At 63.8% G+C, this 45,000-nt stretch carries 40 protein-coding genes and 2 pseudogenes (1 of these 42 only partly in view); 13 read left to right on the top strand and 29 right to left on the bottom strand.

Translation table 11 applies throughout. The annotated features are described in order from the left end of the window. Positions 1–1,526: the 3' portion of a M23 family metallopeptidase gene (locus NKH90_RS25490; RefSeq protein WP_352475052.1), read on the top strand. Its footprint begins 433 nt before the window's first position; only the last 1,526 of its 1,959 coding nucleotides appear in the window; its start codon lies beyond the left edge, outside the window; its stop codon occupies positions 1,524–1,526. Between the two features lie 17 nt (positions 1,527–1,543). Here NKH90_RS25490 and NKH90_RS25485 read toward each other — a convergent pair whose 3' ends face one another. Next, positions 1,544–3,109 (bottom strand): MFS transporter, encoded by a 1,566-nt coding sequence (locus NKH90_RS25485; RefSeq protein ID WP_352821655.1) that lies wholly within the window; start codon positions 3,107–3,109, stop codon positions 1,544–1,546. A gap of 167 nt (positions 3,110–3,276) precedes the next feature. Here NKH90_RS25485 and NKH90_RS25480 point away from each other — a divergent pair, with 167 nt between their 5' ends. Further along, a complete protein-coding gene (locus NKH90_RS25480; protein WP_352471308.1) occupies positions 3,277–3,909 on the top strand; it encodes a TMEM175 family protein in 633 nt (210 codons plus the stop codon). A 21-nt stretch (positions 3,910–3,930) separates the two neighbouring features. On the opposite strand, the gene NKH90_RS25475 is transcribed toward NKH90_RS25480, so the two are convergent. The 10 genes from NKH90_RS25475 to NKH90_RS25430 all read right to left on the bottom strand — a co-directional run bounded on the left by NKH90_RS25475 (position 3,931) and on the right by NKH90_RS25430 (position 19,058). Next, positions 3,931–5,403 carry a L,D-transpeptidase family protein gene (locus NKH90_RS25475; RefSeq protein WP_352471309.1) on the bottom strand — a complete coding sequence of 491 codons (1,473 nt, stop codon included), beginning with the start codon at positions 5,401–5,403 and terminating at the stop codon, positions 3,931–3,933. Positions 5,404–5,641: 238 nt separating this feature from the next. Next, complete coding sequence (locus NKH90_RS25470) at positions 5,642–6,007, bottom strand: MmcQ/YjbR family DNA-binding protein (protein WP_352456638.1); 366 nt, start codon at positions 6,005–6,007, stop codon at positions 5,642–5,644. 147 nt (positions 6,008–6,154) lie between these two features. Beyond that, complete coding sequence (clpB, locus tag NKH90_RS25465; RefSeq protein ID WP_352471310.1) at positions 6,155–8,761, bottom strand: ATP-dependent chaperone ClpB; 2,607 nt, start codon at positions 8,759–8,761, stop codon at positions 6,155–6,157. 238 nt (positions 8,762–8,999) lie between these two features. Then, positions 9,000–9,974, bottom strand: a complete 975-nt coding sequence (locus NKH90_RS25460; RefSeq protein WP_352471311.1) for a DUF4167 domain-containing protein — start codon at positions 9,972–9,974, stop codon at positions 9,000–9,002. Between the two features lie 340 nt (positions 9,975–10,314). Next, positions 10,315–11,184 (bottom strand): peptide chain release factor N(5)-glutamine methyltransferase, encoded by an 870-nt coding sequence (prmC, locus tag NKH90_RS25455; RefSeq protein WP_352471313.1) that lies wholly within the window; start codon positions 11,182–11,184, stop codon positions 10,315–10,317. Further along, the gene (gene prfA, locus NKH90_RS25450; RefSeq protein ID WP_352471314.1) at positions 11,177–12,256 is read right to left on the bottom strand and encodes a peptide chain release factor 1; all 1,080 of its coding nucleotides are present in this window, start codon (positions 12,254–12,256) and stop codon (positions 11,177–11,179) included. Before prfA ends, prmC begins: the two co-directional genes overlap by 8 nt. An 8-nt stretch (positions 12,257–12,264) precedes the next feature. Further along, positions 12,265–14,535 carry a phosphoenolpyruvate--protein phosphotransferase gene (gene ptsP, locus NKH90_RS25445; protein WP_352471315.1) on the bottom strand — a complete coding sequence of 757 codons (2,271 nt, stop codon included), beginning with the start codon at positions 14,533–14,535 and terminating at the stop codon, positions 12,265–12,267. A 182-nt stretch (positions 14,536–14,717) separates the two neighbouring features. Further along, positions 14,718–15,971 (bottom strand): aspartate kinase, encoded by a 1,254-nt coding sequence (locus NKH90_RS25440; protein ID WP_352471486.1) that lies wholly within the window; start codon positions 15,969–15,971, stop codon positions 14,718–14,720. A gap of 163 nt (positions 15,972–16,134) precedes the next feature. Further along, positions 16,135–18,366: a sensor domain-containing diguanylate cyclase gene (locus NKH90_RS25435; protein WP_352816569.1), complete on the bottom strand. Its 2,232-nt coding sequence runs from the start codon at positions 18,364–18,366 to the stop codon at positions 16,135–16,137. 122 nt (positions 18,367–18,488) lie between these two features. Continuing rightward, on the bottom strand, positions 18,489–19,058 hold the full coding sequence (locus NKH90_RS25430; protein ID WP_352619600.1) for a putative glycolipid-binding domain-containing protein: 570 nt from the start codon (positions 19,056–19,058) through the stop codon (positions 18,489–18,491). Between the two features lie 214 nt (positions 19,059–19,272). On the opposite strand from NKH90_RS25430, the gene ubiG reads away from it, so the two are divergent. Next, positions 19,273–20,022: a bifunctional 2-polyprenyl-6-hydroxyphenol methylase/3-demethylubiquinol 3-O-methyltransferase UbiG gene (ubiG, locus tag NKH90_RS25425; protein WP_254816707.1), complete on the top strand. Its 750-nt coding sequence runs from the start codon at positions 19,273–19,275 to the stop codon at positions 20,020–20,022. A 19-nt stretch (positions 20,023–20,041) separates the two neighbouring features. On the opposite strand, the pseudogene NKH90_RS25420 reads toward ubiG, so the two are convergent. Further along, positions 20,042–20,933 (bottom strand): annotated as a pseudogene (locus tag NKH90_RS25420) (DMT family transporter). Between the two features lie 101 nt (positions 20,934–21,034). On the opposite strand from NKH90_RS25420, the gene NKH90_RS25415 reads away from it, so the two are divergent. Beyond that, a complete protein-coding gene (locus NKH90_RS25415) occupies positions 21,035–21,520 on the top strand; it encodes a MarR family winged helix-turn-helix transcriptional regulator (RefSeq protein ID WP_352471319.1) in 486 nt (161 codons plus the stop codon). Positions 21,521–21,588: 68 nt separating this feature from the next. Further along, positions 21,589–23,082, top strand: a complete 1,494-nt coding sequence (locus tag NKH90_RS25410) for an FAD-dependent monooxygenase (protein WP_352471320.1) — start codon at positions 21,589–21,591, stop codon at positions 23,080–23,082. 54 nt (positions 23,083–23,136) lie between these two features. Here the strand turns inward: NKH90_RS25410 and NKH90_RS25405 are convergent, their stop codons facing one another. Together NKH90_RS25405 and NKH90_RS25400 are read right to left on the bottom strand one after the other, a co-directional pair. Further along, positions 23,137–23,790: a Vgb family protein gene (locus tag NKH90_RS25405; RefSeq protein ID WP_352471321.1), complete on the bottom strand. Its 654-nt coding sequence runs from the start codon at positions 23,788–23,790 to the stop codon at positions 23,137–23,139. 9 nt (positions 23,791–23,799) lie between these two features. Next, positions 23,800–25,020 (bottom strand): helix-turn-helix domain-containing protein, encoded by a 1,221-nt coding sequence (locus NKH90_RS25400; protein ID WP_352471322.1) that lies wholly within the window; start codon positions 25,018–25,020, stop codon positions 23,800–23,802. A 152-nt stretch (positions 25,021–25,172) separates the two neighbouring features. Between NKH90_RS25400 and NKH90_RS25395 the strand changes: the two genes are divergently transcribed. Next, positions 25,173–25,973, top strand: a complete 801-nt coding sequence (locus NKH90_RS25395; protein WP_352471323.1) for an SDR family NAD(P)-dependent oxidoreductase — start codon at positions 25,173–25,175, stop codon at positions 25,971–25,973. Between the two features lie 77 nt (positions 25,974–26,050). On the opposite strand, the gene NKH90_RS25390 is transcribed toward NKH90_RS25395, so the two are convergent. From NKH90_RS25390 to NKH90_RS25370, 5 genes are read right to left on the bottom strand one after another with little or no spacing between them, the layout of a single operon-like run. Next, the gene (locus NKH90_RS25390; protein WP_352471324.1) at positions 26,051–26,746 is read right to left on the bottom strand and encodes a hypothetical protein; all 696 of its coding nucleotides are present in this window, start codon (positions 26,744–26,746) and stop codon (positions 26,051–26,053) included. A gap of 8 nt (positions 26,747–26,754) precedes the next feature. Then, complete coding sequence (locus NKH90_RS25385; RefSeq protein WP_352471325.1) at positions 26,755–27,180, bottom strand: DUF1178 family protein; 426 nt, start codon at positions 27,178–27,180, stop codon at positions 26,755–26,757. Further along, a complete protein-coding gene (locus NKH90_RS25380; RefSeq protein WP_352471326.1) occupies positions 27,177–28,043 on the bottom strand; it encodes a carbon-nitrogen hydrolase family protein in 867 nt (288 codons plus the stop codon). The genes NKH90_RS25385 and NKH90_RS25380 overlap by 4 nt, the downstream gene beginning before the upstream one ends. 10 nt (positions 28,044–28,053) lie before the next feature. After that, positions 28,054–28,323 carry a glutaredoxin 3 gene (grxC, locus tag NKH90_RS25375; protein WP_352617227.1) on the bottom strand — a complete coding sequence of 90 codons (270 nt, stop codon included), beginning with the start codon at positions 28,321–28,323 and terminating at the stop codon, positions 28,054–28,056. 28 nt (positions 28,324–28,351) lie between these two features. Beyond that, positions 28,352–29,152: a ComF family protein gene (locus tag NKH90_RS25370; RefSeq protein WP_352471329.1), complete on the bottom strand. Its 801-nt coding sequence runs from the start codon at positions 29,150–29,152 to the stop codon at positions 28,352–28,354. A 54-nt stretch (positions 29,153–29,206) separates the two neighbouring features. On the opposite strand from NKH90_RS25370, the gene NKH90_RS25365 reads away from it, so the two are divergent. Further along, complete coding sequence (locus NKH90_RS25365; RefSeq protein WP_352471330.1) at positions 29,207–30,079, top strand: methyltransferase domain-containing protein; 873 nt, start codon at positions 29,207–29,209, stop codon at positions 30,077–30,079. 50 nt (positions 30,080–30,129) lie between these two features. Here the strand turns inward: NKH90_RS25365 and NKH90_RS25360 are convergent, their stop codons facing one another. The 7 genes and pseudogenes from NKH90_RS25360 to argJ form a co-directional block, all read right to left on the bottom strand. Continuing rightward, positions 30,130–30,309, bottom strand: coding sequence for a Flp family type IVb pilin (locus NKH90_RS25360; protein WP_023677981.1), 180 nt, complete (start codon positions 30,307–30,309; stop codon positions 30,130–30,132). Positions 30,310–30,453: 144 nt separating this feature from the next. Next, positions 30,454–30,768, bottom strand: a complete 315-nt coding sequence (locus tag NKH90_RS25355; protein WP_352471331.1) for a DUF6678 family protein — start codon at positions 30,766–30,768, stop codon at positions 30,454–30,456. An 11-nt stretch (positions 30,769–30,779) separates the two neighbouring features. Next, a pseudogene (locus NKH90_RS25350) lies at positions 30,780–31,531 on the bottom strand (IS5 family transposase). 113 nt (positions 31,532–31,644) lie between these two features. Further along, positions 31,645–31,950, bottom strand: coding sequence for a hypothetical protein (locus NKH90_RS25345; RefSeq protein ID WP_023677980.1), 306 nt, complete (start codon positions 31,948–31,950; stop codon positions 31,645–31,647). Between the two features lie 127 nt (positions 31,951–32,077). Further along, positions 32,078–32,500, bottom strand: a complete 423-nt coding sequence (locus tag NKH90_RS25340) for a (deoxy)nucleoside triphosphate pyrophosphohydrolase (protein WP_023677979.1) — start codon at positions 32,498–32,500, stop codon at positions 32,078–32,080. Beyond that, a complete protein-coding gene (locus tag NKH90_RS25335) occupies positions 32,497–33,276 on the bottom strand; it encodes a GNAT family N-acetyltransferase (RefSeq protein WP_352471332.1) in 780 nt (259 codons plus the stop codon). The genes NKH90_RS25340 and NKH90_RS25335 overlap by 4 nt, the downstream gene beginning before the upstream one ends. After that, positions 33,276–34,517 carry a bifunctional glutamate N-acetyltransferase/amino-acid acetyltransferase ArgJ gene (argJ, locus tag NKH90_RS25330; RefSeq protein ID WP_352471333.1) on the bottom strand — a complete coding sequence of 414 codons (1,242 nt, stop codon included), beginning with the start codon at positions 34,515–34,517 and terminating at the stop codon, positions 33,276–33,278. The genes NKH90_RS25335 and argJ overlap by 1 nt, the downstream gene beginning before the upstream one ends. Positions 34,518–34,696: 179 nt before the next feature. Between argJ and NKH90_RS25325 the strand changes: the two genes are divergently transcribed. Next, on the top strand, positions 34,697–35,923 hold the full coding sequence (locus NKH90_RS25325) for a caspase family protein (RefSeq protein WP_352471335.1): 1,227 nt from the start codon (positions 34,697–34,699) through the stop codon (positions 35,921–35,923). 3 nt (positions 35,924–35,926) lie between these two features. On the opposite strand, the gene NKH90_RS25320 is transcribed toward NKH90_RS25325, so the two are convergent. Further along, complete coding sequence (locus NKH90_RS25320; protein ID WP_352471336.1) at positions 35,927–36,163, bottom strand: putative antibiotic biosynthesis monooxygenase; 237 nt, start codon at positions 36,161–36,163, stop codon at positions 35,927–35,929. Positions 36,164–36,272: 109 nt separating this feature from the next. Between NKH90_RS25320 and NKH90_RS25315 the strand changes: the two genes are divergently transcribed. Then, positions 36,273–36,929 (top strand): TetR/AcrR family transcriptional regulator, encoded by a 657-nt coding sequence (locus NKH90_RS25315; protein ID WP_352821662.1) that lies wholly within the window; start codon positions 36,273–36,275, stop codon positions 36,927–36,929. A 49-nt stretch (positions 36,930–36,978) separates the two neighbouring features. Here the strand turns inward: NKH90_RS25315 and NKH90_RS25310 are convergent, their stop codons facing one another. Further along, positions 36,979–37,896, bottom strand: a complete 918-nt coding sequence (locus NKH90_RS25310) for a peptidylprolyl isomerase (protein WP_352456658.1) — start codon at positions 37,894–37,896, stop codon at positions 36,979–36,981. Between the two features lie 252 nt (positions 37,897–38,148). Here NKH90_RS25310 and secA point away from each other — a divergent pair, with 252 nt between their 5' ends. Next, positions 38,149–40,881 (top strand): preprotein translocase subunit SecA, encoded by a 2,733-nt coding sequence (gene secA, locus NKH90_RS25305; protein WP_352821644.1) that lies wholly within the window; start codon positions 38,149–38,151, stop codon positions 40,879–40,881. A 148-nt stretch (positions 40,882–41,029) separates the two neighbouring features. Here secA and NKH90_RS25300 read toward each other — a convergent pair whose 3' ends face one another. Next, a complete protein-coding gene (locus NKH90_RS25300) occupies positions 41,030–43,684 on the bottom strand; it encodes a helix-turn-helix transcriptional regulator (RefSeq protein WP_352821641.1) in 2,655 nt (884 codons plus the stop codon). Between the two features lie 143 nt (positions 43,685–43,827). On the opposite strand from NKH90_RS25300, the gene NKH90_RS25295 reads away from it, so the two are divergent. The 3 genes from NKH90_RS25295 to NKH90_RS25285 all read left to right on the top strand — a co-directional run. Continuing rightward, a complete protein-coding gene (locus NKH90_RS25295) occupies positions 43,828–44,100 on the top strand; it encodes a DUF4242 domain-containing protein (protein WP_023677971.1) in 273 nt (90 codons plus the stop codon). 67 nt (positions 44,101–44,167) lie between these two features. Next, complete coding sequence (locus tag NKH90_RS25290) at positions 44,168–44,389, top strand: hypothetical protein (protein WP_352821638.1); 222 nt, start codon at positions 44,168–44,170, stop codon at positions 44,387–44,389. A gap of 162 nt (positions 44,390–44,551) precedes the next feature. After that, the coding region (locus NKH90_RS25285; RefSeq protein WP_352821636.1) for a hypothetical protein at positions 44,552–45,000 on the top strand (449 nt) is incomplete at its 3' end.

The raw sequence follows: 45,000 nt of genomic DNA, 5'->3' as shown, positions 1-45,000 counted from the left end.
TCGACCCGATGCAGGTGTTTGGCAATGGCGACGATAATGCTGCCCAGCCGGCAGCCGCCGCCGCCAGCCAGATCTATGGCGCCAAGGTCGAAAGCGAGATGAGCTTGAAGACCGTCGATTTCCCGATCGAGACGGCGGCCTTCGACGAAAAGAGCGACCTTTCTGCCGACGAGGTGGAAAAGGTCGTGCGCGAGGCCGGCACCGATCTGAGCGACGGCGCTGTCCAGGTCGCTTCGCTGCATTATGTCGACCCACAGCGATTCGGTGACGGCTTCGCCGAAAGCATGGCTGGCTCCTATGACGTCAAGATCGTCCCGGAAAACGTCTCGGTGTCGCCGCGTGCCGCCATCGACGACCAGGCGCCGGCTTTCGCCGAGGAAATCATCCCCTTCACCAAGGATCTCGACATTGCCGAGGCCTTCGCTGATTCGGGCTATACCGGCGAGGATGCCACCGGAATGGCCGAGGCGATCGCCAAATTGCTGAATGCGACGGCCCTCAAGGCAGGAACCGTGCTGCGCGTTGGGCTTGAGGTCCATGGCGACGCCGCCAAGATCGTTCGCACCAGCGTGTACGACAGGACCCAGCACATCGTCACCATCGCACTCGACGACCACGACCAGTACGTGCCGGCGCAGGAGCCGGAGCCAAATCCCGAATTGCTGACGGCGTTCGACGATTCGCCTGCGCCCGTAGTGCGCGGCAATCTGCCGAACGTCTATGACGGCATCTACCGCACCGCCTATTCCTACGGCATGTCCAAGGCGATGACGCAACGACTGATCAAGTTGCTGGCATCCAGTGTCGACTTTCAGTCGCGCCTCAATCCCACGGACCGCATCGAGGTGCTGTTCTCGCAGCCCGATGGCGACGACCAGGCGTCTGACGAATCCGAGCTGCTTTACGTCTCCGCGACTTTCGGCGGCACGACGCGAAATTTCTACCGTTTCCAGATGCAGGACGGCAGCACCGACTACTTCGACGAAAATGGTAGCAGCGCCGAGCAGTTTCTGCTGCGCAATCCGTTGCCCAATGGCCGATTTACGTCAGGGTTCGGTGCCAGGCGCCACCCCATTTTGGGGTATGTGAAAATGCATACCGGCACCGACTGGGCAGCTCCCGTGGGATCGCCGATCATTGCCGCGGGCAATGGCGTCGTCGAAAAAGCCGGCTGGGCCGGTGGCTATGGCAAGCAGATCATCTTGCGTCACGCCAATGGCTACGAGACGTCCTACAATCACCAGAGCGCCTTTGCCAAAGGCATCGAGCCGGGTGTTCGCGTTCGCCAGGGTCAGGTTATCGGCTATCTCGGCTCAACCGGCCTCTCCACCGGTCCGCATCTTCATTACGAACTGATCGTCAACGGCACAAAGGTCGATTCGATGCGCGTCCGCCTACCGGTCGGCAAGACGCTGAAGGGCGACGACCTCGTCGCCTTCAAGCGCGAGCGCGAACGCATCGACGACCTGCTCAAGCAGGAAGACAGCAACCAGTTGAAGGTCGCGAGCGCCAAGATCGAAGGCTGAGCCGACGTTTTTCGTCGTCAGCCGTGCTGATTCGCCGTGTCGCGCGCCCATGGCAGCCGCTCGCCGGAAACCGTCGTCCACGCGGCGATTGCCGAAAGCAGGCAAAGCACCGCGGTCACCGCGGCAACGGCGGCGAATGCCGCGTCGCTGGCGGCAAGTCGTGCCGCATCGAGGCCGGGCGCCAGGCCGGCTGGCGGCGGTTCGCCGAAACCCGGAATGCCGGAGCCGGCAGCGGTGCCGAGCACGCCAGCATAGACCCAGGCCGCCAGCGATCCCATCGCCGCCACGGCAATCAGGCCGCCGATGCGCGAGACGGCGTTGTTGATGCCCGAGGCCGCACCCGTATCCTTGTCCTCGACCGCCGTCATGACGGCGGTCGACAGCGGCGATACCACCAGCGCCATGCCGAGCCCCATCAATGCCATCAGCGGGAATACCCCGATCCAGAAATTGTGGATGCCCCAATAGGCCAGCAAGGCAAGTCCGGCAAAGGCAAGAGCCACAACCAGACTGCCGCTGGAGATCGGAAAGCGAGGCCCGATGCGGTCGGACCACTGGCCGACCGGTCCGGACAACACTGCGATCAATGACGAAAGCGGCAAGAAGATGAAACCGACCTCGGCCGCGCTCAGCCCCCATCCGGCGATCATGAGCATCGGCAGATAGAACAGATTGGCCGACAGCGCAAAATAAAGGAAGAAGGTAGCCACATTGGCGCCCGCGAACGCGCCGATCCGAAACAACGACAGATCGATCATCGGCTCGCGCCGCCGGCGCTCGAAGACGATGAACACGACGAGCAAAACCGCACCGGCGGCAATACTCGGGCCGGACATCAGCCCCTCCCCGTCGCCACTGATCGAGGTCAGACCGTAAGCGAGAGCTCCGAACGCCAATATGGCGAGTGCAGCGCCGCCGAGATCGAGGCTGCGCTTTTCCACCGGCGCGTCGGCAGGGACCTTGGCCAGCAGAAGATAGACCGAGATAAGGCCGAGCGGCAGATTGATGGCGAAGATCGCCCGCCAGATGCCGTCGCCGAACGCCGACAGCACGAAGCCGCCCAGCACCGGGCCGAGCGCCGTCGTCAGTGCTGATGCTGCGGCCCAGATGCCGATCGCCCGGCCGCGTTCCTTTTTCGGATAGGCTTTGGCGATAATGGCCAGGCTGCCCGGCACCATGATGGCCGCTCCGACACCCTGGATAGCCCGAAACGCAATAAGCACCGCCGGGTTAGGCGCCAGCGCGCAGGCAAGCGAGGCGGCAATGAACAGGACGATGCCGGCGACGAAGGAGTGGCGCAGGCCGAAGCGATCGCCGGCGGCGCCGCCGACGAGAATGAGGGCTGAGAGCGTCAATGCGTAGGCATTGGAAATCCATTGTGCCTCGGCGAGGCTGGCGCCGAGGTCGACGCGGATCGCCGGCGTCGCAATGGCCAGGACCGACCCGTCGATGAAGCCGAGCGCAGAAGCCAGGATCGCGGCGATCAGCACGAACCGCCGCTGCGCCTGCGGACAGAACGTATCGGCGGGAAGTGAGCCGGTCAGGGGAACGGCGCCGGTACCGACTTTGGTTGGCGTGTGCATGCCGCCTTACCTAGATCGCCGGCGCGCCGGCGACAACCGGCCAGCAGACTGTTCTCGTTGAAACCAGGCCCAACCGGCCACACAGGCAGGATCACGCCGCTCAGGGTGCAAACGGCAAGTGCCGTGCTAAGCTTCTCGCAGCGCTACAGACAAGGGGGAAATACCGTATGAAACGGCCGCTCGAACCCTCGGCGGAAGGACGCGGGCGCGTCGTCGGCATCACCGACGGCGTGTTCGCCATCGCGCTCACCCTGATCGTTCTCGAGATCAGGGTGCCGGCGCATGAAACGGTGCATTCCGAACGCGAGTTGATCACAGCGATCACAGCACTGGCGCCGCGCTTCCTGACCTATGCGCTCAGCTTCCTGACGCTGACCATCTTCTGGTTCGGCCAGCAGGCGCAACACGGGCTGATTGCAAAATCCGACCGGCGGCTTGCCACGCTGAACCTCTGCTTCCTCGGCTTCATCGCCTTGCTGCCGTTCTCGACCGACCTTCTCGCCGACTTCCTCGAATTCAGGACTGCGGTGCTCGCCTACTGGTTCAATCTTTTGATGCTCGGACTGACGCTGCTCGCCAGTTGGCGCTACGCGGACAAAAACGGATTTCTGGCCGAAGGTGTCGACGCGGAGACCACCCGAACGGTCTATCTGCGCATCGTCAAGGCACAGATCCTGTGGGCCGTCGGCGCTGCTCTCTGCCTGATCAGCCCGTTGCTCAGCGTCGGCTTCATCCTGGTGGTGCAGCTGATCTATGCCGCAGCGCCGCGCGCGCCACTGCTGCGCAAGGTCATCGGGTGATCCGGGCGCGGGCGTTGCGCTTTAGTCGACGAACTCCACGATAACGCCGGGCGTCACGATCTTGGCAAGCTCGCGCGCGTCCCAATTGGTCAGCCGCACGCAGCCATGGCTTTCGGTCTTGCCGATCTTGGACGGATCCGGCGTGCCGTGGATGCCGTAGGTCGGCTTGTCCAGCGCAATCCAGACCGAGCCGACCGGGCCGTTCGGCCCCGGCGGGATGGTCAGGATCCTGTCGTTTTCGCCCTGCTTGAAATTGATGTTCGGGTTGTAGGTGTAGTTCGGGTCCAATGCGACACGCGACACCGCATGCGTGCCGGACGGCGACGGCGTGTCGGACGAGCCGATAGTCGCCGGATAGGCTGCGACCAGCTTGCCCGCCGCATCATAGGCGCGGACCTGCTTATTGGACTTGTCGGCGATGATGCGCGCCACCGGCGTCGCCACCAGCCTGCCGAAATTGGCGACCTTGATGATGGTGCCCGGACGATTGAAATTGGCGTCCGGATTGAGCTTGTTCAGATAGGTTTCATCCATATGGAAGCGCTCGGCCAGCGCTTCGGGTACCGACGTGTAGCCCATCCGATCGAGCTGGGCCTTTTGGCTGTAGTCCTCCGGTATCGAGGCGACATAGGGACCGGCCGCATCCTCGGGCGTGATCGTATATGAGGCGAAGGCATCGCCGCCGGATTGCGCCAGGGCCGCCTGGATGCCGATTGCGTCGGTCGATTTCAGATTGCTGCCGGTGATCTCATTATAGGCGGCGAGCGCCTTGTCGACATTCGAGCCGAAGCGTCCGTCGATGACGCCGGGCGATGCACCGGCACGGTCGAGCAGCACCTGCAGTGCCGCCACGTCCTCGCGGGCGCCGAGCGCAAGCGACGGGTCGACCGCCGTCTTGCCGCCAGTGCTTGGCGGCGGGGCTGTGTCTGGCGGTAAGGCCGCCTGCTCGTTCGGCACCGTCGGCTCGACCGGCTCGATCGAGGCCTCGTTGAGCGGCGGCTGGCGCTCGATGGTGCGCGGCTTTGCCTCCGGATAACCATTGCCGTAGCCGTCATCCCGTGGCGCTTCGGGGAAGGCTTCCACCGAATTGTCGCCATTAAGATCGTAGTCGTCGGCCGGCGGCACGATGATCCTGCCCTCGTCTTCCAACTGCCTGCGGCGGTAGCGCGCCATGTCCTGCGGGTCGTCGAGATAATAGCGGTCGTCCTCGACCGGTCCGAGATTGCGCAAGCGCTCGCGGCGCAAGGCACGGCGGTCGAGCCTGGTCTGCGGCGGCTGGATGGCGATAACCTTGCCGGTCTCCGCATCGACGATGACGCGGTTTCCCCTGGCGTCGTAATAGATGTCGAGATTGCCGTTCTGGGCGACAAGAATGCCGCCGCCATTGGCGGCACGAACCACCCGTGGCGCGGTATCCACTATTGGCGAGGCCATCGCATTCGACGCCAGCAGCCCGGCAGCAAGCGCTGAAAGGGTGAAGATGGTGCGCAACATGATGGCCAAATTCTCCGGTCCGTAATTGCCGCCGCCGGCATTGTCTCTTCAAAGCGCCGCGCGTCTTTTTCGACGCGCAAAGGACGCTCTAACGCTTTAAATCTCCGCATCGTGCTTTGCGAAAATCAAAACTCGATTTCGGGCCGATGTGGTAGGCGAACCCCTTCGCCAGCAAATCAGTTGCCAACGATAAGGTTCCAATATGAACCGGGCATGAAGATGGCGGATTTCTGACCGATTAACCGGCAGCGAGTCCCAATTCCTTGCGCGCCTGCTTCGTCAGCTTCAGCACGACAAGACGGTGGCTTTCGCGCAGGTAATCCTTCAGCGCGCCATCATCCATGCTTTCGCCGGTCTGGCGCTGGATCCATTTCATGCCGCGTGAGGCAAGATAGGGCGCGGGCCGAAGGCCCGGCTGCTCCCTCAGCACGTCATAGGCGATGTCGGAGCATTTGAAGGTAACGAACGGCTCCTTGCCCTCACTCCAGCCGCCGATCGCGAAGACCTTGCCGCCGACCTTCCAGACATGGGCGCCGCCCCACTGCACGACATGGGTCGCCGAAGGCAGCGAGGCGCAGAAGCTGTTATAGTCGTCCAGCGTCATCTGCGCCCCGCCAGTGATGTTGGACCATGAACCGAAGGCCGGCGTAACAAAAGGGTATGCCGGTTTTTCGGAAAGGATCATGGTCGAGATTGAAGATAGGAATTCCATCCCGATTCGATCGGGATGGAACAGGCTTTTGGCTTGAGCTCAGGCGGCTGCCTCGGTTGCCACGACCGCGGGCTTCGAGCGGAAGTTCAAGCGGTCGGAGCCGGCGGTGACCTTGACAGTTGAGCCGTCGAGGATCTCGCCGAGCAGGATCTTTTCCGCCAGGGGGTCCTGCAATTCCTTCTGCATCACCCGCTTCAGCGGCCGCGCGCCATAGGCCGGGTCGTAACCCTTGGCCGCCAGCCAGTCGATCGCCTCCTGATCTAGCGAAAGCGATATCTTGCGGTCAACAAGCAGGTTTTCCAGCCGCTTGAGCTGGATTTGGACGATCTGGCCCATATCCTGGCGGCGCAGCCGGTGGAACAGGATCACCTCGTCGATGCGGTTGAGGAATTCCGGCCGGAACGAAGCCCTGACGACATTCATCACCTCGTCGCGCACGACGTCGACATCCTGGTCCTCGCCGAGATTGACCAGATATTCGCCGCCGAGATTGGACGTCATGATGATCAGCGTGTTGCGGAAGTCGACCGTGCGGCCCTGCCCGTCGGTCAGCCGGCCGTCGTCGAGCACCTGCAGCAGCACGTTGAAGACATCAGGATGCGCCTTCTCGATCTCGTCGAACAACACGACCTGATAGGGCCGGCGCCGCACCGCTTCGGTCAGCGCGCCGCCTTCCTCATAGCCGACATAGCCGGGAGGCGCGCCGATCAGCCGGGCGACCGAGTGCTTCTCCATGAACTCCGACATGTCGATGCGCACCATGGCGCTCTCGTCGTCGAACAGGAAGCTGGCCAGCGCCTTGGTCAATTCGGTCTTGCCGACGCCCGTCGGCCCGAGGAACATGAACGAGCCGAGCGGCCGGTTCGGGTCCTGCAGACCCGCGCGGGCCCGGCGCACCGCTTTCGACACTGCCTGCACCGCCTCGCCTTGGCCGACGACGCGCTTGCCGACCTCGTCTTCCATGCGCAACAGCTTGTCGCGCTCGCCTTCCAGCATCTTGTCGACCGGGATCCCCGTCCAGCGCGAGACGATATGGGCGACGTGATCGGGGCCGACCACTTCTTCGACCATGCCGGCCTTGCCATCCCTGGCTTCGGCCTGCTTCAGCTGCTTTTCGAGTTCCGGGATCTTGCCGTAAGCAAGTTCGCCGGCGCGCTGGAATTCACCTTGGCGCTGGGCGATGGCAAGTTCGTTGCGCGCCTCGTCGAGCTGTTTCTTGAGGTCGGCGGCAAGCCCGAGCTTCTGCTTCTCGGCCTGCCATTTCGAGGTCAGCTCGGTCGATTCCTCCTCGAGGTTCGAGAGTTCCTTCTCGAGCCGCGCGAGCCGGTCCTTCGAGGCATCGTCCTTCTCGACCTTCAGCGCCTCGCGCTCGATCTTGAGCTGCATGATGCGGCGGTCGATCTCGTCCAGCGCCTCGGGCTTCGAATCGACCTGCATGCGGAGCCGCGACGCGGCCTCGTCGACCAGGTCGATCGCTTTGTCCGGCAGGAAGCGGTCAGCGATGTAGCGGTTGGACAGGGTTGCGGCCGCGACCAGTGCCGAATCCGAGATGCGCACCTTGTGGTGCTGCTCGTATTTCTCTTTCAGGCCGCGCAGGATCGAGACAGTGTCTTCGACCGTCGGCTCATTGACGAAGACCGGCTGGAAGCGGCGGGCAAGGGCCGCATCCTTCTCGACATGCTTGCGGTATTCGTCGAGCGTGGTTGCGCCGACACAATGCAGTTCGCCGCGGGCGAGCGCCGGCTTCAGCAGATTCGACGCGTCCATGGCGCCATCCGCCTTGCCGGCACCGACAAGCGTGTGCATCTCGTCGATGAACAGAATGATGCCGCCGGCGGCAGACGTGACTTCGGAAAGCACCGCCTTCAGCCGCTCCTCGAACTCGCCGCGGTATTTGGCGCCGGCGATCAGCGACCCCATGTCGAGGGCCATCAGCTGCTTGTCCTTGAGCGATTCCGGCACATCGCCATTGACGATGCGCAGCGCCAGCCCTTCGGCGATCGCCGTCTTGCCGACGCCGGGTTCGCCGATCAGCACTGGGTTGTTCTTGGTGCGGCGCGACAGCACCTGGATGGTGCGGCGGATTTCGTCGTCGCGGCCGATGACCGGATCGAGCTTGCCCGCGCGGGCGTCCGCCGTCAGGTCGCGCGCGTATTTCTTCAGCGCGTCGTAGCCCTGCTCGGCGCTCGCCGAATCGGCAGTGCGACCTTTGCGTACGTCGTTGATGACCTGGTTCAGCGCCTGCGGCGTGACACCCGCCTTGGACAGGATGTCGGCGGTCTTGGCCGATTTTTCCATGGCCAGCGCCTGCAATAGCCGTTCGACGGTAACGAAGCTGTCACTGGCCTTCTTGGCCAGTTCCTCGGCGGTCGAAAACACCTTTGCCAGCGGCTGCGCCAGATAGAGCTGGCCATTGCCGCCCTCGACCTTGGGCATTGCCTCCAGTGCCGTTTCGACGCCGAGCTTGACGTCACGGACATTGCCGCCGGCGCGCTCGATCAGCGACGCAGCCAGGCCCTCGTCGTCATCGACAAGGACCTTGAGGATATGCTCGGGGGTGAATTGCTGGTGATTGCGGGAAAGCGCCATGGTTTGTGCGGACTGGATAAAGCCGCGCACGCGCTCGGAATATTTTTCAAGATTCATGCCTGTCTCCTTCCGTCACCGGCCCGCTTCGCGGCACCGGATCAGATTGCGGTGACGGACCCGCCCGTTCGAGCCGGATCCTGTTCACGCAAGATATGGGACGCAAACCACGGACCCTCAAGACGCCTCGACACTGGCGAATGCATAATATTCCGAGCGCGCAAAGCAAAAACGGCGGAGATTTCTCTCCGCCGCCTGGGGTAAAGGATGCGCTAAGATCGACTGAACGTTTTTCCGATCAATTCTCGACGTCTGCGATCACAGCTTGACCGTCGGGGCCTTCAGCCGGCGCTGCATCGACATTGCCAGCGTCGGTATTGCCAGTCTCGGCATTGCTTGTCTCGGCACTGCTTGTCTCGGCACTGCCAGTCTCGGCACTGTCAGGGCCGGCGTTGTCGTTGCCGCCATTTGCCTGTTCGACATCGAGGCGCGGGCGACGCGGACGCCTGGGGCGGCGGGCCGGGCTGTTTTCGGCCGCGGCTTCGTTGAGCTCGGCCTGGGCGGCGAGACCCGCCGGCGAAAGGTTGTCGAATTGCGGTGCGGGCTCGCTCACAAAGACCGGCCCAGCGGCCGGCACGGGCTCCGCCTGCGCCGGCGTCTCGTCGCGCCGTGGCTGTTCGGCGCGCTGGCCACCCTGCTCGCCGCGCGCGCCATACTCGCCGCGCTGGCCGTTCTGGCCGTAACCGCCATTGGGGCGACGGTCGCGGTGGCGTCCGCCATTGTTGTCGCGGCCGTCACGGTTGTCGCGGCCGCCCCGATTGTCGCGGCTGTTTTCCTGGTTCAGAGCCAGCTCGGCCGGCGTGCCATCGATGACCGGCTGCGGGCCGGCACCGTGATTGGCCGCCGAACCCGACGTCTCGTTGGCATTGTTGTTGCCGGCATTGTCGAACTCGTCGCGATCCTCGTCGCCGTCATCGTCGAAATCATCGCGATTCTGCTGCGCGTTCTGGATCGGCATCTGCGCCTGAGCGGCTGCGATGATGCGGTTATAGTGCTCTGCATGCTGGAGATAGTTTTCCGCCATCACCCGGTCGCCGGAGCTTTGCGCGTCACGGGCAAGGGTTGCGTACTTCTCGGCAATCTGCTGAGCCGATCCGCGGATCTTCACGTCCGGGCCGTTGCTCTCGTAGTTGCGCGTCAGGGGATTAGGCCCCTTACGGTTGTTGTTGTTATTGTTGTTGCCGCCGCCGCCATTGTTGTTGCGACCGCGCATGCGCCTGTTTTGCTGTTGTGGCCTCATTAGACTCTCTTCACTTTGAAATTTTCGAAAAACTCTTCACGAACGGAGGCGCTCATGCGGCCAGCCGTTTCGTTCCTTCACCGGCGTTCGCCCGCATCAATTGCGTTGGCGCCACGTGCCATCCTGTTCCGGTTACTTCACTTGCCGGACGATTCCCGCACGAAGCTTGGGCGTCGTTTGCGCAAGAAGGCAGCTATTTCCAAGGAAAACCGAATCGCTAAGAGCACTGCCTGCTTCGTCTCATCCGGTTAAGGCGACCCTAGCCGCATTCCCCGGTATTGCCAAGCGCTTTTTTCGCACTGCATCACGGCTTTCACCGTTCGAACACAAGAACTCTGTCGTTTCCGCCGAGATCACGAAACACCCCGACCGAACGGTACCCGGCCGCGGAGAATATCTCCGTAACCTGTTGGTGCTGCGTATGGCCGATCTCGACCGCAATCCTGCCTTGGACTTCCAAATACGCTGCCGCTCCCGCGGCGATCTTCCTGTAGGGGCTCAGACCGTCCACACCGCCATCGAGGGCCTGGCGTGGATCGAAACCGCGGACCTCGTCCTGCAGATTTCCAATGTCGTCTGAGGGTATATAGGGAGGGTTTGCGACAATTACATGGTACCGGCCAGAAACTTTTTCAAACCAGTCGGATTTGAGCGGCGTGAACCGGCCGGCGAGCCCCAATTCCCCGGCATTACGCATGGCTGTGGCCAGCGCCTCCTGCGAAATGTCAACGCCGGTGGCGGTCGCGGCCGGAACGGCGCTGAGCAGCGCCAGCGCGATGGCACCGGTACCGGTCCCTAGATCGAGGATGCGGCAGCAGCCCTCGCGTGCCGCCACTGCCTTGACGAAGGGCAGTATAGCCTCGACCAGCGTTTCGGTATCCGGCCGCGGCTCCAGCGTTTGCGGCGAAAGCGAAAGGCGCAAGCCGTAGAATTCGCGGTAGCCAAGGATTCGGTGTACCGGCTCGCCAGCGATGCGCCGCCGCAAGGCGGCTTCGATTACCGCCGTCACGTCCGTATCGACAGCGCGCCCGGGATCGGCGATGGCCTGCGTGCGACTGGTGCCGGAAAAATGCTCGACGATCAGCCTGGCATCGAGCGCCGGATCCGCGATCCCGGCTGCGGTGAGCCGGTTTCGCGCTTCCCGCAGCAGCGGCGCCAGCGTGGCGGGCAGGCTGTCAGCCATCGATGCCGATATCGGCGAGCAGCTTCGACTGGTGATCGGCGATCAGCGCGTCGATGATCTCGTCGAGTTCGCCCATCATCACCCGGTCGAGCTTATAGAGCGTCAGGTTGATACGATGATCGGTGACGCGACCCTGCGGAAAATTATAGGTGCGGATGCGTTCCGAGCGGTCGCCCGAGCCGACCTGCGACTTGCGCGATTCGGAACGTTCCTCGTCCGCCTTGCTGCGCTCGAGGTCGTAGAGCCTGGCGCGCAGGATCTGCATGGCCTTCGCCCGGTTCTGGTGCTGCGACTTTTCCGCCTGCACCACCATGATGCCGGTCGGAAGATGGGTGATGCGCACGGCCGAATCGGTGGTGTTGACGTGCTGGCCGCCGGAACCCGAGGCGCGCATCGTGTCGATGCGGATGTCTTCGGCCCTGATGTCGATGTCGACTTCTTCGGCTTCCGGCAGCACCGCGACCGTCGCCGCCGAGGTATGAATGCGTCCGCCCGCCTCGGTCGTCGGCACGCGCTGCACCCGGTGCACGCCGGATTCGAACTTCAGATGGGCAAAGACGCCCTTGCCCGAAACGGTGGCGATGATTTCCTTGTAGCCGCCGACCTCACCCTCGCTGGCCGACACCGTCTCGAAACGCCAGCCATGCGCCGCGGCATAGCGCTCGTACATGCGAAACAGGTCGCCGGCGAAAAGCGCCGCCTCGTCGCCGCCGGTGCCGGCGCGGATCTCGAGGATGGCGTTCTTGTCGTCGGCGGCATCCTTGGGCAACAGCAGTATCTGGATGTCCTTCTGCAGCGCCTCGATGCGATGCTTGACCTCCGGCAGGTCGGCCTCGGCCAAGGCGCGCATCTCGGCGTCGGTGCCCTTGTCGGCGAGCATCGCCTCCAGATCGCCCTGTTCGTGCTCCGCGGCGCGCAGTGCCCTGATCTTTGCCACCATCTCCTGGATATCGGCATATTCGGAGGCCATCCTGACATAGGCGTCCGGCGCTGGCCCGGCCGACATCTGCGCTTCGAGCATGTCGAAACGCTTGACGACTTGATCCATACGGTCGCGGGGCAGGTTGATCATGGCGAAGTCTATAGCGGTATAGAGCGGTCGTCGGCAAAGGCTTGCAGCAGCGCCCGCATCGGCAGGCCATGCGCCGGCGCCATCAGATTATCGTCGAAGAACGCTTCCAGTTCGCTGAGCGGCAGTTCCGTCAGCATCGCCTTGACCGGGCCGATCGATGCCGGAGACATCGAGATCGAGCGATAGCCAAGGCCGATCAGCGCCATCGCCGAGATCGGCTTGCCGGCAAGTTCGCCGCACAAGGTCACCGGCGTCTGGTTGCGCGCCCCGGCGTCGGCAATCTGCTTCAGGACGCGCAGGAACGGCGTCGAGAGCGGGTCGAAGCGGTCGGACAATTGGGTGTTGCCGCGATCCACCGCCATGACGAACTGGAACAGGTCGTTCGAGCCGACCGAGACGAAATCGACCGCCTTCATCAGTTCGTCGAGCTGGAACAGCAACGACGGCACCTCCAGCATCGCCCCAAGCTTCAGGCTGGTCGGCAAATGATGGGCAAAGCGCGACAGATGCCGCACCTCGCGATCGATGATCTCGCGCGCCTGCGCGATCTCGCCGAGTTCCGTCACCATTGGCAGCATCAGCTTCAGTTCGCGCCCGCCGCACGCCTTGAGCAGCGCGCGGATCTGGGTGCGCAGCAATCCAGGCCGGTCGAGCGTCAGGCGGATGGCCCGCCAGCCGAGCGCCGGATTTTCCTCCTGGATCGAGCCCTTGAAATAGGGCAGCACCTTGTCGCCGCCGATATCGATGGTGCGGAACGTCACCGGCTTGTCGCGCGCCGCCTCGAGCACGTCACGATAGAGCCGCTCTTGGGCTTCGGCGCGCGGAAAGGTCGAAGCGACCATGAATTGCAGCTCTGTGCGGAACAGGCCGATGCCGGCCGCACCCGCTTCGGCCAGTTGCGGCAGATCGACCGCCAGCCCGGCATTCATCAGAAGATCGACCTGGACCCCGTCCTTGGTCACCGACGGCTTCTTGCGCAGTTCGCGGTAGACCTCCTGCCGCCGCGCCCTGAAGCGCACTTTCTCGGCATAGGCCGCCTCGAGGTCGGGCTGCGGGCGCAGATGGATAGCGCCTTCCTCGCCGTCAACGATGATGGCATCGCCGTTTTCCGCCATGGAAACGGCGCCCTTCATCTGGCCGGCGACCGGTATGCCCATGGCCCGCGCCACAATGACGACATGGCTGGTCGCGGCGCCGTCCTCCAGCACCAGCCCGCGCAGCTTGTCCCTGGGATAATCGAGCAGCTCCGCAGCACCCATCGAGCGGGCGACGATGATGGCGTCCTTGGGCAGCGAGGCCGCGACGTCCTCCGGTCCGCGCCCCATCAGCTGCCGCAGCAGCCGATTGGCGAGATCGTCGAAATCGCTCATCCGTTCGCGCAGATACGGATCGGTCATGTGCAGCATGCGGGCACGCATGTCGCTCTGCACCTTTTCGACCGCCGCTTCGGCCGTCAGGCCGTTGCGGATCGCCTCCTCGAGCCGGCGCACCCAGCCGCGATCGTTGGCGAACATGCGATAGGCTTCGAGCACCTGGCGATGCTCGCCCTCGAAGGCGACGTCGCGGCGCTCCAGCATGTCGTCGATGGAGAGCCTGAGCGAGCCGAGCGACGCGTCGAGCCGCCTGACCTCTTCCTCGCTGTCCTCGTTGAAAAGATTGGTGACGACGATGCGCGGCTCGTGCAGCACCACATGGCCGAGACCGACGCCTTCGTTGAAGGACAGGCCGGTAAAGCTTACCGGGCGGCGCAGATCGAGCTCGAGGCCGGGCCTTGTCAGCCGCTCCAGATCGCCGGTGGCGATCATCTCGGCGATCACCATCGCCGTTGTTTCCAGCGCCTCGACCTCGTCGTCGCGATAATGGCGCATGGTCTTGTTCTGCACGACCAGGACGCCGAGTGTCCGCCCTGCCCGCAGCACCGGCACGCCGAGGAAGGAATTGTATATCTCTTCCCCTGTCTCCGGCAGGTAGGCGAAGGCAGGATGCTCCTGCGCATTGGAGAGGTTGAGCGGCCGCGCCGAGGCCGCGATCGTGCCGACCAGACCTTGGCCCAGCCTGAGCTGCGCCAGGTGGACGGCGTTCGGGTTCAGGCCTTCGGTGGCGTAGAGTTCGAGCACCGAATCGGCGCGCAGCACATAGAGCGAGCAGACCTCGGCAACCATGTTGGAGGCGATGTCGCGCACGATTCGGTCAAGCCGCTCCTGCGGCTCCAGCGGCTCTTGCATGAGCTCGCGGAGCCGTTTCAGCAAAACGCGCGGGCCACTGGCCGAATCACGCATCGCGGCTTCTTCCTCCAATAGCATTTCAACCGGTGCAGGTTGCCCTGCACAGCGGCACAAACGCAACAACTCAATTAGAGCGCCATCGTCCAATTGGACGCATAAAGACCGCTCCAAGATTTTCGATCCGCTGCATCCTGCCTTCCGAAAATCGATTCCGATTTTCGGGCCGTTGCAGTCCGCTACTGCTTATCCAGACCGTACACGGAATGCAAAGTGCGAACTGCTAGTTCCGTATAGGGACCGTCGATCAGGATCGAAATCTTGATTTCGGACGTCGTGATGGCGCGGATGTTAATCGCGCGGTCGGCAAGCGCCTTGAAGGCGGTAGCGGCGACGCCGGCATGGCTGCGCATGCCGATGCCGATGACCGAGACCTTCGACATGCCGGCTTCCGACTGCACCACGTCGTAGCCGATCGTCGCCTTCAGCCGCTCGAGCACGGCGAGCGCCTTGTCGACGTCGCCGGATGGCACGGTGAAGGTCATGTCAGTGAACTTGCCGTCCTCAGAGATATTCTGGACGATCATGTCGACATTGATGTTGGCCTCGGCCAGCGGCCCGAAAATGCCGGCGGCGACGCCCGGCCGATCGCCGACGCGGCGCAACGAAATCTGCGCCTCGTCCTTGGCGTAGGCAATTCCGGTGACGACCTGCTGTTCCACGATCTCTTCCTCGTCGCAAATAAGCGTTCCCGGCGGATTAAGCAAATCCCCCATTCCTGGTGCGTCGGGATCGTCGAAGGACGACCGCACGAAAGTACGCACCCTGTGCACCATGGCAAGCTCGACCGAGCGCACCTGCAGGACCTTGGCGCCGAGCGAGGCCATTTCGAGCATTTCCTCGAACGAAATCTTGGCCAGCCGCCGCGCCTTCGGCTCGATGCGCGGATCGGTCGTGTAGACCCCGTCGACATCGGTGTAGATATCGCAGCGGTCGGCCTTGACCGCTGCCGCGATGGCGACAGCGCTGGTATCGGAACCGCCGCGGCCGAGCGTTGCGATCCGGTTGTCCGGCCCGATGCCTTGGAAACCGGCGACCACCGCCACCTGGCCTTCGCCGAAGCGCTTGATCAGGAATCCGCCGTCGATATCGAGAATGCGCGCCGCGCCATGCGCGTTGTCGGTCTTGATCGGGATCTGCCAGCCTTGCCAGGAGCGGGCATGCACGCCGATATTCTGCAGCGCGATCGCCAGCAAGCCGGCAGTGACCTGCTCGCCGGACGCGACCACGGCGTCATATTCACGCGCATCGTGCATCGGCGAGGCCTCGCGCGTCCATTGCACGAGCTCGTTGGTCTTGCCGGACATCGCCGAGACCACGACGGCGACCTCATGGCCGGCGTCGACCTCGCGTTTGACATGACGCGCCACATTGCGGATGCGGGCGATGTCGGCGACGGAGGTTCCGCCGAATTTCATCACGATGCGCGCCATAGAAGCGAAATGCCTTTGACTGGATGCCGGACCGGAGGCCGAAAAGCGGAAAAATGCGCCAAGCTGTGGCCGGGCGCTCAATGCGCGGCCTCCTTAGCCAAATGATAGCGGTTTCGCAAGGCGGTGAGGATTCCGTCGCCTTGCCCCGTCCATCAACCAGATTTCAAGCCACGCTCTTGGTGAGTTTTGGCTTTTGCTGCTCGACACGGGCGAGACCCGCTCCGGCGATGACGCGGTCACGGCCCTCAGCCTTTGCCTGATACAAAGCGCGATCCGCGGCATTGACGATCTCCGCCCATGAGGCGCCGAGCTCCGGGAAGGCGGCGACCCCGAACGACGCGGTGATGGTGCCGAGCGTGCGGCCGCGGTGCGTGACATGCAGCTGCTTGATCGCCTTTCGCAGAGCTTCGGCGCGATCGGCGCCATCGGCCAGTGACGTTCCCGGCATCATCAAGGCAAATTCCTCGCCGCCGTAGCGCGAAACCACGTCGCTTTCCCTGACATGGTCGACCAGCGTGGCGGCCACCTGCTTGAGGACGAGATCCCCAGCTTCATGGCCGAATGTATCGTTGAACTGCTTGAAATGATCGACGTCGAGCATGATCAACGTCAGCGGCTGTTCGGCACGTTCCAGGCGCCTCAACTCGCGGCTGCTGGTCTCCTCAAGGTAGCGGCGATTGTAGAGCCCGGTGTTGGGATCCCGGATCGACTGCTGCCGCAACGTCTCGCGCAGGCGCAGATTGGCAAGCGCCAACGCCAGCGTATCGACGACGCCACGCAGTATCTGCTGCCGTTCGGCCAGCCATTCCGGTTTGGCGGCGGCGTCCGGCTCGCACAGATGCAGGATGCCGAGCGTCTCTCCCTGCGCTGCTAGAGGCATGCAGACATAGCCGCGACCGCCATTTTCGGTGATGTGGTTGCAGCGCGGCGTCAGCATGCCTGGACCGGCGACGTGCTCCTGGCCGCGCCGCAGCGCCCAACAATCTTCCGGTCCGAACTGGCCGACGCTCGACCGGATGGTGCCCCAATGCGCCATCTCCTCCACCAGGTTGCGCGACGCACTGGTCAGATGAACGGTTCCGCTCAATCCGCCGAAGAAATCAGGCATGGCGGAGCCGACGACGGAAAATGCCTCGTGAAAAGTGACGCAGGCCTGAAGCAGTTCGCCGAGCTTGACCAGGCGGGTCGTGGCCTCCGATGTCTCTTTCAGTTCACGATTGAGCCTCGCCAGTTCTTCGGCACGATCGTGCACCGCCCGCTCGGCACTGCGCAGGTCGCTGATGTCGCTGAGCGTCAGCACGATGCCGCCATCGGCGCGGTTGAGCGGATTGCAGCTGACGACCACGGGCAAGGAGGTCCCATCCGGCTTTGCCAGCCTCACCTCATTCTGGTGGCGGCGGCCGGTGGTCATGGCCAGTTCGACCGGAGATGTTCCCGACGCGGGCTTGTCTCCCGACGGCCCCCTGATATCCAGGGCCGACTGCCAGTCCTGCCCCACGACCTTGTCGCTGCGCCGCCCGATGATCTCGGCTGCCGCCGGATTGACGGACACGACCTGACCCTTGCCGTCGATGACGGCGATGCCTTCGGCAACGGTCTGGACGATGTCTTCGATGTAGGCCTTCTGATCGACAAGTTGAGCGCGCGAGGCTTCGATTTCGGAGGCCATAGTGTCGAACCCTTGCGCCAACTGTCCGAACTCGTCATCGGAGGTGCGGCCGATACGGGCCCCGGCGTCGCCGCGCGCCAGCGATTCGATGCCGCGGTTGAGACCAGCAAGGCCTTTACTGAAGCCTCGCAACAACAGGAAGGCGGAGGCCGCCGCGATCAGCACGGCTCCCGCGGTACACAGGCCCACAAGCCACAGCATATCGTTCGTGCGCTGCTGTGCGGCACGCAGCAGCGGCGTATACTCGAACAGGACGGCGCCGACGATCTTGCCGGGTGCATCCTCGATCGGCACCGCAACCAGGTCAATCGGATCGGCCACGTCGGCACTGGCCTCGACGAAGTTGCGCGGCACGCCGTCGTCAATCGTCCGGGCGATTTCATTGCCGGGATCGTAGTCGAACGTCGTGCCGATATTTTGCTCTTCTCCCGGAACGTCGGCGAAAATAACCTTGTTTTTGTCTACGATGACGAGATCGCGTTTCGAGCGGCCGTGCTGCAAAGTCACGAATTCGCGGAGCGCATCGGGTCTCTCGAATAATGAACGCGGCGCGTCCGATGCCCTGAAGGCAATAGTTTCGGTCAACTGCCGTGCGACGCTTGTCGCCTCGGCCAGCGCCACGGATTTGGTCAGCGATATCTGCGAGACGATCGCAACGCCGCCGACCAGGCCGATCAAGGCCACGGCGCTGAACAATGTCGCGACTATCTGGGTTCTTATGCGCACCAGGCTGCCCCTACTCGGACAGCAATCTAAATGCCAAACACTGACCCAACGTTAAGAAACCGCCAATATCGTAAATTTGCCGTTAAGCCACACCGGCCAGCTGCACTCCCAACGCGGGCGGTTCAGCCCGTCCGCACGATGGCCTGCCACAGGCGCGGATAATCGAGGACGAAACCGAGCGGCGAGACCTCCAGTGTCTCGTGGTAGCCGAACATCGGGGCGGCATAGGCGTAATGTGCAGCATCGACGCGCTGATAGGTTTGCTCGAGGCGAACGAGCCTGAGTTCGGGAAATGTCAGATAGGCTGCCGGCGCGGGCGTCGCCATACCGACATCGAGGGCAAAACGGCGAAGCGCCAAAAGGTTTGTGGCGGGCGTGAAGCCGAGATCGACATCGATGAGACCGTCGACTTCCGCTTGATGCTCGCCGTTCAGCGTCCATTGGCGCTCGGTCAGCCGGTCGATCCTGTAATGCAGCTCTTGCGTGCCGAGAAAGCCGTCGGCGCGCGCCGATCGTGTATGCCAATCGGCGTCGCAGTCCGCCTCGTAGGCGATGCTGCACGGCTCGCCGTCCTGGACGAAAAGCGCGTGTCCCCTGAGGTTCCACCCGGAACTCGCTTCCGACAGAAGGCAAGCGTCGTGGCCTTCCTGGTCAAGCCGGCGCCAAAGAATGGAAGCAACCGCTCGCATCATTGCGCACTCCTCCGAACCCGATGTCTCTGCTTCGTCCGCCAAAGCCTAGGCGTTTCCTTCCGGCACACCATCAACTGACACGTGCTGACACAAATGCAGCCGGCAAAAGGCGGCGCCGGAAGGCATCGCGCGCATCGCACCGCCGGCGGTGAATTTCGCGCCTTGACATTCGCAGCCTCGCGCCCGACTTCCTAGCGTCCGAGGAGACCACGCCATGCCTGAGCCCCGACGATCGACGATCGATGCCGGAGAGGTGGAACGCTTTTCCGCCCTTGCCGCCGAATGGTGGAACCCGAACGGCAAGTTCCGCCCGTTGCACAAGTTCAACCCGATCCGGCTTGCCTATATCCGCGACCAGGTGGCGGCCCGCTTCGGCCGCGATCCGCGTGCGGCACGGCCGTTCGAAGGCCTGCGCTTCCTTGACATCGGCTGCGGCGGCGGGCTCTTGTGCGAGCCGATGGCGCGGCTTGGCGCCGAAGTGGTCGGCGCCGATGCCTCCGCCACCAACATCGAAGTGGCCAAGCTGCATGCGGCGGAAGTCGGCGTGAGCGTGGATTATCGCGCCACGACCGCGGAAGACCTTGCCGATGCCGGCGAAAAATTCGACGTCATCCTCAACATGGAAGTGGTCGAGCATGTCGCCGATGTCGATCTGTTCCTGGCCAAATGCGGCGAGATGGTAAAGCCCGGCGGCATCATGTTCGTCGCCACCATCAACCGCACGCTGAAGGCCCTGGGGCTGGCCATCATCGGCGCCGAATATGTGCTGCGTTGGCTGCCACGCGGCACCCACCAGTTCGGCAAGCTGGTGCGCCCCGAGGAACTGGAAAAGGCGCTTGCCGGCGCCGGCCTGACCGTCATCGACCGCACCGGCGTCACCTACAACCCGCTCGCCGACCGCTGGCAGCGCTCGAAGGACATGGACGTCAACTACATGGTGCTGGCGGAGAAGGCATCCGTCTGAAGCTTACGCCTTCTGGCCTCTATGGCCTCTGGCTTTGCGCCTTGGTGGTGATGAACACGCCGGCGGTGATGATGACGGCACCGGCCCAGGTCAGCAGTTGATAGCGCTCGCCGAGGAAGAGGGTCCCGGCAAACAGCCCGACCGCCGCCGCGACATAGCCGATCTGGCTGAGATAGACCGGGCCGCCGACCGCTTGCAGGCGGAAGAAGAAGGCAAACATCGCCGAGGCTGATGCCACCTGTGCCGCAGCGACCAGCGGCACGCCGCCGAGCGAGCCGAATGCATTGCCGCCAAGCAGGACCAGAATGCCGGCAACCAGCATCAAGGCTGCTGCCAGATGGCTGCCGACGGCGAGCTCGATCGGGCCGGTGCCTTCGGGCCAGTCGACGGTGCGGTAAATGTTGCCGGCGGCGAGGCTGACCGGGATGAGCAGGCCCATCGCAACCCAGAAAAATTCGGCCGGCTGGCCCGCTTCGCCGCGCGTCACCGCCACCATGACTGCGCCGACGAAACCGACGACTATGCCGACGATGCCCAGCATGGTCGGGCGCCTGACGCCGAGCAGCATCGAGAACACCAGCGTGACGACCGGCGACAGCGTGAACATGATGCCGCTGTAGCCGGCGCCCAGATGCGGAATGGCTGAAAACATCAGCAGATTGGGGATTGCATATGAGACGGCCGCGGTGACGAAGAAATAGCGCAGCCTGTGCGGCGTAAGCCGCATGCGCTTCCCGTTGAGCAGCAATGCGCACAAAAGCACGCCGCCGGCACCAAGCGAGATGACGAAGGCCCAGACCATGGCGGCCACGCCGGCCGCCGTCGCGATCTTGCCGAACGGCAGCGTCAGGCCGAGCAGTTCCACCGGTGACGACCAGAAGGCCAAGCGCCGAGTCCCAGAGAAATTTCATCGCACCGTCCCGTCGCCCGTTCGCGGCACTTGGCCAATATCGCAAGCTGAGGTAAGATAAGGTAAAGATTCTTCACGTCAAGATACATAACGGTGAGAGACATGGATCGCGCAGCAAAAGCGATCGGGCAATGGAAAAAGGAACGGCCGGATCTCGATGTCTCGCCGATGGCCGTGCTCGGACGGTTGAACGAGGCCGCCTCGCTGATCGCACGAGAGCGGCTGGCGCCGCTGTTTGCAAGTTACGGGCTGCAATCCGGAGAATTCGATGTGCTGGCGACGCTGCGTCGTTCCGGGCCGCCATACGCGCTGACGCCGACGGCTCTCTACGAGGCGACGATGGTAACGTCGGGCGCGATGACCAATCGCCTCGATCGGCTCGAGAAATCCGGTCTGATCAAGCGCGGGCCGCACCCCGACGATCGCCGCGGCATTGTCGTGCAACTGACTAAAAAGGGTCTGGCGTTGATTGACGAGGCGGTTACCGCTCACGTCGCCAACGAGCACCAGATACTTTCTGGGTTAGCACGCCCGGAGCAGATCATGCTCGCACGCCTGCTCGAAAAATTGATAGCGAGCCTGAACTAACCCAAACGGCAACCACTGGGACTCTGCGATCATTGATTGGGAGTCGTAACTGCCAGGGGAGTTTGCCGATGACAGAACATGCAGTCGTGATTGCCGGAGGAGGTCCGACGGGCCTGACCCTGGCAGGCGAGTTGGCGTTGGCAGGCATCGACGTAGCCATTGTCGAACGCCGCCCGAACCAGGAGCTTGCCGGTTCGCGTGCTGGAGGTCTGAGTTCACGCACTCTCGAAGTTTTCGATCAGCGCGGCATCGCGGACCGGTTCCTCGCCGAAGGACAAATAGCCCAAGTCACGGGATTCGCGGCGATGCGTTTAGACATCAGCGATTTTCCGACCCGCCACAACTACGGGCTGGCGCTGAGACAGAAACACATTGAGCGCATTCTCGCTGGATGGGTCAGCGAGCTGGCAGTGCCGATCTATCGCGCCCGTGAATTGATGTGTTTCGTGCAGGACGACGCCGGCGTCACCATCGAACTGTCCGATGGTGCGTCGCTGCGGGCAAGCTATCTCGTCGGGTGTGATGGAGGCCGCAGTCTGGTCCGCAAAGCTGCTGGCATTGAGTTTCGAGGATGGGATGCGACGACCAGCAGCATCCTCGCCGAGGCCGAGATGGCGGAGGAGCCGCCACTGGGCATTCATCGCACCGCACTTGGCATCCATGCCTTCGGCAGGGAAGAGTACGAAATTCGTGACGGCAAGGTCGTCTTTGCCGGTAAAGGTCCCATAGGCGTCATGGTCACTGAAAAGAATGTCGGCGCCACGACCGAACCCACGCTGCGCGATCTCCGCGAAGCGCTCGTCGCCGCATGCGGAACAGATTACGGAATCCATAGCCCAACCTGGATTTCCAGGTTCACGGACATGTCGCGGCAGGCGGCGGCTTACCGCAAGGGCCGGGTTCTCCTAGCGGGCGATGCCGCCCATGTGCATTCCCCGGTGGGCGGACAAGGCCTCAATATCGGTGTGCAGGATGCGGTGAACCTCGGTTGGAAGTTGGCCCAAGTGGTGAAAGGAACATCGCCTGAACGCTTGCTCGACACTTATCACATCGAGCGGCATCCGGTTGCGGCCCGCGTGTTGCGTACGACAATGGCACAGGTCGCATTGCAACGTACTGATGATCGCACTGAAGCCTTGCGTGAAATCGTATCAGAGCTCCTTAGGATGGAGGAGCCTCGCAAACGGATCGCTGCCGAGATGTCCGGACTTGGTATCCATTACGACCTCGGCCAGGCGCATCCGCTGGTCGGCCGCCGCATGCCCGACCTCGACCTGGCCACGCCTGATGGTCCCATGCGCGTATTTGCGCTCCTCCAAAATGCGCGGCCAGTGCTCTTGAATCTCGACGCGCCGGGCAGCCTCGACATCAAGCCGTGGTCAGACCGCATTAAGTTGGTTTACGCCAAATGCGACGATCCATGGGAGTTGCCTGCGCTAGGTTTGGTCTCCGCTCCAACCGCAGTTTTAATCCGACCCGACGGATATGTTGCTTGGGTAGGCGACAGGACGCAGGATGGTCTTCAAGACGCGATGAACACCTGGTTCGGACCACCGGGCTAAAAACCGCAAAAACCAGTTAGCTCGAATGGTCAAACGGCTACGGACGGCAAAAACTCAGATCCTGGTCGCCGAGCCTCGTTTGGGCCGGCGAACAGCTCTGATCTTGCCGCTGTTTCCGCCGCCACAGAAAAACTGGTCGCCGCCATCGGATTCGAGCCCCGACACGCCTGTTCCCGGCGGCATATCGAGCTTCTCAAGGACCTTTCCCGTTTCAGGATCGATCCGTCTGACATCGCTCTCCTCACCCTCCCAGGTGCCATGCCACAGCTCGCCGTCGACCCAGCTGACGCCGGTGACGACGCGGTTGGAAACGATGGTGCGAAGAATTGCCCCTGTCTCGGGATCGACCTGATGAATCTTTCGGCCCCGATGCTGCCCGACCCAGAGTGTTCCTTCGGCCCAGGCGAGCCCGGAATCACCGCCATTGCCGGGCGCCGGGATCGTCGCCAGCACCTGGCCATTCTTCGGATCGATCTTCTGGATGCGATCCTCGGCGATCTGATAGAGGTGCTGGCCGTCGAAGGCCGTTCCGGCGTGTGCCGCGACGTCGATCGAGCGCACCACTTTGCCGCTCGCCGGATCGAAGGCGTTCAATCTGTCGCCTGAGGCAAACCAGACATGCTCACCGTCGAAGGTAACGCCGTCCACGTGGTCGACACCCGGAAAGGGTCCATATTCTCGAAGGATTTCGGCTGCGGATCGTTCCATAATTCCATCCTAGTAGCCCGGCAGTGGGCCGGGGAGTAACAAGATTGTCGGGAAACCCGTCAGCGGCGGGGTCATCCAGCGACGCGCCCGTCCGCGGCCGAACGACTGCACCTTGCCGGCCTGGGCGAGCTGCTCGAGCGCTCGCTGCACGGTACGCGAACTGGCTCCAAGCGCAATCGCCAGGGCCGAACTCGACCAAGACTCGCCGTCCGCGAGGAAGGCGAGCACGGCGGCATGCTCTTCTTCGACGGGTGGCGCCAGCACGACGACCTCACCTGCGCGGCGCGGGGCCAGCGCAAAGCCCCGCTTCGTCGCGCTCACATCCGCCAAGCTCCGAAGCTCCGCGCGAAGCCGCCCGACTTCGACGCGCAATCGTGCGCGATGTGATTCGTCCGCGTCCTTTCCGCGGAAAGCGCGCGCAATGAGCGTCGCTCTTGCCACGTCCCCCGGCCAGGCTTCGGCCAGCGCGCGGGCCAGCGCGAACAGCACCGGGCGGGTCGCCAGCGAGACGACGGTGTCTGCGACACGCACGACATTGCGGCATGCATCCACCACGAGCGCCCCCGACGCCAGGAGCGCTTCGACTTCATCGAGCAGGAGGGGCCGTTCCCCGCCACGCGCGACAAGGCGCGCGGCCGGCGTGTCCAGCACCAGCGATGCGCTCTCCACCTCCGCGATCAGCGCGGGGATGCCCGCCGCCCGCGCCGCCCGCGCCGCCAGCCCGAGCGCGGCGCGCGCAGGACCGGTCCGCAAGCGGCGGATGGCGATGCCGGCGACAGCCAGCTCGTGGGCGGCCCGCGATGCCGGCGGCAGCGGCGACGGATCGAAGCCGTCCAGCCTGCGCTCGGCTTCGTCGAGATGGCCGATCAGCAGCAGGCGCCGAACGTCGAGGTTGCGCGCATGCGCGGCGTTGACGCGGTCGCCATGCTTTTCGAGCGTCGCCCGTGCGGCGTCGAGTGCCTTGGCCGGCCAGGTAAGGTCGCGCGAGACGAGCGCGATCTCGGCCTCGGCGACGATACACCGCGCGCGGGCCACGGCCTCCCTCGGGCTGAATGCGCGCGCCGCCCTCTTGAGAAGAACCTTCGCCCGAACCAGGTCGCCAAGCTGCGCCATCGCGATACCGCGCAACGCCAGCGCCGGCGCATCGTCGCGCAGCGCAACCCGCTTCAAGGCGCCGAGCGGATCGCCCGTCGCAAGCGCATGCGCCGCGGCCGTGATCAGCGAGTCCATCGGAATCCCGTCACACTTGTCACTCCCATGGCTTCGATGCCCGGCGCTAAGTCCATCTCACCAACCAGTCGTATCGACAACGGCGACTGTAGCCAACCTGAGTTGCGGCGCGCCAACGCTCGAACACAACGATAAGCATTAGGAGAGACGCAATGAAGATCGAAGGTACAACCATCCTGGTGACTGGAGCGAATCGGGGCATCGGTCGGGCACTGGTCGAGGAAGCCCTGAGCAGAGGCGTAAAGCGCGTCTATGCCGCAACCCGCCAACCGATGGCTCATCCGGACCGGCGTGTGACGTCCCTGACCATGGATGTGACCAACGCTGCGCAGATCCGGGAGGCCGTCGAGAAGATCGATGCTCTCGATATCCTCATCAACAACGCCGGCGTATCGCCCATCGATGACCTCAGCGACCGTCGTGTGCTCGAACAACAGCTCGCCGTAAACCTCTTCGGCTCGTACGACGTTACCCAGGCTCTGCTGCCGTTGCTCGCCCGGTCGCGGGGAGCCATCGTCAACATTCTGTCGCTGGCCTCGATTGCCGCCGTGCCGTTCAGTCCGGCCTACTCGGTCTCGAAGGCGGCCTCGTTCTCGCTGTCGCAGTCGTTGCGCACCCTTTTGGCCGGACGGGGTGTCAGCGTCCACAGGGTCCTTCCCGGCCCGGTGGACACGGACATGACACGGGGCCTGGACATCGCGAAAGCCTCTCCGGAGTCTGTCGCGCGGGCGATCCTGGACGGCGTGGAGAACGGCGAAGAGGAAATCTTCCCCGATCCCATGTCAGAATCCCTGGCGGAGGGCTGGCGCAGCAGTGCAGTCAAGGCGCTTGAACGCCAGTTTGCAGCCTATGCGGAAGCAACTCCGTCAAGTGAAGCAAGCCCGTCAGGCAGTGGGCATGAAAGAAGCAGCGAAACGATTGCCCGCGAGCCCCATCCTTGCTGCTCGGCCTGAAACTGCGGACGCTTGTGCGAGGGGCGGCGGCATCGCCGCTCTGGGCGGAAGCGAATCCCCACAAGCGAAACGGAGCATCATTTTCGCTTGTCGAAATGCGCTTCAGCTTCTTGTCGCCTGATACGCCTCTGATATCGCCGCCGGGCGAAAAAGACGATCAAGTCTGCCAGCCAACCTGGAGCATTGAGATGGAGCAAGGCATCACGCGCGCTATCAATTTGCCGACCATTCATCGCTACATTGGAAAAATCCGAGGGTTCCGTTTGTCGAGCTTCGACCCATTGACGAATACTCGCCCCGTCCGGCAGTTTCGCCGCAAAAGCCAGTTCACGTCTCATGCAAACCCACTCCACCCGGTGGCGCAATTCCTCCTCATAGCCAATGCCTCGCTGATGGAGACGCGCATGCGTCGCCTCATGCACTATCGCGCTGGCGATCTGGTCGGTCAGCGTGTGCTCGCCTAGAACAAATCGCCGATCAAGCTCGCAAGTCGAAGTCGATTTCACAAATTGCGCAGCGGCACCTAGATTGATTGTAATCCAGATCCGTTTGAGATCGCGGACCAGACGGCTGTATCGAATAGGGTCAAATTCTTGAATCAACCGCAGCGCGGCGGCAACCTTATCTGCATCTTTCCCACCGCTCTCGCCATTATAGAAAACTGGCAACCCATCGATCGTCCTCTTATCGATCGACTTTATAGCCAACCAGCTGAAAACACGGATCACTACCTCTGAACCACGCCGCTTTTCAGTCTTCTCCGGATGGGGCAAGACTTTCCTCAGTTGCGGTCGTCGGGGAAGCTTGGAATAGGCATGAACTCGACGCCGTCTTCGGCGAGGCTCTTGGCCTCGTCCAGCGTCGCCTCGCCATAGATGCCGCGCGGATCGCTTTCGCCGAAATGGATCTTGCGCGCTTCCTCGGCAAATTTGTCGCCGACATAGTCGGCATTCTCGCGCACCTTGTCGGCCAGGGCCTTGAGCTGCGCCAGCGCCTGCTTCTGCGCCTCGCCCATGGCCAGCGCGATGCTTTCGCGCTTGCGCCCGGTCGAGACGGCAGGCGCCATCAGCGCCTTGTCGACCTTGTGCGAGCCGCAGGCCGGGCAATCGACGAAACCGCGCCTCTTCTGGGTGTCGAAATCGTCGTTGCTGCGGAACCAGGCCTCGAACTCGTGCTCGTGCTCGCAGATCAGGGAAAAGCGGATCAAGAGGCGGCACCCCTGAGCGGAATTGCCTCCGCCGAACCGGCGTTTACGGCAAAATCGCGTGCGTTTTTGAGATTCGGTATCTTTTTGCGCGCAGCGACTGACTGCGCCGGGTCGATCTCGGCGACGATCACCGCCGGCTCGTCATGCGCAGCTTCGGCGACGATGCGGCCCCAGGGATCGACGATCAGCGAATGGCCATAGGTTTCGCGGCCGTCCTCGTGCACGCCGCCTTGCGCGGCGGCAACCACATAGGCGCCGTTCTCGATGGCGCGCGCCCTGAGCAGCACGTGCCAATGCGCTTCGCCGGTCTGGCGGGTGAAGGCGGCGGGCACCGAAAGCAGATCGGCGCCGGCCAGCGCCTCGGCACGGAACAGCTGCGGAAAGCGCAGATCGTAGCAGACGGCAAAGCCGACCTTCGCGCCATTGACTTCGGCGACGACGGCCTCGGTGCCAGGCTCATAGGCGGCGGATTCGCGCCAGCTCTCGCCATTGTCGAGATCGACGTCGAACATGTGGATCTTGTCGTAGGTGGCAATCGTGGCGCCGTCCGGCCCGAACAGAAGGGCGCGGTTGGCAAGCTTGCCGTCGGCGCGCAGAATGGCGGTCGAGCCGATATGCAGGAAAATGCCGAGCTCCTTGGCCAGCCGCCGCGACGTCGAGACGACGATGTCCTTGTCCTCGGAGGTGAAGGAAGCGGCCCGTGCCTGGCTGTCGCGGATCAGCGCGCCGGTCATTTCCGGCGTCTGGATATAGGTCGCGCCAAGGCCTGCCGCCTCGCGCACCAGCCGTTCCAGATCGACCGCATTGCGCTCCGGGCTGGTTACCGAACGCATCTGGATCGCCGCCGCCTTGAAACCACCCATAGTCATGTCCTTATCTGGCCGAGCCGTTGGCGAGCAATGTGTCCAGCCGTCCTTCCGCCTCCAATTCGTGGAGATCGTCAGAGCCGCCGACATGCGTGTCGCCGATGAATATCTGCGGAAAGGTGGAACGGCCGTGAGCGCGGGAGATCATCTCCCGGCGCAGCTCCGGCGAGAAGGAGGCGTCGTGCTCGGTGTAGGTCACACCCTTCCTATCGAGCAGCCGCTTGGCCGCGGTGCAATAGCCGCACATCATCCGCGTGTAGATCGTCACATCGACCATCGGTCAGCAATCCTGCCTCGTTCCTAGGCTATATAGGCGCCGATTCGTCGGCCCGAAAGTCCCCCGGCAGCACACGCGCAAAGGTCAGTACGTCGACCGCGCCGGCGCCGCCCTTCTTCAACGCCTTGGCGACCGCGCGGACGGTGGCGCCGGTGGTGTAGACGTCGTCGATCAGCAGCACCCGGCGGCCGGTGATTTCGATCTCCGCCTCATCAGGCACTTTGAATGCGGCGCGAACATTTTCCTCGCGTTCCCGCCGCTCCAGCCCGACCTGCTGGCGCGTGAGTTTGACGCGCCTGATGGCTGATGGCGCGAAAGGCCGCTCGCCGAGTTGCGCCACCGCCCGCGCCAGTTCCGCCGACTGGTTGAACTGCCGCCTGAAGAAACGCCGCCAGTGCAGCGGCACCGGCACGACCACATCGGCCTCGGCGATGAGCTCGGCACCGGCGCGAAGCATCCAGCGCGCCATCCACGGCGCCAGATCGGTGCGGTCCTGGTATTTCAGCCCTTGCACCATCTGGCGGGCAACGCCGGAATAGGCGACCGCCGCCCGCGCGCGCTCGAACGGCGGCGGGTCGGCTATCGCCTCCGCCGACAGGAAACCCTCACCCATATTGTGGGTGAACGGCGTGCCCATCACCGGGCACCACGGCCGTTCCAGCAGCCTGAGTTTCGGCCAGCAGGCGCCGCACAACACGCCGGGCTGCGAGACATGGCGGCGGCAGCCGGCACAGACGGGCGGGAACAAGAGGCGCGCTGGCCAGCCCAATGCCTTGCGGGCAATGCTCTTGATCGCAATACGCTTGATCTCTGGCATGGGATCGGCCACGTGGTTGGTCCTCCGCATCACTATATCAGAGAGCGAAGCACAAGGACCTGCCCATTGCAGCCTGTAATTGACACCTCGCTCTGGCTGGCGCGCAAGCGCCGGGCACTGGCCCGCCCCATCGCCAGCGCGGATTTCCTCATGCGGCGTGCGGCCGAGGATCTTGCCGACCGGCTCGGCGCCGTCGAACGCAGGTTCGGCAAGGCGGCCTCATTGTTTTGCCAGACGCCGGCAGCAGCAGAGGTGCTCGCCGAAAGCGGCAAGGTGACGGAAAACGTGCGCGTCGAGGCCGACGCCGCTTTCCTGGGTGGCCAGCCAGGACTGTTGGCGCCGTTGGAAACCGTGCCATTCGAGCCGGAAAGCCTCGACCTCGCAGTCTCGCTGCTGTCGCTGCAGGCGATGAACGACATTCCCGGCATGCTGGTGCAGGTCCGCCGGGCGCTGAAGCCGGACGGGCTTTTCCTTGGCGCCTTCGCCGGCACAGGCACGCTCTCCGAACTGCGCGAAAGCCTGCTTGCCGCCGAGACCGAACTCTATGGCGGCGCCAGCCCGCGTGTGATCCCGTTCACCGACGTCCGCGACGCCGGCGCGCTGCTGCAGCGCGCCGGCCTGGCACTGCCAGTTGCCGACGTCGAGACGATCACGGTGCGCTACGATTCGCTATTTGGCCTGGTCGCCGATCTGCGCGCCATGGGCGAGACCAGCGCGCTTGTCGACCGCAGCAGGCGGCCGGGCACGCGAGCGCTGTTCGCGCGCGCCGCCGAAATCTATGCGGAGCGGTTTTCGGATGCCGATGGCCGCGTCAGGGCGAGTTTCTCGGTGGTCTGGATGTCAGGCTGGGCGCCCGATGCCTCTCAGCAAAAGCCGCTGAAGCCGGGCTCCGCAAAAATATCGCTGAAGACAATCCTGGAAAACCCCGGCGGCCCCTGAGCGCATCCTTGCGCAAAAGCTAAGCGTATCCCACGCAAAAGCTAAGCAGGTCACTGTGCAAAAGCGTTGGCAAGCTTGCTGCTGTTGTCGCTGAACAACCACTGGATGGCGCCGGCAGCCTGGCCAATACCAGCGACAATGGCAAGCGACAGAACGGCGACGATCAAACCATATTCGATAGCCGTCGCACCCCTCTCGTCTTCTAAAAATCGTTGCAGCAACATTTTCATGGGCGCCTATCCCTCTTGCCCGAACCTAGCGCCGACCCGTTAAGAAAGGTTAATGCGACAGGCTTAACGCGCGGTGAACCAGCTGCATTCTAGGAACCAGCTGCATTCTAGGGTCCAGACTCGATCAGGTCAGCAACGAAGACCTCATATAAACTCGGCGGCCTGACCATCCTGAAGATAACCGAACACGCGAAAGCCGTCAGGCATTTCCTCGCCGGGCACATGCACCTTCTTGAGAGCCGAGCGGACAAGTTCTCGCTGGGCGGGCGTTTCGACCTGAATGTCTAAGTGAAGGATGGATTCGTATCCGCCCTCGCTGAAGTGGTAGAACCACTCGCGGTCGGGCTGTGAGTGGTAGCCGTTTGTGGAAAGCGTGCTCCAAGATGGTGGCGGCGTGAGCGCGTACATTTCTAGCCGAAGCTCATCCCATTTTGTGTTGTTCATCGCCGGATTGAGCATTTCGTCGCCTCTCAAAGCCAGAACGAGATCATGGTAGCCAATGCCACCCCAGACAGGAAGTTGGTGGCGAGTTTGTCGTAGCGGGTGGCGATGCGGCGGAAATCCTTTAGGCGGCAGAAGGCGTTCTCGATCAAGTGTCGTCCACGGTATCGCTCTTGGTCGTAACGGATTGCTCTCTTTCGATTGCGCCGTCCCGGGATTACCGGCGTAGTCTTTCCCTCGCGCAGTGAACGGCGCAGTCGATCCGCATCGTGGCCCTTGTCGCCCAATAGGTAGCGCATCGGGCCAGCGCGTTCGAGTAGGGCTGGCGCTGCCTTCACGTCGCTGACGTTTCCTGCCGTCAACATCAACGCGTAGGGGCGGCCGACGACGTCTGTGAGTGCATGGACCTTAGTTGTCCAACCGCCGCGCGAACGGCTGATGGCCTGCGCTTGGCGCCCCCTTTTGCGCCGAATGCCGCCCGCTGGGCTTTGACGTAGGTGCTGTCGATCGCGGTGCTTTTCGTCACTGCGCCGGCCTGAACCAGCGCATCAAGCATCTTCAGCCAGAAGCCTCGTCGCGACCAGCGGTTGAAGCGATTGTAAACCGTGGTCGAGGGACCATAATCGGCAGGACAATCACACCAGCGGCAACCCACCTTCAGCACGTGCAGGATACCCGAAATCACCCGACAATCGTCCACGCGACGCGCACCAGGCTGGTTCTTGGGCAAGTGCGGCTCGATCGTTGCCCATGCTTCGTCCGATAGCCAAAACAAAGCCATACTGCTCCTCCTGATCCACACCCGCTGGTGAATCAGGAAAGCGCCCTCCCTTCAAGGGGCTGATTGGGCTTTGGCCCTAGGAAACAGCCGAATCCTGGAGATCTGTTGAGGAATCAGCAGTCGCCGCTGCTTCTGCCATCGGCCCGTATAACGCAGACCGAACTGGGCAGCGGCTGCAGCACGCTCTTGCGTAGCGTATAGCTGTCGCGCTGGCCGATCGAGCCGGTGCTCATCGTATCCAGCCCGTCGCGGGCAAACTGCGAGCGGGTCCGGCTGTCGAGGTAGGGCGTCGCGATCAAGGCCAGAGCCACCGCGGCCGAGCCGAACAAGAGAGCGATGCGCAATATTCCCATGCCGGCATTGGCGGCGCCAGGAAGGCGGTCGGGCCAAGGCGAGTCCCAGTCCTTTTCAAGGCTCATGCAAATCGCTCCCCAGCGGTGGAATCGGCGAAACCGCCTAGCGTCAATTTTTCACGGTCAGATAAATCTTTCATTAACGCTGCTGCCGGCGCGTTGCGGCGCTGCCCGATTTACGGCAGGTCGGCCGCTACAGCAGATCGATGAGGAACTGGATCAGCGGGGCATCGGCCGGCGGCATTGGAAAATCGCGCATCTGGCGCGGCCGCACCCATTTCAGCACCTGGCCTTCCTTCGGCTGGGCAATGCCGCGGAACCGACGGCAGACGAACAGCGGCATCAGCAGGTGAAAATCATCGTAGGAATGGCTGGCGAAGGTGAGTGGCGCCAGGCAAGGGATGTCGGTTTCGATGCCGATCTCCTCGTACAATTCGCGGATCAGGCATTGTTCCGGCGTCTCACCGGGCTCGACCTTGCCGCCCGGAAACTCCCACAGGCCGGCGAGTTGCTTGCCTTCGGGCCGCTGCGCCAAAAGCACGCGCCCGTCGGCATCGACCAGCGCGCAGGCCGCGACCAGGAGCAGGCGTTTGCCGATCGTATCCAAGCCGCTCATGCGCCGGGTGGCCGGCGATAGCGATAGCGATAGACTTCGTCGAATCCGAGCGAACGGTAGAGCGCCAGCGCCGGCGCGTTGTCCGCCTCGACCTGCAGCCAGGCTTCCCGCGCCCCGCGCAGCCGCGCCCATTTCAGCGCCGACCGGATGAGATGGCGGCCATGGCCCTGGTTGCGCACCGACCTGTCAGTGGCGATCTCGAACAGGCCGGCAAGGTCGCCGTCATGCACGCAGATCAACGTTGCCAGCGGTTCGCTGCCGGCCTCCAGCGCAAACAGCCCGGCCTCCGGCTGGATGGCGCCGATGATCTCCGACAGGCCCGGACGCAGCGACACATCCGAGCCGCTCACCTTGAGCGCCGCGCCGATGAAACGGCTGATGTCCTTCAACGGAATCTGGTCCATGGCATCGTCGAGCGCGGCGTCCGCCAGCGGCAGCCGCATGACCAGCGACTCCGCGAACGTACTCCAGCCTTCGCTGTCGAGGTACTTCGAAAGATCAGGCCCCGACAGCGGTGAGATGCGAAAGGTCAGCGGCCTGCCATACGCGTCGAAGCGGCGGCTGGCGCGACCGATGCGCTCGGCAATGTGCTGGATGTCGCCCGGATCGAGCGGATTGACCGAGTTCAGCCGCTTGGCCGGGTGGCCGGCCGTCAGCCGAACCACCCAGGTGCCGTCATAATGGACGGCGGCCGCCGGCCAGGCGCGAAAGCCGGCCGCCTCATAGCGGCGCACGATCGCCAACACGCTTGCCGGATGTCTGGAAGCCAACGCCATCAGCTCCGATAATCGCCGTTTATGGCGACATATTCCTTGGTGAGATCGCAGGTCCACACCGTCGCCTTGCCGCGGCCGATGCCGATGTCGGCGCGGATGCGGATCTCGTCGCGCTTCATATACGCCGAAGTCGCCTCCTCGGAATAGGCGGCGTCGCGCTCGCCCTGATAGGCCAGGCGGTTGTCGCCGAACCAGATCGACAGAAGGTCGCGGTCGGCCGGTTCGCCGGCCTTGCCGACAGCCATGACGACGCGGCCCCAATTGGCGTCCTCGCCGGCGACTGCCGTCTTGACCAGCGGCGAATTGGCGATCGACAGCGCGATGCGCTTGGCCGAGCGGGCCGATTTGGCTCCGGTGACGGTGACCTCGACCTGCTTGCGGGCGCCCTCGCCGTCGCGCACCACCTGTAGTGCCAGCGATTTCAGCACCTTGCCGAGGGCACGGCGGAACGCGCCGAGGCGCGCATCCTTGGGGTCGGAAATTGCCGGCGCGCCGCGCCTGGCGGCAGCACCCGTGGCGAACATCAGCAGCGTGTCGCTGGTCGAGGTGTCGCTGTCGACGGTAACCGCGTTGAAGGTCTTGGCCGTGCCGCGCGACAGGAGGTCCTGCAGCACCGGTGCTGCGATCGGCGCATCGGTGGCGATGAAGGAAAGCATCGTCGCCATGTCGGGCGCGATCATCCCGGCCCCCTTGGCGATACCGTTGATGGTGACGTCGGCATCGCCGAGCTTGACCGTCGCGGTCGCCAGTTTGGGATAGGTGTCGGTGGTCATGATCGCCTTGGCGGCTTCGGTCCACAATTCCGGCTTGCCGTCCTTGACCAGACCGGCCAGCAGATGGCTGAACTTGCCGGCGTCGAGCGGTTCGCCGATCACGCCGGTCGAGGCCAGGAATACCTCGCCCGCTGTGCAATCGGCCGCTTTCGCCGCCACCTCGCCCGTGAGTGCCGTCGAGGCGCGGCCCTTCTGGCCGGTAAAGGCATTGGCATTGCCGGAATTGACCACCAGCACGCGTGCCTTGCCAGCCACGAGGTTCTGCCGGCAGAAATCGACCGGCGCCGAAGGGCATTTCGACCTGGTGAACACGCCGGCGACGGTGGTGCCGGCGTCGAACACCATGGCCAGCAAGTCGGTGCGGTTCTTGTATTTTATGCCGGCCTCGGCGGTGGCGATGCGCACGCCCTCGATCACCGGCATCTTGGGATATTTCTTCGGCGCGAGCGGCGAAACCTGTGTGGACATGGAAGACCCCGGGCGGGAAAAATCGCGAAAGGAACGCCGGTTTGCCCGATAGCACGCGCTGGCGCAAGGCGTTTCACAGCCGTTACGGGTGCCGGAAGCCTGACACCGCCTCATGCAGCAAGCAGGCTGTTGCAAATTTGTTGGCGTCGCTGCGACCGATAGCGCTATGATCCTGCCCCATGGGCAGGCTTGTGGTCTTGGCACTGGCGTTTCTGGGCTTTCTGCTGCTGCGCGCCGATGCGCAGACGGCGCGGCGCGTGGCGCTTGTGGTCGGCAACGGCAGCTACGCCGAAGCCGGCACGCTGGCCAATCCCGTCAACGATGCGCTCGACATCGCCGACAAGCTGCGCGCCATCGGTTTCGAGGTGATCGAAGGCAACGATCTCGGCAAGCGCGAGCTCGAACGCAAGATCGGCGAATTCTCCGATGCGCTGCAGGGTGCCGGTGCCGGGCTGTTCTACTATGCCGGCCACGGCCTGCAGGTCGACGGGCGCAACTTCATCGTGCCGGTCGACGCCCGGCTGGACATGCCGGTCAAGCTGCAGCTCGAGGCGGTGCCGATCGACGAGGTTCTCGACATCATGGAGCAGCAGACCAAGGTCAGCCTGGTCTTCCTCGATGCCTGCCGCAACAACCCGTTTGCCCGAAGTCTCAGCCGCAGCGCCACGACGCGCTCGGCGACGGCTCTCGCCGGTCTTGCCCAGTTCGAGTCGACACGCGGCTCATTCATCGCCTTCTCGACTGCGCCCGGCGCCGTCGCAATGGACGGGACGGGACGCAACTCGCCGTTTGCGGCGGCACTTTTGCGGCATATGGCGGAACCCGGACAGAGCATCAACGACATGATGATTGCGGTGCGCCGCGACGTCGTTTCGGCAACGCGCGAGGCGCAGCGTCCCTGGGAGCAGGGTTCGCTGCTCGAGCGTTTCGAATTCGTTCCGGGCGGAGACACTGCCCAGCAACCGAAACCGGCCGTCAGCCCGGCTCCCGCGTCGCAGGTGGCTGCGCTCGAACGCTCCGTCGGCGACGAGGGTGCCATCGAAAAATTCTTGCGCGAAAACTATCTGGCGCCTGATGCCAGGAGAATGCGCGAAACCGTCAAGCGGCTTTACGGTGCGTCGGCCACCATCTACGGCACGCGCTACGACAGCGAGGCGATCGTCAAGGTCAAGACCGACTGGTTCGCGCAATGGGCGTCATGGTCGTTCGGTCTCGAGCCCGGCAGCCTTGAGGTGACGCCGCACGGCAAGGACCGTGCCGATGCGGTTTTCGCCATGCGCTACGACTATGTGCCGAAGGACAAATCGGCGCAGCGCCTGACCGGCAAGGCGCGGGTGACGCTGGAACTCGTGCTGGCCGATGGCGCGTGGCGCGTTGCGTCGGAAACGTCGCAAGCGCTGGAATGAACATCAGCGGACCGCTGGGTTGATGAACCCGCGAAACGCCCGCTGCACGCCCGGAATCAGTCCCCAGATCATGATCGAGACCATCAGCGGCGCGATGACCAGCGTACGCTGCCAGATTTGCCATTCCTGCGTCAGCGGAAAAACCACATACAGAATGGCAGTGATCAGCGGATACACGCCGAGCAGCACAAGCAGGGCGAAGCGCAGGCGCGAAAAGCGGGTCACGGCGGTCGAGTTCATCAAACTCTCCTTATCGTTACGGAACGTTCCGTTACATATAAAACGGATCGTTCCGTTTCGTCAAGAGTTGTATATGATGGCTGCTGAAATCGCGGGTAAGGAAGAAAAGATGGGCGAAATCACCGATCCCGGGCGCAAGTCGGCTGGCGCACGGCGCAGCCCGGAAAGCGCCGATGCCATTCTCGATGCCGCCGAGGCGGTACTGGTCGAAGCTGGCTATTCCGGCTTCTCGATCGAGGCGGTGGCGCGCCGCGCACGCGCCGGAAAACCGACGATCTATCGCTGGTGGCCAAGCAAGGCCGCCCTGCTGCTCGACGTTTATCAACGGCAAAAGCGCGTCGACAATCCCGACACCGGGAACCTTGCGGAGGATCTCGTCGGCTTCCTGAAGAGCTTGTTCGCGCATTGGCGCGACACGTCGTCGGGTAGCGTGTTCAGATCGCTGATTGCCGAGGCGCAGTCGGACGAAAAAGCCGCCGCCGCCCTCGCCGAATACGCAAGAGGGCGTCGTGTCCACACCGGCCAGATGGTCGAACGCGCCAAGGCAAGGGGAGAGGTGGCAGCCGACGTCGATGCCACTGTCGTCGCCGACCTGATTGCCTCGTTCGCCTGGACGCATCTTCTGACGAACCGCCTGGACGAGGACGAAGCAACGCTGCGCAGGGCGGTCGGCTATGTCTTGAAAGGCATAGTCGCTGACGATGCCGGCGACGCCACGGCGGTCCGGCGGCGGCGTCGACGCATCATCGCTCGCCCTACCAAATAGAAGCGACAGGGCGGCAGCGCGCCCTGTCGTAGCTCAATCTAGTCTAGCCCTATTTGGCGCTTTCCAGTGCGTCGACCGTCTTCTTCAGGTTCGCATCGGGGATGTCGACCTTGGCGTTGGCGCGCAGCGACTTGACCAGCGCGAAATACTTGTCGCGGATGACCGCCTGGCGCGCCTGGTCCTTGACCTGGTCGAACGCCGGCGGCTGCTTGGTGCGCTTGTCCTCGACCTTGATGACATGCCAGCCGAACTGCGACTGCACCGGCTGGTCGGTATATTTGCCGACCGCCAGCGCAAACACGGCCTTGTCGAATTCCGGCACCATCTGGCCAGGTCCGAACCAGCCGAGATCGCCGCCGCTGGTCTTGCCGCTCGGATCGCTGGTGTGCTCGTTGGCAAGCTTCTGGAAGTCGGCGCCGCCGTCGAGCTGCTTGATGATGGCGTCTGCCTCTTCCTTCGTCTTCACGAGGATGTGACGGGCGTGCACCTCATTGGTGGGCGGCGTGTTGGCGATTTCCTGGTCGTAGCGGGCGCGGACCTCGGCATCGGTAACCTTGTCGACGACGCCCTTCTCGACCATTTCGCCATGCAGCGCGCGCTGCTGCAGGAAGGCCATGCGGCGCTGGAAGTCGGGATCCTTGTCGAGGCCGGTGGTCACCGCCTGGGCCGCCATCACGCGGATTTCGATCGCCGCCGACAGCGCCGCGGCGCGGCGCTGCTCGGGCGGAAGCTGCGCGAATTGCTGCGACAGCTCGCCCTCGGCAAGCCCAAGGTCTGCCTCGGTCAGCGTCTGGCCGTTGATGGTGGCGACCACGGCGTTCGGATCGACCGGCTTGGCCGCCGGAGCGGGTGCTGCCGGCTGGGCAGGGGCGGCCTCCTGTGCCATCAGCGGCGACAGCGAGAGGGCCGATAGCCCGAATGCCAGACCAAGGCTGGCGAGCGACGCGCGGCGGAACAATACTGACATTACGATTATCTCCAAAGCGGGGTAGCTAGAGCGGAATGGCTTCCAGACCAGCAAGATTGTGGCGGAATTTGGCGCGGTCGACAGGGCGAGCGCGGCGTTGACATCGAATGAGCCCCCTCTTATCTGTCCAACGACTTTGCGTCCAGAACCGTTTTCCGGGCGCTTTTTGCGTTTGTCCGCGTTCACGTGGAGTTGATGGGGCCAGCCGGCGCCTGTCGCAACGACTTGGAATGCTATCGAAAGGGCCATTGGATGGTCAGTCTCGGCGGTCTCGCCCGTAAGGTTTTCGGCTCCTCCAACGATCGTCGGGTCAAATCGACCCGGCCGCGCGTCGAGGCGATCAATGCCATGGAAAACGAGATGCGGGCGCTTTCCGACGCCGAGCTTCAGGCCCGCACGGACAAATTCCGCCAGGACATCGCCAACGGCGCCAGTCTCGACGACCTCCTGGTGCCGGCCTTCGCCACCGTGCGTGAGGCCGCCCGCCGCGTGCTCGGCATGCGGCCGTTCGACGTGCAGCTGATCGGCGGCATGGTGCTGCACAATGGCGGCATCGCCGAGATGCGCACCGGCGAAGGCAAGACGCTGGTGGCGACGTTGCCGGTCTACCTCAACGCGCTCGCCGGCAACGGCGTCCATGTCGTCACCGTCAACGATTACCTGGCCACGCGCGACTCCGAATGGATGGGCCGCGTCTACAAATTCCTCGGCCTCAAGGTCGGCGTCATCGTCCACGGCCTGTCCGACGAGGAGCGCCGCGTCGCCTACGCCGCCGATGTCACCTACGCCACCAACAACGAGCTCGGCTTCGACTATCTGCGCGACAACATGAAATACGAGCGCGCCCAGATGGTGCAGCGCGGCCACAGCTACGCCATCGTCGACGAGGTCGATTCCATCCTGGTCGACGAAGCGCGCACGCCGCTGATCATTTCCGGTCCGCTCGAGGACCGTTCGGAAATGTACAACACCATCGACACCTTCATCATCCAGCTGCAGCCGCAGGACTACGAGATCGACGAGAAGCAGAAGACCTCGATCTTCACCGAGGAAGGCACCGAGAAGCTGGAGAACATGCTGCGCGATGCGGGTCTGCTCAAGGGCGAGTCGCTCTACGACGTCGAGAACGTCGCCATCGTCCACCACGTCAACAACGCGCTGAAGGCGCACCGGCTGTTCCAGCGGGACAAGGACTATATCGTGCGCAACGGCGAGATCGTCATCATCGACGAGTTCACCGGCCGCATGATGCCCGGCCGCCGTTATTCGGAGGGCCTCCACCAGGCGCTCGAAGCCAAGGAGCATGTGGCGATCCAGCCGGAGAACCAGACGCTCGCCTCGGTCACCTTCCAGAACTATTTCCGCCTCTACAAGAAGCTCGCCGGCATGACCGGCACGGCGCTGACCGAGGCCGAGGAATTCGCCAACATCTACAATCTCGACGTCACCGAGATCCCGACCAACCTGCCGGTCATCCGCATTGACGAAGACGACGAGGTCTACCGGACGGTCGAGGAGAAATACAAGGCGATCGTCAAGGAGATCAAGGAAGCCCGCGCCAAGGGCCAGCCGACGCTGGTCGGCACGACTTCCATCGAGAAGTCCGAGCAGCTGGCCGAACGCCTGCGCAAGGAAGGTTTTAAGGATTTCGAGGTGCTGAACGCCCGCCACCACGAGCGCGAGGCGGCGATCGTCGCCCAGGCCGGCAAGCCCGGCGCGATCACCATCGCCACCAACATGGCCGGCCGCGGCACCGACATCCAGCTCGGCGGCAATGCCGACATGCGCATTGCCGAGGAGCTTGGCGACATGCCGGCCGGCCCCGAGCGCGAAGCCAGGGAAAAGGAAATCCGCGACGACATCGCCCGGCTGAAGGAAAAGGCGCTCGCCGCCGGCGGCCTCTACGTGCTCGCCACCGAACGCCATGAATCGCGCCGCATCGACAACCAGTTGCGCGGCCGCTCGGGCCGCCAGGGCGATCCCGGCCGGTCGAAATTCTTCCTGTCGCTGCAGGACGACCTGATGCGCATCTTCGGTTCCGAGCGCATGGACGGCATGCTGCAGAAGCTCGGCCTCAAGGAAGACGAGGCGATCATCCATCCGTGGATCAACAAGGCGCTGGAAAAGGCGCAGAAGAAGGTCGAGGCGCGCAACTTCGACATCCGCAAGAACCTCTTGAAATACGATGACGTCTCGAACGACCAGCGCAAGGTGGTGTTCGAGCAGCGCATCGAGCTGATGGACGGCGAGGGCCTGTCCGAGACCATCACAGAGATGCGCGAAGGCGTCATCGAGGAGATCGTCGCCAAGAACATTCCCGAAAACGCCTATGCCGAGCAGTGGAACGTCGCCGGCCTCAAGGCCGAGATCGCCGAATTCCTCAATCTCGATCTGCCGGTCGAGGACTGGGTCAAGGAAGAAGGCATCGCCGAGGACGACATCCGCGAGCGCGTCAGCCAGGCAGCCGAGGCCGCCGCCAAGGAACGCGCCGAGCGCTTCGGTCCCGACGTGATGACCTATGTCGAACGCTCCGTGGTGCTGCAGACGCTCGATCATCTGTGGCGCGAGCACATCGTCAATCTCGACCATCTGCGCTCGGTCGTCGGCTTCCGCGGCTATGCGCAGCGCGATCCGCTGCAGGAGTACAAGGGCGAAGCGTTCGAGCTGTTCCAGGCGATGCTGGGCAATCTGCGCCAGGCCGTCACCGCGCAATTGATGCGCGTCGAGCTGGTCCGCCAGGCGGCGGAAGCGCCGCCGCCCGAGGCCCCCGACATGTTCGGCAGCCACATCGACGGCTTCACCGGCGAGGACGATTTCGAAGGTGGCGAGACGGCCGTGCTGGTCCGCCAGGAGACCAACGCCGTCGTCGCCCCCGAAGACCGCGACCCGAAGAACCCGGCCACCTGGGGCAAGGTCGGCCGCAACGAGGCTTGCCCGTGCGGGTCAGGGAAAAAATACAAGCATTGTCATGGGGCGTTTGCGTAAGGCACTGCTTTCCTTCGCCCCGTTCACGGGGAGTAGGTGCCCGAAGGGCAGAGCCAGCGTTTGCGATTAGCCAATCTCCCCACCTGAGGGGGAGATGGCCGGCAGGCCAGAGGGGGGCGCGAAGGATCGCGACCCGAAGAAGACAGGCTCAAATCAACCCCGAATCGCGCGCCGCGGCCGTCGCCTCACCCCGCGAAACCGCGTCCAGCTTGCCCAGAACCGCCGAGACGTGGTGATCGACCGTCTTCGGCGAGATGGTCAGGTGCTCGGCGATCCGCTTGTTGGAAAAGCCGCGCTCGATCAGTTGCAGCACCTCCATCTGGCGCTGGGTCAGGCCCGCGCGATTGGCGCGCGTGGTTCGGCGCGGCCCCCTTGCAATGCCGTTGACGCCGTTGCGGCGCATGATATCGCGCAGGTAAACGGCGACCGGCCTGGCGCCGAGGCTTTCGAAAATCTCCAGCGCCAGGCGCTGCGCGGTCTCGTCGCCCTCTGCCAACGCCAGCCCGCGTTCGTAGGGCGCGTTCATCTCGGCCCATAGTTCTGCCGCCGCCTGCCAGTCGCCGGCGAGCAGCAGCCGGTAGGGCGCGGCCATGCCGATGGTGTCGCCTGGATCCATGTCCGGCGCCAGCTTCTGCCGCCACGTCGCCAGCTCGCCGAAACCCGCCCGCGTCGTCGACAAGCTCTCAGCCAGTGCGATCAGGCCGAGCGCCTCATCCTTGTCAGCCTGGCCGAGCCACGCCCGTTCGGCCACCAGCGCCGCATAGGGCGCCAGGCGCTGCAATTCCAATCCCTTATCCAGGAACTGCGTCATTTCGGCAAAAAGCGGCTCGGCGGACGGGTCGCCGCGCCGTATCCGCAGCTTTGCCAGGGCGACCACGGCGGGATAGCGGACCAGCATCGTCGCCTGATCGTTGGCGATCACCTCGAGCGCCTCGCCGGCAGCCTCTTCCCATTGCCCCTGGCGCAGCAGCAACTGGGCCAGCACGCCGCGCATATAGTCGCGCCAGGTGACGAGATCGTTTTCGACGCAATAGTTGATGCCGCGATCGAGGAACGACCGCGCCTCAGCGAAGCCGAGCTGGTTCATCTCGCTGCAGGCGCTGTTGGTGAAGGCGCGCGCCGCATGTTCCTGAAAATTCTGCTCCAGCGCGATCTCCAGGCTGCGGGCAAGGTGCAGCCGTCCGTTTGCCAGATCCAGCCACTGCTCGGCGCTGCCGACATTGTTGAGCGCGTGGCAGACGATGTCGGGCCGGTTCAGTTGTTCGGCGAGCGCAATCGCCTTGTTGCCGAGCCGCAGCGTGTCGTCGAGCCTTTCGGCCAGCATCGCCAGTTGCGAGAGGTTGGAATAGGCCATGGCGAGCTCCGGCCCGGCCGGCGCGGTCTCAAGCAGCTGAACCGCCTGCTCGCCAAGGGCATCGGCAGCCATGCGGTCGCCAAGCAGGTAGGCAAAGCGCGACAGCCATCTGAGGCAATCCCCTTCCTTCGCCGTATTCCCCTGGGCCTGATGCAGCCGGCGCGCCTGGTTCTGCGCGGCGATGGCCTCGTCGATCTTGCCGATGAGGTGGCACTCGAAGGCATATTTCTCATGGAGCGCCGCGCGCTCCTCCACCGGCAGGCTGTCGGCCTGCCGCAACACGGCTTCATAGAAGCCGGCCGCATCGCGATGGGCGCCGACGCGGGAGGCCTCGCGCGCCGCAACCGGGGCCAGTTCGCGCACTGCCTGCAGATTGTGCGCCTCCACCGCGTGATGCACCAGGCGGCCGGTGGAAACCTCACTGTTTTCGAGAAGGGCGGCCAGGGCGCGCTGGTTGAACTGCCGCCGGTGGCTCGTCGTCAACATGGCCTCGATGGCGCGGCGGGCGATCTCGTGCCGGAACGCATAGCCATCGCCCAGATCCTCCAGCAAGCCGTTGGCGACGCATTCGGCAAGCTGGCCGGCGCTGGCGACGCTGCACAGGCCCTGCAACGCCCAGGCATCGGCCCGCCGTGGAAACACCGACACCGCGTCGAGCATCGCGCGGGCGCCGGCCGACAGGCGCTCGGCCCGCGCCAGAACCGCGTCGCGCACGCTTGCCGGCAGCGCCGTTTTTTCCTCGCATCCGCTGCACAACAGTTCGGTGACGAAAAAGGCGTTGCCCGCCGTCGCCCGGTAGATAGCCTCGCCATCGCGCCCCGCCGCCTCGGCCAGCGACAGCACCGCCGACTCGCTGAGCAGCGGCACGTCGATGCGCGCGACGCTGCCTGCCGGTATCTCGCCGAGCGCGCGGCGCACCCGCATCTGTCCCTCGCTGCGATCGGTGCGCGCCGTTAGCAGCAGCAAGAGATGCCTGTTGGCGATGCGCCGGCCGAGAAAGCGGACGAAATCGAGCGTCGCATCATCGGCCCAGTGCAAGTCCTCGATCACCAGCAGGGTCGGCTGCGCCTTTGTCTCGAAGATGTCGAGCGCATCCGAAAACAGCGGCAGCCTCTGTCCCTGCCGATGATCGATCGCCTGCGGCAGCGCCCATTGCGCGTCCCGCGCCAGATCGTAAAGCGGCCCGAGCGGATCGGGTATCGACAGATCCTCGCAGGCGCTGCGGAATATGCGCGTGGCTTGCGCAGTCCGGTCGATGAAGGCCTCGACAAGCGCGGTCTTGCCGGCCCCGGCCTCGCCAGCAAGCACCGCTACGCAGCCACGGCCGCGCCCGGCATCGGCCAGCAGCCCGTCGAGTCGCTCCAGCTGTGTCTGCCGTTCCAGAAGCATCATTCGCTCACGCAGATCGAGTTCGCCGAAAAGGCGGACCCGCGATGGACCCGCCAACATATCCCCCGCTCATAACGCTGCCAACATAGGGAATCGTCCCGCCAAAAATGGGGAAAGGCTCCGATGTGCGCTCTTGCCGGGCGTGATCAATGTCGAGCCGCGCTCAAAACCGGGCGTGACCCACTGGAGAAAGGAAGGCTTCCATGCCTCGCTATCTGATTGAACGCACATTCCCGGACGGCCTCAACGTGCCGATGAACGAAGCCGGCGCCGACGCGCTGGGCGGTGTCGTCATGCGCAATGCCGAAAAGGGCGTCACCTGGCTGCAGTCCTACGTGTCGCCGGACAAGAAGCGCAGCTTCTGCATCTACGACGCGCCCTCGCCCGAGGCGATCCGCAGCACCGCCCAGAAGAATTCGCTGCCTGTCGACAAGATCACGGAGGTGCGGGTTCTTGACCCCTACTTTTACCGTTGATGGCAGGCAAACCCCAAGTGGCGGACAAAAGGATGAGTATCAAACTGCCATTCGCGGCAATTGCGACATGCCTGATGGCATGCCGGTCGGCGAACCGGCGCCTGTCGTGGGAAACCCCGGCGGTTCCCTGCTTGGCCGTCTATGGCGGATCGCGGCGGCGCTGCCTTCGCGTCTGCTGGGCAGGCGGCGCCGGCTGCCCCCGCAAGACGATTATCTGAGACAGGACATGGGACTGCCCGAACGCGAGCAGCGGCGCGAATACTGGGAATATTATTGGTGGGACCATTAGGCCGTCGCGCCGTTTGGACGGGCTGAAACAAGCTGCGCAACCGGCCGCATCATTGCGGCCGACATGAAAACAGGACGAGCGACCTGTTTCGCAAAATTCCAACGGACGCCGCAGCGTTGAGCAGACCCGATCGGTGCGCGTCCTCAAACAACCGGAGAGAACATGAACATCAATCTTTGCACCGGGCGCCTTGCCGCCCTGGCCATCCTGTCAATCGCCGCCACCGCGGCCCAGGCAAAGGACGGCAATCCGCTGGCCGACATGGTACGAGCCGCCAACAGCCGCTTCGAGAATGTGGCGGCGGCGACGGCCGAAGGCTACGCGCCCATCCCCTGCGCCAGCGGCATCACCGGCGGCGCCATGGGCATCCACTATGTCAATCCCGGCTACCTCAAGGACGATGCTGTCGATGTCGCCAAGCCGGAAGCGGTGATGTACGAGCCGATGGCCGACGGCACGCTAAAACTGATCGCGGTCGAATACATCACCTCGAAAGGCCCGGCCTCGCTCGATGGGCATCTGTTCAACTTCAACAGCGCCCCCAATCGCTATGGCCTCGGCCCGTTCTACGAGCTGCATGTCTGGGCCTGGAAGGGCAACCCGACCGGCGC

The sequence above is a fragment of the Mesorhizobium sp. M0898 genome, assembly GCF_040319695.1.
Taxonomy (GTDB): Bacteria; Pseudomonadota; Alphaproteobacteria; order Rhizobiales; family Rhizobiaceae; genus Mesorhizobium.
The sequence above is the reverse complement of the archived record's forward strand: the minus strand, read 5'-3'. Positions and strand labels throughout refer to the sequence as shown.

Coding starts and splice junctions, on each gene's coding strand:
- argJ (WP_352471333.1), bottom strand. CDS start 34,517: ATGTCCACACAGGTTTCGCCGCTCGCGCCGAAGAAATATCCCAAGATG.
- NKH90_RS25405 (WP_352471321.1), bottom strand. CDS start 23,790: ATGGAACGATCCGCAGCCGAAATCCTTCGAGAATATGGACCCTTTCCG.
- NKH90_RS25485 (WP_352821655.1), bottom strand. CDS start 3,109: ATGCACACGCCAACCAAAGTCGGTACCGGCGCCGTTCCCCTGACCGGC.
- NKH90_RS25415 (WP_352471319.1), top strand. CDS start 21,035: ATGGATCGCGCAGCAAAAGCGATCGGGCAATGGAAAAAGGAACGGCCG.
- NKH90_RS25335 (WP_352471332.1), bottom strand. CDS start 33,276: ATGGCGTTGGCTTCCAGACATCCGGCAAGCGTGTTGGCGATCGTGCGC.
- prfA (WP_352471314.1), bottom strand. CDS start 12,256: ATGATCAACCTGCCCCGCGACCGTATGGATCAAGTCGTCAAGCGTTTC.
- NKH90_RS25325 (WP_352471335.1), top strand. CDS start 34,697: ATGGGCAGGCTTGTGGTCTTGGCACTGGCGTTTCTGGGCTTTCTGCTG.
- NKH90_RS25475 (WP_352471309.1), bottom strand. CDS start 5,403: ATGTTGCGCACCATCTTCACCCTTTCAGCGCTTGCTGCCGGGCTGCTG.
- grxC (WP_352617227.1), bottom strand. CDS start 28,323: ATGGTCGATGTGACGATCTACACGCGGATGATGTGCGGCTATTGCACC.
- NKH90_RS25360 (WP_023677981.1), bottom strand. CDS start 30,309: ATGAAAATGTTGCTGCAACGATTTTTAGAAGACGAGAGGGGTGCGACG.
- ubiG (WP_254816707.1), top strand. CDS start 19,273: ATGCCTGAGCCCCGACGATCGACGATCGATGCCGGAGAGGTGGAACGC.
- NKH90_RS25400 (WP_352471322.1), bottom strand. CDS start 25,020: ATGGACTCGCTGATCACGGCCGCGGCGCATGCGCTTGCGACGGGCGAT.
- NKH90_RS25395 (WP_352471323.1), top strand. CDS start 25,173: ATGAAGATCGAAGGTACAACCATCCTGGTGACTGGAGCGAATCGGGGC.
- NKH90_RS25410 (WP_352471320.1), top strand. CDS start 21,589: ATGACAGAACATGCAGTCGTGATTGCCGGAGGAGGTCCGACGGGCCTG.
- NKH90_RS25460 (WP_352471311.1), bottom strand. CDS start 9,974: ATGCGCGGTCGCAACAACAATGGCGGCGGCGGCAACAACAATAACAAC.
- NKH90_RS25320 (WP_352471336.1), bottom strand. CDS start 36,163: ATGAACTCGACCGCCGTGACCCGCTTTTCGCGCCTGCGCTTCGCCCTG.
- NKH90_RS25345 (WP_023677980.1), bottom strand. CDS start 31,950: ATGAGCCTTGAAAAGGACTGGGACTCGCCTTGGCCCGACCGCCTTCCT.
- NKH90_RS25380 (WP_352471326.1), bottom strand. CDS start 28,043: ATGGGTGGTTTCAAGGCGGCGGCGATCCAGATGCGTTCGGTAACCAGC.
- prmC (WP_352471313.1), bottom strand. CDS start 11,184: ATGGCTGACAGCCTGCCCGCCACGCTGGCGCCGCTGCTGCGGGAAGCG.
- NKH90_RS25470 (WP_352456638.1), bottom strand. CDS start 6,007: ATGACGCTGGACGACTATAACAGCTTCTGCGCCTCGCTGCCTTCGGCG.
- ptsP (WP_352471315.1), bottom strand. CDS start 14,535: ATGCGTGATTCGGCCAGTGGCCCGCGCGTTTTGCTGAAACGGCTCCGC.
- clpB (WP_352471310.1), bottom strand. CDS start 8,761: ATGAATCTTGAAAAATATTCCGAGCGCGTGCGCGGCTTTATCCAGTCC.
- secA (WP_352821644.1), top strand. CDS start 38,149: ATGGTCAGTCTCGGCGGTCTCGCCCGTAAGGTTTTCGGCTCCTCCAAC.
- NKH90_RS25480 (WP_352471308.1), top strand. CDS start 3,277: ATGAAACGGCCGCTCGAACCCTCGGCGGAAGGACGCGGGCGCGTCGTC.
- NKH90_RS25295 (WP_023677971.1), top strand. CDS start 43,828: ATGCCTCGCTATCTGATTGAACGCACATTCCCGGACGGCCTCAACGTG.
- NKH90_RS25310 (WP_352456658.1), bottom strand. CDS start 37,896: ATGTCAGTATTGTTCCGCCGCGCGTCGCTCGCCAGCCTTGGTCTGGCA.
- NKH90_RS25290 (WP_352821638.1), top strand. CDS start 44,168: ATGCCTGATGGCATGCCGGTCGGCGAACCGGCGCCTGTCGTGGGAAAC.
- NKH90_RS25430 (WP_352619600.1), bottom strand. CDS start 19,058: ATGATGCGAGCGGTTGCTTCCATTCTTTGGCGCCGGCTTGACCAGGAA.
- NKH90_RS25440 (WP_352471486.1), bottom strand. CDS start 15,971: ATGGCGCGCATCGTGATGAAATTCGGCGGAACCTCCGTCGCCGACATC.
- NKH90_RS25340 (WP_023677979.1), bottom strand. CDS start 32,500: ATGAGCGGCTTGGATACGATCGGCAAACGCCTGCTCCTGGTCGCGGCC.
- NKH90_RS25315 (WP_352821662.1), top strand. CDS start 36,273: ATGGGCGAAATCACCGATCCCGGGCGCAAGTCGGCTGGCGCACGGCGC.
- NKH90_RS25355 (WP_352471331.1), bottom strand. CDS start 30,768: ATGCTCAATCCGGCGATGAACAACACAAAATGGGATGAGCTTCGGCTA.
- NKH90_RS25300 (WP_352821641.1), bottom strand. CDS start 43,684: ATGTTGGCGGGTCCATCGCGGGTCCGCCTTTTCGGCGAACTCGATCTG.